Annotated in this window: 36 protein-coding genes (2 of these 36 cut by a window edge); 22 read left to right on the forward strand and 14 right to left on the reverse strand. The window is 61.3% G+C overall.

Going from position 1 to position 57,671, the window contains the following annotated elements:
* The 4 genes from CFE428DRAFT_RS37130 to CFE428DRAFT_RS08355 all read left to right on the forward strand — a co-directional run.
* A protein-coding gene (locus CFE428DRAFT_RS37130) for a hypothetical protein (protein WP_006979070.1) crosses the window boundary here: on the forward strand, positions 1 to 26 show its end. Its footprint begins 151 nt before the window's first position; the window shows 26 of its 177 coding nt (coding positions 152-177); its start codon lies beyond the left edge, outside the window; the stop codon is at positions 24 to 26.
* Between the two features lie 212 nt (positions 27 to 238).
* A complete protein-coding gene (locus CFE428DRAFT_RS08345; RefSeq protein WP_006979071.1) occupies positions 239 to 526 on the forward strand; it encodes a hypothetical protein in 288 nt (95 codons plus the stop codon).
* A gap of 13 nt (positions 527 to 539) precedes the next feature.
* Positions 540 to 1,055, forward strand: a complete 516-nt coding sequence (locus tag CFE428DRAFT_RS08350; RefSeq protein ID WP_042724654.1) for a DUF6886 family protein — start codon at positions 540 to 542, stop codon at positions 1,053 to 1,055.
* A gap of 111 nt (positions 1,056 to 1,166) precedes the next feature.
* On the forward strand, positions 1,167 to 1,589 hold the full coding sequence (locus CFE428DRAFT_RS08355; RefSeq protein ID WP_006979073.1) for a hypothetical protein: 423 nt from the start codon (positions 1,167 to 1,169) through the stop codon (positions 1,587 to 1,589).
* Between the two features lie 10 nt (positions 1,590 to 1,599).
* Here the strand turns inward: CFE428DRAFT_RS08355 and CFE428DRAFT_RS08360 are convergent, their stop codons facing one another.
* Positions 1,600 to 2,739 carry a DNA adenine methylase gene (locus CFE428DRAFT_RS08360; protein WP_042724655.1) on the reverse strand — a complete coding sequence of 380 codons (1,140 nt, stop codon included), beginning with the start codon at positions 2,737 to 2,739 and terminating at the stop codon, positions 1,600 to 1,602.
* A gap of 51 nt (positions 2,740 to 2,790) precedes the next feature.
* Here CFE428DRAFT_RS08360 and CFE428DRAFT_RS08365 point away from each other — a divergent pair, with 51 nt between their 5' ends.
* From CFE428DRAFT_RS08365 to CFE428DRAFT_RS08380, 4 genes are all read left to right on the forward strand, one after another.
* Positions 2,791 to 3,159 (forward strand): HesB/IscA family protein, encoded by a 369-nt coding sequence (locus CFE428DRAFT_RS08365; protein WP_006979075.1) that lies wholly within the window; start codon positions 2,791 to 2,793, stop codon positions 3,157 to 3,159.
* 164 nt (positions 3,160 to 3,323) lie between these two features.
* Complete coding sequence (locus tag CFE428DRAFT_RS08370) at positions 3,324 to 3,887, forward strand: GNAT family N-acetyltransferase (protein ID WP_006979076.1); 564 nt, start codon at positions 3,324 to 3,326, stop codon at positions 3,885 to 3,887.
* Positions 3,888 to 4,081: 194 nt separating this feature from the next.
* On the forward strand, positions 4,082 to 5,221 hold the full coding sequence (locus tag CFE428DRAFT_RS08375; RefSeq protein ID WP_006979077.1) for a sugar ABC transporter permease: 1,140 nt from the start codon (positions 4,082 to 4,084) through the stop codon (positions 5,219 to 5,221).
* A 156-nt stretch (positions 5,222 to 5,377) separates the two neighbouring features.
* Positions 5,378 to 6,271, forward strand: coding sequence for a hypothetical protein (locus CFE428DRAFT_RS08380; RefSeq protein ID WP_006979078.1), 894 nt, complete (start codon positions 5,378 to 5,380; stop codon positions 6,269 to 6,271).
* Between the two features lie 9 nt (positions 6,272 to 6,280).
* Here CFE428DRAFT_RS08380 and mgtE read toward each other — a convergent pair whose 3' ends face one another.
* The gene (gene mgtE / locus CFE428DRAFT_RS08385; RefSeq protein WP_042724657.1) at positions 6,281 to 7,663 is read right to left on the reverse strand and encodes a magnesium transporter; all 1,383 of its coding nucleotides are present in this window, start codon (positions 7,661 to 7,663) and stop codon (positions 6,281 to 6,283) included.
* A gap of 160 nt (positions 7,664 to 7,823) precedes the next feature.
* On the opposite strand from mgtE, the gene dnaX reads away from it, so the two are divergent.
* The 6 genes from dnaX to CFE428DRAFT_RS08415 all read left to right on the forward strand — a co-directional run bounded on the left by dnaX (position 7,824) and on the right by CFE428DRAFT_RS08415 (position 17,918).
* Positions 7,824 to 9,620: a DNA polymerase III subunit gamma/tau gene (gene dnaX, locus CFE428DRAFT_RS08390; RefSeq protein ID WP_006979080.1), complete on the forward strand. Its 1,797-nt coding sequence runs from the start codon at positions 7,824 to 7,826 to the stop codon at positions 9,618 to 9,620.
* A 15-nt stretch (positions 9,621 to 9,635) separates the two neighbouring features.
* On the forward strand, positions 9,636 to 9,950 hold the full coding sequence (locus tag CFE428DRAFT_RS08395) for a YbaB/EbfC family nucleoid-associated protein (RefSeq protein WP_006979081.1): 315 nt from the start codon (positions 9,636 to 9,638) through the stop codon (positions 9,948 to 9,950).
* Between the two features lie 133 nt (positions 9,951 to 10,083).
* Entirely contained in the window at positions 10,084 to 11,067 is a 984-nt protein-coding gene (locus tag CFE428DRAFT_RS08400; RefSeq protein WP_006979082.1) for a helix-turn-helix domain-containing protein, read from the forward strand.
* Between the two features lie 176 nt (positions 11,068 to 11,243).
* Positions 11,244 to 13,529: an outer membrane protein assembly factor BamB family protein gene (locus CFE428DRAFT_RS33280; RefSeq protein WP_006979083.1), complete on the forward strand. Its 2,286-nt coding sequence runs from the start codon at positions 11,244 to 11,246 to the stop codon at positions 13,527 to 13,529.
* A 402-nt stretch (positions 13,530 to 13,931) separates the two neighbouring features.
* Positions 13,932 to 16,160, forward strand: a complete 2,229-nt coding sequence (locus CFE428DRAFT_RS08410) for an NADP-dependent isocitrate dehydrogenase (RefSeq protein ID WP_006979084.1) — start codon at positions 13,932 to 13,934, stop codon at positions 16,158 to 16,160.
* Between the two features lie 99 nt (positions 16,161 to 16,259).
* Positions 16,260 to 17,918: a hypothetical protein gene (locus CFE428DRAFT_RS08415; RefSeq protein WP_006979085.1), complete on the forward strand. Its 1,659-nt coding sequence runs from the start codon at positions 16,260 to 16,262 to the stop codon at positions 17,916 to 17,918.
* A 227-nt stretch (positions 17,919 to 18,145) separates the two neighbouring features.
* Here the strand turns inward: CFE428DRAFT_RS08415 and CFE428DRAFT_RS41000 are convergent, their stop codons facing one another.
* The 6 genes from CFE428DRAFT_RS41000 to CFE428DRAFT_RS08440 all read right to left on the reverse strand — a co-directional run bounded on the left by CFE428DRAFT_RS41000 (position 18,146) and on the right by CFE428DRAFT_RS08440 (position 26,119).
* On the reverse strand, positions 18,146 to 18,217 hold the full coding sequence (locus CFE428DRAFT_RS41000; RefSeq protein ID WP_420196876.1) for a hypothetical protein: 72 nt from the start codon (positions 18,215 to 18,217) through the stop codon (positions 18,146 to 18,148).
* A gap of 85 nt (positions 18,218 to 18,302) precedes the next feature.
* The gene (locus CFE428DRAFT_RS08420) at positions 18,303 to 19,385 is read right to left on the reverse strand and encodes an NHL domain-containing protein (protein ID WP_006979086.1); all 1,083 of its coding nucleotides are present in this window, start codon (positions 19,383 to 19,385) and stop codon (positions 18,303 to 18,305) included.
* Positions 19,386 to 19,502: 117 nt separating this feature from the next.
* Positions 19,503 to 20,933 (reverse strand): DUF1501 domain-containing protein, encoded by a 1,431-nt coding sequence (locus CFE428DRAFT_RS08425; protein WP_006979087.1) that lies wholly within the window; start codon positions 20,931 to 20,933, stop codon positions 19,503 to 19,505.
* A 4-nt stretch (positions 20,934 to 20,937) separates the two neighbouring features.
* The gene (locus CFE428DRAFT_RS08430; protein WP_006979088.1) at positions 20,938 to 24,069 is read right to left on the reverse strand and encodes a PSD1 and planctomycete cytochrome C domain-containing protein; all 3,132 of its coding nucleotides are present in this window, start codon (positions 24,067 to 24,069) and stop codon (positions 20,938 to 20,940) included.
* Positions 24,070 to 24,188: 119 nt separating this feature from the next.
* Entirely contained in the window at positions 24,189 to 25,577 is a 1,389-nt protein-coding gene (locus tag CFE428DRAFT_RS08435) for a FecR domain-containing protein (protein ID WP_006979089.1), read from the reverse strand.
* Positions 25,574 to 26,119 (reverse strand): sigma-70 family RNA polymerase sigma factor, encoded by a 546-nt coding sequence (locus tag CFE428DRAFT_RS08440; RefSeq protein ID WP_006979090.1) that lies wholly within the window; start codon positions 26,117 to 26,119, stop codon positions 25,574 to 25,576. Before CFE428DRAFT_RS08440 ends, CFE428DRAFT_RS08435 begins: the two co-directional genes overlap by 4 nt.
* Positions 26,120 to 26,211: 92 nt before the next feature.
* Between CFE428DRAFT_RS08440 and CFE428DRAFT_RS37135 the strand changes: the two genes are divergently transcribed.
* The 5 genes from CFE428DRAFT_RS37135 to CFE428DRAFT_RS08460 all read left to right on the forward strand — a co-directional run bounded on the left by CFE428DRAFT_RS37135 (position 26,212) and on the right by CFE428DRAFT_RS08460 (position 30,038).
* Entirely contained in the window at positions 26,212 to 26,373 is a 162-nt protein-coding gene (locus CFE428DRAFT_RS37135; protein ID WP_157447457.1) for a hypothetical protein, read from the forward strand.
* Between the two features lie 101 nt (positions 26,374 to 26,474).
* Positions 26,475 to 27,905, forward strand: coding sequence for an AI-2E family transporter (locus tag CFE428DRAFT_RS08445; RefSeq protein WP_162145250.1), 1,431 nt, complete (start codon positions 26,475 to 26,477; stop codon positions 27,903 to 27,905).
* A 10-nt stretch (positions 27,906 to 27,915) separates the two neighbouring features.
* Complete coding sequence (locus tag CFE428DRAFT_RS08450) at positions 27,916 to 28,287, forward strand: hypothetical protein (protein ID WP_006979092.1); 372 nt, start codon at positions 27,916 to 27,918, stop codon at positions 28,285 to 28,287.
* Positions 28,288 to 28,324: 37 nt separating this feature from the next.
* Positions 28,325 to 28,756 (forward strand): polysaccharide deacetylase family protein, encoded by a 432-nt coding sequence (locus tag CFE428DRAFT_RS38235; protein WP_162145251.1) that lies wholly within the window; start codon positions 28,325 to 28,327, stop codon positions 28,754 to 28,756.
* 70 nt (positions 28,757 to 28,826) lie between these two features.
* A complete protein-coding gene (locus CFE428DRAFT_RS08460) occupies positions 28,827 to 30,038 on the forward strand; it encodes a sensor histidine kinase (RefSeq protein ID WP_006979094.1) in 1,212 nt (403 codons plus the stop codon).
* Positions 30,039 to 30,044: 6 nt separating this feature from the next.
* Here CFE428DRAFT_RS08460 and CFE428DRAFT_RS08465 read toward each other — a convergent pair whose 3' ends face one another.
* The gene (locus CFE428DRAFT_RS08465; protein WP_006979095.1) at positions 30,045 to 31,661 is read right to left on the reverse strand and encodes a hypothetical protein; all 1,617 of its coding nucleotides are present in this window, start codon (positions 31,659 to 31,661) and stop codon (positions 30,045 to 30,047) included.
* Positions 31,662 to 31,693: 32 nt separating this feature from the next.
* Positions 31,694 to 32,887 carry a sialate O-acetylesterase gene (locus CFE428DRAFT_RS08470; protein ID WP_006979096.1) on the reverse strand — a complete coding sequence of 398 codons (1,194 nt, stop codon included), beginning with the start codon at positions 32,885 to 32,887 and terminating at the stop codon, positions 31,694 to 31,696.
* A gap of 14 nt (positions 32,888 to 32,901) precedes the next feature.
* Here CFE428DRAFT_RS08470 and CFE428DRAFT_RS08475 point away from each other — a divergent pair, with 14 nt between their 5' ends.
* Complete coding sequence (locus tag CFE428DRAFT_RS08475; protein ID WP_006979097.1) at positions 32,902 to 33,267, forward strand: substrate-binding domain-containing protein; 366 nt, start codon at positions 32,902 to 32,904, stop codon at positions 33,265 to 33,267.
* Between the two features lie 12 nt (positions 33,268 to 33,279).
* Here CFE428DRAFT_RS08475 and CFE428DRAFT_RS08480 read toward each other — a convergent pair whose 3' ends face one another.
* Positions 33,280 to 35,031 (reverse strand): cellulase family glycosylhydrolase, encoded by a 1,752-nt coding sequence (locus CFE428DRAFT_RS08480; RefSeq protein WP_006979098.1) that lies wholly within the window; start codon positions 35,029 to 35,031, stop codon positions 33,280 to 33,282.
* 233 nt (positions 35,032 to 35,264) lie between these two features.
* The gene (locus CFE428DRAFT_RS38845; protein WP_006979099.1) at positions 35,265 to 38,021 is read right to left on the reverse strand and encodes a response regulator; all 2,757 of its coding nucleotides are present in this window, start codon (positions 38,019 to 38,021) and stop codon (positions 35,265 to 35,267) included.
* A gap of 138 nt (positions 38,022 to 38,159) precedes the next feature.
* Here CFE428DRAFT_RS38845 and CFE428DRAFT_RS08490 point away from each other — a divergent pair, with 138 nt between their 5' ends.
* Entirely contained in the window at positions 38,160 to 38,615 is a 456-nt protein-coding gene (locus CFE428DRAFT_RS08490; RefSeq protein WP_006979100.1) for an ion channel, read from the forward strand.
* A 50-nt stretch (positions 38,616 to 38,665) separates the two neighbouring features.
* On the opposite strand, the gene CFE428DRAFT_RS08495 is transcribed toward CFE428DRAFT_RS08490, so the two are convergent.
* Together CFE428DRAFT_RS08495 and CFE428DRAFT_RS08500 are read right to left on the reverse strand one after the other, a co-directional pair.
* On the reverse strand, positions 38,666 to 40,195 hold the full coding sequence (locus CFE428DRAFT_RS08495; RefSeq protein WP_006979101.1) for a sugar ABC transporter ATP-binding protein: 1,530 nt from the start codon (positions 40,193 to 40,195) through the stop codon (positions 38,666 to 38,668).
* An 83-nt stretch (positions 40,196 to 40,278) separates the two neighbouring features.
* Positions 40,279 to 41,343, reverse strand: coding sequence for a sugar ABC transporter substrate-binding protein (locus tag CFE428DRAFT_RS08500; RefSeq protein WP_006979102.1), 1,065 nt, complete (start codon positions 41,341 to 41,343; stop codon positions 40,279 to 40,281).
* Positions 41,344 to 41,655: 312 nt separating this feature from the next.
* Here CFE428DRAFT_RS08500 and CFE428DRAFT_RS08505 point away from each other — a divergent pair, with 312 nt between their 5' ends.
* Positions 41,656 to 57,671 carry the 5' portion of an autotransporter-associated beta strand repeat-containing protein gene (locus CFE428DRAFT_RS08505; protein WP_006979103.1) on the forward strand. 5,404 nt of this gene lie beyond the right edge of the window, so only the first 16,016 of its 21,420 coding nucleotides appear in the window; the start codon lies at positions 41,656 to 41,658; its stop codon lies off the right edge, out of view.

Below are 57,671 nucleotides of genomic sequence, written 5' to 3' on the forward strand. Positions count from 1 at the left end.
AGACTGGACTGCTGGCCACCTTCTGAATCGCGACTACCGTCTCGAAAATGGTCCTATAGTTGGGACCTTTCTCGAAACGATTCAGGATCTGATCGGAAGTGCCGATGGGCTTCCGGCGGATTTTGTGGCGGAACACGACCACTACATTCACGGCACGCCCAAGCGCTCCGCAAAGTGAAGCGCCCGATTGGCGCCGACCAATCATTCGCCAGGCGCAGGCCGTCCCGGAATTACCCAAATGAAAAGCCCACCCATCGAATGCCCGGCCTGCCGCTCAACGGATGTCCATGCTTGTGGCAAACGGTATGGCCTTTATCCCGCGGGGCCGCTGGCGATTTTTGGCGTCGCGTTTGCGATGCTCCATCAGACATCGAGACCTTTTGACTATCGGTGCAAGACCTGCGGCCAGGAGTTCGCCCGCCGAACGCCGATTGCCCGCGTGGTGCGGTGGCTGTTCATTCCGCTGGTCTGGTTTTTCGTGATCGCTTTCGGCCTGGGGATTCTGAGCCTGCTTTTCCGACGGTGAGAGAACGCTGGGCATGAGACTTTTTCATGTCAGCGACCAGGGAGACATTGCGCATTTCGCGCCGAGGATTCCACCGAGCATGGATGCGAGGATCGCGCACCCGGTGGTTTGGGCGGTCGATGGCGAGCATCTCGCAAACTACCTCGTGCCGCGCAACTGCCCCCGGGTGTGCTTTCGTGCGAACGAAGATACGACCAACGAAGATCGGCAACGCTTTCTGCGCGCTGACGCCGCGCCGGTGGTGGCGATTGAAGAGTCGTGGTTCAGGATGGCAGAGGCGACGCCCTTGTGGATTTACGAGTTTGCTCCGCAACCTTTCGCCTCCGCGGATCGGAACGCGGGATACTTTGTCGCGTCCGTATCGGTCACACCCCTTGCGTGCCGCCGGATCGAGTGTCCGCTGGCGGAATTGGCGGCACGAGGCGCGGAACTGCGAGGAGTGCGGGATTTGCGAACGCTGGCGGCGGACGTCACGCGATCCACACTCGCGTTCTCCTGTATCCGCATGCGCAATGCAACCCCGGTGTAGGTCCATCGCGGCAATCCGACACGCTCTTTTATTTAAAATGGAAGAATCTTCTATAACCCACCCTGGAAGCGGGTTTCAAAAGCAAGTCGACTACTGTCATCCATCCCCCTTGTGAGCATCTTTTCTTCCGAAAACCAGATTGCGCGCTGGAAACTCATTGGCGTCGTCGCGGTATTTCTCTGTCTCGGGTGGTGGTTGAACGTGGCGGTCATCCAGCCGCATTTCATTCTCAAAAGCCGGCTGCGTCAGGCGCTGAGCGTCGCGGTCGCGTGTAGAATGTATGCCGAGGATCACGGAGGAAGTTACCCAGGAGAATTGCCGGATCTTTTCCCGAACTATGTGAGCGATGAGCGGGTGTTGACGTTTCGCTCCGGTGACGGTCAGCGCATCTTGAAATGTGACTATCGCGGCGGAGGGAAGAGGTTGACGCCAGATGCGTTGCTCCTGCGCATCGAAGCGGAGAAATCGGGTGGGTCGGAGGTGATCGTGCAAGCGAGCCTCAACGGGTTGATCCAAAAGGCTCCCGAGGAGTAATAGCGCAGTCCTACCCCTTCTCGATCAGGAAGAGAAATTCCGTATTCGGCGCCTCGGCGTCGCGGATCCACTCGTTCGTCCAGCGCATCCCGGCCATGACATTGCGGCGATGGTCGATTTCGGTGACTTCGATCACGCGCCCGACCGACGTGGTCACCTCGTGCAGTTCCTCCGCCGTCGCGCGTCCGCCGGAACTATACGAAAGGAGAATGTGCCGCGCGCGCGTCGCTTGGAGCAGATGCGCAATGGCGTCGACTACGACAAGGCGGCCCGCGTCATTTCGCCGATAGTCTTCAAAAACCGAACCGGCTAGCTTGTCGGAGGAATCGTTTCTGCGCCCGGCTTTGCCGAAGATGGCCGGGCGATCGTTGAGACAGATCGTCGTCCAGAGATGATAGTAAGCCGCGTAGCGGACGCGCGAGGGCGGCATCTTCTCGTTGTTCGAGCCATAGGGTGGATCAAAATACGCAAGGTCGGCTTCGATTCTGGGCAGGACCTCGAAGATATCGCCACGATGCACCGTGTGCGGTTGCTCGATCGGGAATAACCGCGGCACTTGCAGACGCAATGGGCGGAAAGAGCGCGGCGACCAATCGCTGAGATACGAAGCAAAGTGGCCGAGTGTGCTGTCCACTTCATCCAAGGCAAGGATGAGGCTCGTGAGCAGGACGGCGCGCTCGACCTCCGTGAGACCGAGGCGATCGATCTCCGCGCGAATGGCGTCGAGTCGGCGAGTGTTGTGCCGTTGCCACGGCTTCTTCCTTCCATTGGCCGTAGTGGTGATGCCCGCAGCCGGTTCGCCGCCATAATGCTCAGTAAACCAGCCGTCGACGCCAGGCAGTGCATTCAAGTGAGCGATCAACGGTTCGTAATGGGAAGTTGGATACGAGTTGCACAAGTAGCATTGACCAAAGATCTGCGACCAAACGGAGAGATCATTCGCGATCACCCGATGGCCAGTTTGCGCAAACATCTGCGCCACGCGGGTCGTGCCGGAAAAGCCGTCGAGCACCGTGCGCGGCTGGACCTTCCGGGCAAGTTGCAGGATGTGCGGGAGCAGCTTCCGTTTCGACCCGGCGTATTTGATTCCCTCGGTCGCAGGCACGGCGGCGAGCGGTTTTTCGGGCAGTTTCGGGGGCGATGCGCTCATGATGAGGCTACAGGTGGACAATGCGCCGGCATTCTCTAGAGTGAGATACACATGACCGCAGCAGGCGAAATTAAAATCAAGATCGGCAACGAAAAGCTGGTGAAAGTGACCGAGAAGGCGAGTGCCAAGCTCACCTCGCTCCTCACGCGCCAGGGGCGTCCGCAGGGAGCGTTGCGCGTGGCCGTCATCGGCGGCGGTTGTTCCGGCCTGCAATACAAGATGGATCTCGTGGATGGCCCGGCCAATCGCGACATTATGGTGGAGAGCGCCGGAGTGAAAGTAGTCATCGATCCCAAGAGCGCTCTTTTCGTCAGCGGCTCGCTGCTGGATTTCAGTGACGATTTGCAGAAAGGCGGTTTCAAGGTGACGAACCCGAACGCCGTGGCGCACTGCTCCTGCGGCGAAAGTTTTTCCGCGTAAGAGTCTGAACGGGTGAAAAGATCGTTGCAGCCCGCGAATCAAGCGGATGACACGAATTGGGATTCATTTATTCGCGTCATTGGCGTGATTTGCGGGTATTTTTTTGTGGTCTCTAAGGTGTTCTCCTGAGGCAGTCGCGCACGGCGCTTGCTGACGGGAAGAGGATGCCTCGTCTTAAGAAGAAGAAACAACGCTCGCTTCCTGTCGCCGTGTCCCGCGGGGGCACAGACACGATGGAGTTGATTGCCGCGGATGATTGGAGGTCCTCGCAGACGCCGGAGTCGATCCTGCCCGTGCCGCCGGAGACGTTGAGCCACGAGGAGGTGACATTGCGCTTTGGCCGCATCGTTTTCGGCGACCCGGCGCGCGGCTTGGTCCCGTATTTCCATTATCGCATCCTCATCCCGGTGGGCATGGATGCCGGGCATATCAATTTCCGTATCGGCGATACCGCGCACGTGCGGAATTGCGTCGGCCACATTGGATTTGAGATCGCGGAATGGTTTCGCGGAAATCACTTCGCGTTGAAAGCGTGCCAGGCGCTGGCCCCGTTCGTTCGCTCGGTGTATAACGCCGTGATCATCACCTGCGATCCGGACAACTATGCGTCGCGACGCACGATCGAAGATCTCGGCGCGTTGTTCACGGATGAAATCGACGTGCCGCCGAACGATCCGCAGTATGCCAACGGCTCCCGCCGGAAGCGGCGGTACACGTGGATTCCGTAGAGAAGGCGGAAGGATGAAGGATGAAGTAAAGTGCGCTGCGCGGTTTTCCAGGAAGCAAAGAGCCTTCCTCTAAAAAGCCGCGTAGCGCACTTCTCTTCATCCTTCCGCCTTCATCCTTCATCCTTCTCTCCGTCCCCTCCGAACTCGACACCACCGCGGAAATTTCCGATGACGTTGCGCCGACTCCCCGGCACATGACCTCCCGTCTTTCCCTCCGCGACTTTTCCCTCGCTCTCGCCCTGCTGGCCATCTGCGCTTTCTTCGCGGTGCGCGTGCCTGGATGGAGCTTTCTCAGCGCGCGCAATCTGTCGCTGCTCATGATCGACTTTTCGATCACGGCCACCCTGGCCATTGGGATGTTGCTGGTCATCCTGCCCGGGCACATCGACCTCAGTGCGGGGAGTGGGCTCGGGCTCATCGGCGGCATCGCAGCGGTGCTCATCACCAATCAGCATTGGTCCGCACCGCTGGCCATGCTGATGGGATTGGGGGTCGCGCTGGTGCTGTGGTGGGCGATGGGCAATCTCATCGTCCGACAACGCATCCCGGCTTTCATCATCACCCTCGGTGGCCTGCTGGTGTTCAAAGGGCTGTTCTGGCTGGTCATTCACAACCACACCATCCCGATCGTCCCGGGCGGGCAGCAGAACCTCTACTCGCTGCTTACCACGTATTATCTCCCGCCGGCCGTGGGGTACGTGATCGCGGCTCTGGTGATCGCCGGACTCATCTTGGCCCGGCTGAAATCGCGCGCGGCGCGCAAGAGTTACGGCTTCGAGATCGACGATGGCGAGACGACCTTCCTCAAGCTCTTCCTCGCCGCGCAGGTCATCGTGCTCTTCGTGCTCGTCACCAATCAATTCCGCGGCGTACCGCTGCCAGCGCTGATCCTCGGCGCCGTGGCCCTGGCCGTGTGGGTGCTCACGCAACACACGCCGTGGGGTCGCTATCTTTACGCCATCGGCGGCAACGAAGAAGCCGCGATTATCTCCGGCATTCCCGTCGAGCGCGTCACCATCGGCGCCTTCACCCTCATGGGCGCAATCGTGGCCCTTACCGGCTACATGCAAACGGCCTACGGCGGCAGCTCGACGACCACGGTCGGCGACTTGATGGAACTCGATGCCGTCGCTGCGTGTGTGATCGGGGGCGTCAGCTTGAAAGGTGGCCGCGGCAGCGTTCTCGGCGTACTCTGCGGCGCGCTGATCATGGCCTGCCTGCTCAACGGCATGTCCTTACTCGCCGTCGAACCGGAAAAGAAATACATCGCCCGCGGCGCGGTGCTCATCCTCGCAGTGTGGATGGATGTCCGCCTCAGCCGTCGCGGGGTGTAAGCGCCCTCGGCGTCGGTTACCAGTGATCCGTCGGACGAATGGCGCGGGGGCTGCTAGTCTGCGTTGGGGATGGCTCCCCAATCCTTTTCGTCCGACCCGGCTACACCGCCGATGCCTCATGTGTGCGCCGAGTGCCATCAGGTTTTTCCAGAGCACATGATGAAGCACACCGGCACGAGCTGGCTTTGCCTGCCCTGCAACGCCGGGGCTGCGGAAGCGAAAGCCAGCGGACGCCCGGGCGGTAGCCGGGGTAGTGGGGTGAGCAGCATCAGTCTGGATCGCATTCCGCTATGGGGTTACGCGATCATCGGCCTGCTGCTCGGTCTCGCTTATGTCTACACCCCTGGAGGCTCGAAGAATGGGGGCGGTGGAATGCCTCAATTGTCCGCGGACGTTGCCGAAACTTGGAGCAAAGCCCCGGTGGCGCAATGGCCGCAATTCACTCTCGCCAATGAACTGGAACTGAAGGGCGTCCCGAAAGCATCGGACGGCTATGGCTTCCTTCTCCAGGCGGACAGTGGGCGGATTCTCGGAGTGACCTACGCGCGGATCGAGCCCGGCCTGACCAATGCGGATTTGAATCAGCGCTTTGTCTCGGGACGCATGGTGGCCACGGGGGCGCCCGATCATGCCCTTGCCTTCCGCGGTTTTTATGGACCACCGGCGGCGAAGAGCGACAGCAACATCTGGCTTTTGCGCCCCGCGGACGACAAAGCGCCCGTCCCCGTCACGCCGCTCAAGATTCGCCACATGGCCTCGCTCGGCGGCATGCGTTTGTTCATCATCGCGCGGGTCAGCGGGGATGCTTCTGGGAAAGAGAGTCGGATTCCGTGCAGCGCCCAGGAAATAGGCGGCATGGGAGAGTTGATGGGAATCACCTGCGATACTCCCACGGTCGCGCGCGGACTGCCCGGCGCACCCGTCGTGGACAAGAGCGGCCATCTGGCGGGGATCGTCACCGGAGTAGGCGACGACGAGATGACCGAAAACGGCGCAGTGACTTCGCTCAAGACCCTCGGCGCAGCCGGCCTGCAGCGGCTGATCAATTAGCGGGACGCCTTACAGCAGCGTTCCGTGCAGGATGACGCGGGCGACGTTGAAGTAAATCAACAAGCCGGTGACGTCGACGAGCGTCGCGACAAATGGCGCGCTGGAGACGGCGGGGTCGAGCCCGCAGCGGCGGAGGACAAACGGCAACATGGCTCCCGCCACCGACCCCCACATGACCACGCCAACGAGAGCGGCGCCGACTGTCGCCGCAATGTACCAATGGTACTGGCCGTAGTCGAAAATGTGCAGGAACTGCCACAGCGAAATACGGAAGAAACCGATGATGCCGAGAATCACCCCGAGGGAAAGCCCCGCGAAGATCTCCTTCTTCATGATGCGGAACCAATCCCGCAAACGCACCTCGCCCACGCCCATGGCGCGGATGATGAGGGTCGTCGCCTGGGAGCCGGAATTGCCGCCGCTCGACATGATGAGCGGCAGGAACATGGCCAACACGACCGCTTTTGAAATCTCATCGTTGTAGCTTTGCATCGCCGTCGCGGTGAGCATTTCGCTGAGGAAGAGAATGATCAGCCACGTGGCCCGCTTCTTCACCATCCGATGCATGGCGATGGTGGTGTAGGGCTCATCGAGGGCCTCCATACCGCCCATCTTCTGCATCTCTTCGGTGGTGACTTCTTCCTGGATGTCGAGGACGTCGTCAACGGTGACGATGCCGAGCAGTTTGTCCTCGGAATCGGTCACCGGCAGGATGGTGCGATCGTATTTTTTGAAAAGGTCGTAGGCGTTGCTTGCTTCGTCGGTCGCCTTGAGCGCGACAAACTGGTGATCGCGAAACTCGGAAACGCGGGTGGTCACGGGCCGGATGAGGAATTCGCGGATGCGCACGTCGTCGATCAGCCGCCCCCGCTCGTCCGTGACGTAGATCACATTCAGCGTCTCGGAATCGCGGCCAAATTCGCGAACGTGGTCGAGCACCTGGGCGATCGTCCAATCCTCGCGCACGGTCACGAACTCCGGGGTCATATGACGGCCCACGGTGCCGTCGGGATAGTTGAGCAGGGATTGCGCGACCGCTTTTTCCTCGGGAGACAGGAGCTGGAGCATCTGCGCCACCGCCGAACCGGGGAGCTCCTCGAGGAGCGCCGTGCGGTCATCGGCTGACATGTCGTTGAGGATGCGGGCCGCATCGCTATGCCCCATGGCCTTGAGGATCGTCTTTTGGGCCTCGGGCTGGAGGTATTCGAAAACGTCCGTGGATTTGACGTGGGGCAGCAGACGGAAAACGACGGCTTGTTCGTCTTCGGGGAGCTCGGTCAGGCATTCGGCGATGTCCGGCGGGGTCCATTCGGCAAACGCTTCCCGCAGCGCGGTAAAATTGCGCTCCTCGATGAGTTCTTTGATTTCGGGGCCGATCAGGTTGCCGAGCATAAGAGGGTGTTCAGGCAGGGAAACACCGGGAAACACCGTTTGCCAACCGCCGAGTGTGAAAATTTTGCGGCTGCCGCTTTTCAATCCGCGCCGACCCATTTAGCCTCCCCCATGTGAGCTACACGGTTTTCGCCCGCAAATATCGCCCCGCAGACGTTCGATGAGATCGTCGGCCCAGGCGCATATCGTGACGACGTTGAAGAACGCCATCGCGCAGAATCGCCTCGCGCAGGCCTATCTTTTCGTGGGCCCGCGCGGCACGGGCAAGACCAGCACCGCGCGCATTTTTGCCAAGGCGTTGAACTGCGTTCACGCCCCGACCACCAACCCCTGCGGCGTGTGTGACATGTGCAAGGAGATCGCCGCCGGAAATTCGCTGAACGTCCTCGAGTTCGACGCCGCGTCGAACACCCAGGTCGACAAGATCCGTGAGATCATCATCGACAACGTGAAATACGCGCCCACGCGCGGAAACTACAAGCTCTACATCGTGGACGAGGTCCACATGCTTTCGAATTCCTCGTTCAATGCGCTGCTCAAGACGCTCGAAGAGCCGCCGCCGCACGTGAAGTTCGTCTTCGCCACCACGGACGTGCAGAAGGTGCCGACGACGATCATTTCCCGCTGCCAGCGGTTCGACCTGCGCCGTATTCCGACGCCGGAAATTGCCCAGCACCTGCTCTTCATCGCGGGGAAGGAAGCCATCGAGCTCACCCCGACGGCGGCGGAGAGCATAGCCCGCGGCGCCGAGGGAGGCCTGCGCGACGCGGAGTCGATGCTCGATCAGCTCGTCGCTTTCTGCGGCGACAAGATCGACGAGCAGAACGTCCTGAACATTTTCGGTTTCACCGCGCGACAGACGGTGGCGGAACTCTGCGAGCACCTCATCAATGGCCACACCGGCGCCGCGCTCGGGGCGATCCAGAAACAGTCCGATGCGGGCAAGGATCTGAGCCGGCTCATGGCGGACCTCATTGAGCATTTGCGCAATCTACTCGTTGCCCAAAGCGCGCCGGAGACCTTGCACGAAGATCTCAGTGCCGAAGCCATCGCGGAACTCACCGCCCAGGCCGGCCGCATCGCCGCGGACAAGCTGTTGAATTTGATCGAGCAATTTGCAGATGCGGAGAGCCGGATGAAGTGGGCGGCGAACAAGAAGATGCATTTCGAAATCGCCGCCATCCGGGCCGTCCAGACGCTCGGCCAGGCGTCGCTGACGGAGGTGCTCGATACGCTCACTGCCATTCGTGGCGGCGGCGCGATGCCCGAGCGCCCGGTGAAGAAAGTCGAAGCGCCCAAAACCCCGGTGGCTGCGGTCGCGGAAAAAAAAACTGAACGGCCCAAGCCGGCACCGGTATCCTCGCCTGCGCCTGTCGCAGAGCCTGCGGCTCCCGTTTCCGTTCCTGCTCCCGCGGAGGCTCCGGCCAGTCGTCCTTCGCTCAGCGCTTTTGTTGCCGCTTCCATCGGCGGAAGTGAAAAGAAAACGCCTGCCGCAGCGCCGAAGCCGGATCCGAAAGTGAGCGCAGAGCCTGCACACAAAGTGGAAGCGAAACCGGCGGCCACCGTGGCTCCTTCCGCCAATGCGCAGGAACTCTGGCCGCAACTGGTGACGCGTGTTCGCAAGGACCGTCCGTTGATTTCCGACTGGGTCGAGTCAGGCCAGTTGACCGACGTCAGCAGTGGCGTGGCGCTCCTGTCCTTCCCGCCGTCGGCGGACCTGGCGCGCGATACTTGTGAGCGGCCGAATAACCGCGGCTTCCTGGAAAAATTGCTCACGGAATTGACGGGCGCTCCCGTCACACTGAAAACCGAAACGCGCGCGGGGCTCGTGGTAGAGAAGCTCGCCCGCGAAGAGGCCAAGCCGGAGCCCAAAGTCGACCCGATGGAAGCCTTCAAGAACGATCCTCTCATCCAGAAAGCGCTCGCGGAATTCAAAGCCGAAATTCTTCCCGCCTAAACCGAACACCATATTATGAACCTCAAGAAAATGATGCAGCAGGCCGCCAAGATGCAGGAGCAATTGGCACAGACCCAATCCGAACTCGCTGACAAGACTGTGACCGCCACCGCCGGCGGCGGCAAGGTGACCGTGACGGCCAACGGTGCGGGCGAAGTGCTTTCGATCAAGATCGACAAGACGGTGGTTGATCCCGAGGACGTGGAATCGCTCGAGGATCTGATCCTCAGTGGCGTGCAAAAGGCGATCGAAGAAGGCAAGGCGCTTCAGCAGTCCGAGATGAGCAAACTCACTGCCGGCATGGGATTGCCGCCGGGGATGGGTTTCTAAAAAGCCCGGATTCACTCCGATATTGATCCGCAAGCTGCTGGTTTTGAGCAGCTTGTGGATTTATTCCAGCTTTGAAAACGACCTGTTGGGAAAGCGGTTGACGCTGGCTTGCTATTGAGACTTAATCTCATCAATGCTCTGGCCCGACAACCTTTCGCCTTCGTCTGCGGATTCCACGCCAGTGGAACAGGCTGCGTGGAAAGGGGTGAATGGTGTTTGGCGGCCTCTGGACGGCAGCTTTTTCGACGGCGGCGTGAGCATCGAATGGCATGACTTCCGGGTGGATTCCGACATGGATTGGTCGCGCAGTTTTCATCCGGGTTGCCTGGAGATTTGCCTCAATTTTTCCGGCGCCGGCACTTTGCAGGACGGTCCCGTCGAACGGCAACTCGAGTCCAGCCAGGTGGCCATCTACACCACGCATTCCGGCCGCCCCAAGGCGAAACGTCCTGCCGGTTCGTGGCACCGTTTTCTTACCTTGGAAATGGGCCGCGAATTCCTGCGCACCCATTTCGAAGCCAGTCGCGACCGGTTGAAGGAGCCGGTTGTCCGCTTCATGGACAGCATCGGTGCGCCGCCTCCCTGGCTGGAGATCATCCCGTTGCCGCCTTCCTTGCTCGGCGCGCGGATGGAACTGCTCCAACCGCCCGTGCCTGAGGCCGCGCGCTCCATGTGGTATCGCGCCAAGGTTCTCGAAATCCTCGCCCAGACGCTCTTCGTGACCGACAGCGCAAACGAGCTCTTTTGCCATCGGCACCAGCGGCAAAATCGTGAGCGCGTCGACCGCGTGTGTTATCTCATCGAGCGCGATCTGGAGAATCCACCGTCGCTCGAAATGCTCGCCCAGGAAGTGGGGTGCAGCCCTTTTCATCTCAGCCGCGTCTTCGCCGAACAGGCCGGCGTGAGCATCCCGAAATACCTGCGCATGAAACGTATCGAGCGCGCGGCGGAGTTGCTCAAATCGGGCAAAGCCAATGTCACCGAGGCGGCGATGAGTGTCGGCTACAATAGCCTCAGCGCTTTCAACAAAGCCTTCGTCGAGCAGATGGGCTGCTGTCCCGGTTTGTATCCGGCAGTGCGGATTCCCGGCCGCCGGGCGAAGAGTTCGAAGGCGTAGGCAGGGATTCGAGAGGGCGCTTCTCAGCGGAGTCAGGGTGACACCGAGGAGAGAGCGCCAACCCGACTGTCGCCACAACTTTCCCCAACACAGAAAGTATTCCGCAGAACAACCTTTCCGGCCATACTCCCGGTGTCTGCGAAGCATTCGTGACCGCATTCCCGCGACCCCTTCCCATGAATCCGATCCCTCGTCTCCTCGTTGCGCTCTGCGCGCTTTTTTTCCTCACCCTTCCGGCCGCTGCGGAGAGTGGCGGACTGCCCCCGATGCCCGAGCCGGTCACGAGCTTCGGCGCAACGATCGATGGAGGCTGGCTGTATGTTTACGGCGGCAACACCGGCAAAGCCCACGAGTTCAACAAGGAATGCGTGAAAGGCGATTTCTTCCGCCTGCAAATGCCCTCGGGCAAAACGTGGGAATCGCTTCCGGGAGGCTTGTCGTTGCTGAGTTGCTCGCTGGTGACCTACGAAGGGAAAGTCATCCGCATCGGAGGGATGACGGCGCGCAACGAAAAAGGCGCGAAGGATGACCTGCTATCGACGGACGAGGTCATGCGTTTCGATCCCGCGACGGGCAAATGGGAACTCCTGACACCACTCCCGCAACCGCGCTCCAGCGGCGACGCAGCCATCCTCGATCACACCATTTACGTTGGCGGCGGTTGGAATCTTTCCGGCAAGGGTGGGGGCGGTGCGAACACCCATTGGTATGACACGCTGCTGACCTTCGACTTGAAGGCTCCGGAGAAAGGCTGGCAATCCCAGTCGCAACCGTTTCAGCGTCGCGCTCTCGCCGCGGTGGCTCACGCGGGCCGCATTTGGTTCATCGGAGGCATCGACAATCACGATGAACTGGCGCGCAACGTCGACTGGTTCGACCCCGCGACCGGCGAGTGGGGAAAAGGCCCCGATCTGCCGGATGACACCATGGCGGGCTTCGGCGTGGCCGCGTGCGAGCAAGGCGGCAAGTTGTACGCGACTCCCTTCTCCGGCAAGGTCCTGGCCTTGAGTGCCGATGGCCAGCAGTGGCAGGAAGTCACCAAGCTGAATCCGCCCCGCTTTTTCCATCGCTTGTTGCCGTTGCCCGATGGACGCCTCGCGGCGGTGGGCGGATCGAATCACCAAGGACATGTAGGCGAGCTCGAACTCATCTCGCTCGAGGCCAAGACTTCGGCCGCCGCGCCAGCTGCATCGTCTGCGCCCGCCGACCCGCCGGTGGCGAAAGGCGCGAGCACTGGCGCCAGCGTCCAGCAACCCAGCGAGCCCGGCGGCGCAGCGTGGCCGCAATGGCGCGGACCGAACCGCGACGGCATCGCTCCGGAAACCGGCTGGCGCAAGGACTGGCCGGCGGACGGTCCGCCAAAATTGTGGAGCGTGCAGGTTGGCATGGGGCTCAGCGCGCCGGTGGTGGCCGATGGCCGGTTGATCGCCCAAGGCAATGATGGGAATGGGACGGACACGATTTTCGCCTTCGATGCGGCGACCGGAAACGAGCTCTGGCACTTCTCTCTCCCGTGCAAATCCAACGCCTACGGAATGGAAATCGTTCCGAATGGCCCCGCGGCCACGCCCACGATTTCCGGTGGGCGTGTCTTTGCGCTCACGCGGGAGGGCGACTTCGTCTGCCTCGATGTTTCGAATGGCAAACTCGCCTGGCAAAAGCACCTGAAGGATATCGGCGGAAGACGGCCCGTCTACGGCTATGCGCAATCTCCACTCGTCGCCGATGGCCGGGTCTTTCTCGATATCGGAGCCAAGCCGGGCAGGGTCGGTTCCACGGCGGCCCTCGATGCCACGACCGGGGAGCTGAAGTGGAAGGCCGGCAGCGGTGAGGCCGGCTACAGTTCGGCGCGCATGTTCGAGCGCGACGGCCACCAGTTCGTCGTCATGCTCAAGGGGGAAGCGCTCGATGTCTTCGACCCCGCGGATGGCCATGTCCTCTGGTCCTATCACATCACGGGCCGCGACTATACGAACTCGCTCACGCCCGTGTTTGTGGGGCATCGCATTCTCGTCAGCAACAGCAGCGAACCCTTCGCCCGATTGCTGGACTGGGATCTTGCCGCCGAACCCAACGTTCGGGTGGCCTGGAAAAACCAGCAATTCGCCCTGCTGTTCAACAACCCGATCCTCTATCGCGATTGTCTTTTCGCGTTTAATGAAAAGCGCCGCTCCGTCACCGAGTTCACCTGTCTCAATGCCGAAACCGGCGAAGCGCACTGGGTTACCGACACCGTGCCGATCGGCACATTCATTCTCTCGGATGACCACTGGATCTTTCTCACGCGGGAGGGCGAAGTCGTCCTCGCGCCGGCCTCGGTCACCGAGCTCAAGCCGGCCGCGCGTTTCAAAGCCCTCGATGGCAAATGCTACGCCACGCCCACGCTGGCCAACGGCCGGCTCTTCGTGCGCGACAACGCCGGCACGCTGAACGCCTACGACCTCCGCGTGCCCGGGCGGTAAGCGTGATAGAGAAAACGCAAACGTGCCACCTCTCTCGCGTAATTCGAATCCCTCAATCCTGCTGCGTCACCCCCGTTTCCGTCGCGGCGTAGCGCCGGTGGCTCCGTCGCTGGATTTCTTCGGCGCCGGCTTGGAGCTGATCTCTTTTGCGGCGATGGCCGGCGGACGATGGGTCATAAGACGACTCGCGAAATTGTGATAGTTCATGCGCCCATTTATCGCGCCTTTGACGGAAGGCGGCTTTCCCGGCGTTGCGATAATGTAGCTCGGCGTTGCTGAGAAGAGGGTGGTAGGGGAAAACCCCCGCGGAATTTTTCGAAAGACAAGACACACTCTCGACCACGGCTGGCGGGCCTGTTTAAATTTCCCCCCTTTTCCACCCCACCATCACATTCCCCATCTATGGCCGAGGCACCTACCATCATCTACACGAAGACCGACGAAGCACCTGCGCTCGCCACCTACTCGTTCCTGCCCATCGTGCAGGCTTTCACCAAGCACTCGGGCATCGCGGTGGAAACCCGCGATATCTCGCTCGCCGGCCGCATCATCGCCCACTTTCCCGAAGTCCTCACGCCGGAGCAGCGCATCGGTGACGCCCTGGCCGAGCTCGGCGCGCTGACGCTCGAGCCCGAAGCGAATATCATCAAGCTCCCGAACATCAGCGCCTCGGTGCCACAGCTGAAGGCCGCGATCGCTGAGCTGCAAAAGAAGGGCTACACGCTGCCCGATTATCCGGATGCGCCCTCGACCGACGCCGAGAAAAAAGCCCGTGCCGCCTATGACAAAGTGAAGGGCAGCGCGGTGAATCCGGTGCTGCGCGAAGGCAATTCGGATCGCCGCGCGCCGAAGGCGGTGAAGGATTACGCGCGCAAGCATCCGCATTCGATGGGCGCCTGGTCGGCCGATTCGCAGACCCGCGTCGGCACCATGGGCCGCGACGATTTCTTCTCCAACGAAAAATCCCTCACTGTCAGCGCGGCGACGGAGGTGAAGATCGAGTTCGTCGGCGCCGATGGCCAGGCCACCGTGCTCAAGGAAAAGACGCCGCTCAAAGCCGGCGAAATCCTCGACGCCACGGTCCTGCGCAAGAAAGCGCTCGTTGCGTTCCTCGAAACGCAAATCGCCGAAGCCAAAAAAACCGGCGTGCTCTTCTCCGTGCACCTCAAGGCCACGATGATGAAGGTTTCTGACCCGATCATCTTCGGCCACGTGGTGAAGACCTTCTTCAAGGACCTCATCACCAAACACAGTGCCGTGCTCAAGGAACTCGGCGTCGATTTCAACAACGGCTTCGGCGATCTCGTGGCCAAGATCCAGAATCTCCCTGCGGACAAAAAAGCCGCTATCGAGGCAGACATCCAGGCCGTCTACGCGAACGGCCCGGCCATCGCCATGGTCAACTCCGACAAAGGCATCACCAACCTGCACGTCCCGAGCGATGTGATCGTCGACGCGTCGATGCCGGCGATGATCCGCGATTCCGGCAAGATGTGGAATGCGAAGGGTGAGCGGCAGGACGCGCTCGCCGTCATTCCCGACAGCTCGTATGCGGGCGTCTACGAGGCGGTGATCGAGTTTTGCAAAAAGCACGGCGCCTTCGATCCGCGCACCATGGGTACCGTGCCGAACGTCGGCCTCATGGCCCAGGCTGCGGAAGAGTACGGCTCGCACAACAAGACCTTCGAAATCCCCGCGGCCGGCACGGTGCGGGTGACTGACGCCAGCGGTGCTGTGCTCCTCGAGCACGCCGTCGAGCCGGGCGACATCTGGCGCGCCTGCCAGACCAAGGACGCACCCGTCCGCGACTGGGTGAAGCTCGCCGTGCATCGCGCCCGCGCCGCGCACACGCCCGCCGTCTTCTGGCTCGATGAGAAGCGCGCGCACGATGCGCAGATCATCGCCAAGGTGAATACCTATCTCAAACATCATGACACCGGCGGCCTCGACATCCGCATTCTCGCGCCCGCCGCGGCCTGCGAGTTCACTCTCGAGCGCCTCAAGGACGGCCAGGACACCATCTCCGTCACCGGCAACGTGCTCCGCGATTATCTCACCGATCTCTTCCCGATCCTCGAAGTCGGGACCAGCGCGAAGATGCTCTCCATCGTTCCGCTCATGAATGGCGGCGGCCTTTTCGAAACCGGCGCCGGCGGTTCCGCGCCGAAGCACGTGCAACAATTCACCGAGGAAAATTTCCTGCGCTGGGATTCGCTCGGCGAATTCTTTGCCCTGGCCGCGTCCTTCGAACACCTGAGCGAGACCTTCCAAATCGCGAAAGCGAAAGTCCTGGCCGACACCCTCGACGAGGCCAACGGCAAGTTCCTCGAGAACGACAAGTCGCCCGCGCGCAAAGTCGGCGCCGGCATCGACAACCGCGGTAGCCATTTCTATCTCGCACTCTACTGGGCGCAGGCCCTCGCCGCGCAGACCAAGGATGCCGACCTGCAGCGCCTCTTCGCGCCGGTCGCGGAAAAGCTCGCTGCCAACGAATCGAAAATCGTCAGCGAATTGATCGCCGTCCAAGGCAAGCCGGCGGACATCGGCGGCTATTACAAGCCCGACGAGGCCAAGACCTCCGCCGCGATGCGCCCCAGCGCCACGCTGAACGCGATCCTCGCGGGGATTTAGCGCGCCCTATTACTCCTATTCTTCCTATGCCTCCTATCTGCCAAACCGCGGATCGGAGGAATGGGAGGGATAGGAGGTATAGGAATCATAGGAAAACCGATGACCAGCCCCGATATCGCGCCCACCGAGAAACCGCCGGAGCCCTCGCGTGTCATGGCCAGCGTGCTGATGGCGATCGAATTGCTGGTGTTGTGTGTGGTCCTCGCGCTTGCCTGGAAAGCCTGGCGGGTATGGCCGCGAGTGCCGCTGGCCGACCCCGATACCTGGGGCTACCTGAACCCGGCCCTGACCTGGCTCAGCGGCCAGGGCTTCCAGCAGACCGACGGCCGCGACTGGCTTTACCCGACGATGCTGGCGATGTTTTTAAAGACGACCGGCACCTTCACCGGGATCGCCGCCTGGCAAAAATTCCTGGGTCTCTGCTCGGGCATCTTCATGGCCATCACCTGGCGCTGCTGGGTTTCGCTGCTGCCGTTCAATCGCTGGGTCCGCTTCGTTCTGTTGCTTCTCGGTGTGTGGCCGATCTATGTGGCGTTGGTCAATCAGCAGACCATCTTCTTTGCGATGTCGTTGCGGCCAGAGTCGGTGCTGCCGCTGTTTGTTTATGCGCAGCTGGCCTGTGTCATGGGCTATTGCAAATACCGCTGGCAGACACCGCGCAGTAATCCGGCGATGCTGCTCGGCATCGCGGCAATCGCGCTGGCCTATGGCTGCCTCGTGCTGAAGCCGAGTTGGTATTTCGCCACGATCACGACCTCGCTGCCGGTGGCGATTGGCTTCTTCGGTCGCGCACTTCCCCTGCGGGTGCGGCTGTGGACGCCCATTCTCGGAGTCGTTGCGGCATTGGCGATTTTCTCGCTGCCCGCGCGTTTCTTTGTCATTCGCGATGGGGCATCGGTCACGCTCCTGCCCGACGCGTTGCTTTGTGTCCATGCGGAATTCGTCGAGCACGATCTGAATGCCAAACTGGCGGCGATGCCGGATTCCGACCCCGGGAAAACGCGGCTGCGCGATTTCGTCGGCGTGCTGGATAGCGAAATCCATAACGCGAAGAATCAGCACAAGGTTTACGAGAAACTCGGCTTCAATGCGGATTACCTCATGCACAGCGACACGCTGTCGAAAGCGATCACCGTTTATGCCGGCGATGCGCGGGGAAAATTTCGGAAGTTTTGTTTGAACGAGTATTTCAGCGCGGTCCTCCACGCTCCACTGGCTTACACGCAGAAGATCCTACGCCAGTTCATGCACTTCGTGCAGCCGGAGTCGAAGACCTTTTTCGATGACCAGGTGAATCTGTCGAAGGCCTATCACGACACCGCCACGGTCTGGAATGGGAAAGGTCTGGCGCGGCTGACGAGCGATGTGGAAGAGATGTACGTCGAGTACGGCCGGCAGATCGATTTGCAGGCCGCGCAGACCGGATTGATGGCGAAATATCCGCTCATGCGGAAGTTCCGCGATAAGGTGGCGGCGGTGGCGTTGCCGCTGGAATTGCTCTTCCTCGGCAGCCTGATTTTGACGGTGCTGTGGTCGCGGCTGCACAAGTTGCGCATCGCCGGTTGGGCGGTGCTGTTTCTCTTCCTCGCGCCGGCCGGAAATGCCTTCGGCGTGTGCATCGTCCACACGCTGGATATCTATCGCTACCGCGCGACCTATGGCGGCTACCTGCTCTTCTCGCTGGCCGCCATGGCCGTATTCATTGGGATCGTCGTCGTGCAGGCCATCGCCAGCCAGCGAGTCAGCACTGCGAAATAGAGACCGCACATGCATTGCGTGTTGCGAGGTGCAGCGCTTGCGTTTTGGAGTGCGGCGCTGCTGCGCCGCTTTGGAATATCGCGGAGCGATGCGGCTCCTTCGCGATGTTATCCTGAGAGGTGCGCTCGTTGGCCAGCGAAGAGCGCGATTATTTAAAAGCTACGCAGCAGCGCCGCACTCCAAAACGCAAGCGTTTCAGGCACGCTCTTTCAGATTCGCCTGCACCTCTATCTCCTCCTCGATACTCGCACGCGATTCGACTCGCTATCCTCGATATACACCGTCCCATCCGCATCCACGAAAATCTAGCCCCGACGCTCCGGCCCCTCGCTGGTGACCCGATAGTCGAAAACCGACTATCAACTATCAACTCTCAACCATTAACTATTTCCTTCGCAGCACCCGCACCCGATTCGATTCGCTGTCGCCGATGTAAACCGAACCATCCGCGTCGATGAAAATGCCGTGCGGGCGGTCCATCTCACAATGCAGCGGCTTGCCATCCGGGCCGTCGCCTCGCTGGCCATCGCCGGCGACCAGTTCGATCGCGCCGGTCTTGGCGTTGATCTCGCGAATGCTGTGGCTCTCGGTATCGGCCAGCCACACATTCCCTTGGGCATCGACGGCGATGCCCTTTGGTCCGGAAAGAGTCGCCTCGAGCGCTGGACCGCCATTGCCGGTGAAGCCCTTTTTGCCCGTGCCGGCGGCGATCGAAATGATGCCGGTCTTCGCGTCGAACTTCAGCACCTGGTTGCCCTCCCGCGTGACGAGCCACAGGTTGCCCTCCTTGTCGAAATCCATCGAGCGCGGGCCTTTGAGCGGCGTGCCTTCGATGGGCGAGCCATCCGGCGTATCTCCCGCTTTGCCGGTGCCGGCAAAGGTCGAGATGGTGCCGGTGGTCATGTCCACCTTGCGGATGCAGTTGTTGCCGACGTCGCAGATATAGAGCGAGCCATCCGGGCCGAATTGAATGCTGTGCGGTTGCTTGAGTTGCGCTTGCGCGGCTGGACCGCCGTCGCCGCTGTAGCCGGGCTTTCCAGTACCGGCGAAGGTAGTGATGATCTTCGTCTTCGCGTCGACGCGACGGATGGCGTGATTCGCCATGTCGGCGATGTAGTAGTTGCCCGCTCTGTCGAAGCGAATCTCGTGCGGCAGATTGAAGGTCGCCTCCAAGGCGGGACCGCCATCGCCGCTGTAACCCTTTTGCCCGATGCCCGCGGCGGTGTGAATCTTCCCGTCCGGCGTGACCCGGCGGAGGCGCTGGCCGCCGTATTCGCAAAACCAAATCGCGCCATCCGGTCCGCGGACGAGGCCGAAAGGGTTGTTGAGCGTCGCTTGAGTTGCCAATCCGCCGTCACCGCTGAAGCCTTGAACGCCAGAGCCGGCAAAGGTCGAAATGGTCCAATCTGCGGCCGAAGCCGCGAGAGTCAACGCGAGTGCGAGAGGGAGGAGCAGGAGGGATTTCATGGGGGTGAAGTAGTGGGCAGAGGCAGCAATCAGTAATCAGTAATTAGTAATCAGTGATCAGTATCTGCGGCTGCTTACACTGATTACTGATTACTGATTACTACACAGCTCCCACCCTCAGCTCACGATCTTCTTATACGCGTGCCCCTCGTTCTGGTCGATGCGCTCGGGCCGGCCTTTGTGCGAGTAGATGAGCTTGGTGTGATCGATGCCGAGGAGATTGAGGATCGTGGCGTGGATGTCGTGGACGTGCAGGCGATCCTCCACGGCGTAGAGGCCGAGATCGTCGGTGGCGCCGAAGATCTGGCCACCTTTCACGCCGCCGCCGGCCATCCACATGGTGAAACCGGTGGGATTGTGATCGCGACCGTCGCCCTGCTCGCTCATCGGTGTGCGGCCAAATTCGCCGCCCCAAATGACCAGCGTCTCGTCGAGCAACCCGCGCATCTTGAGATCGGAAAGCAGGCCGGCGATCGGCTGATCGACCGAGCGGCAGAGTTTCGAATGCAGCGGCTCGATGTTTTTGTGGCTGTCCCATTTGCTGCCCGCGCCGCTGTAGAGTTGCACGAAGCGCACGCCGTTTTCCACCAGGCGGCGGGCGAGGAGACAGTTGCGACCGAAGACGGCGGTCTCCTCGTGATCCATGCCGTAAAGTTGTTTGGTGGCTTCGGTTTCCTTGCTGAGATCGACGACCGCGGGCGCTTCGGCCTGCATGCGATAGGCGAGTTCGTAGCCGCGGATGCGCGCCTCGAGCTCCGTGTTGTCCGTGCGGGTCGCGCCATATTCGCGGTTGAATTCCGCCAGCAGGTCGAGCTTCTCGCGCTGCCGCGCGTTGGTCACGCCCTTGGGATTTTCCAGGTGTTTGATCGGCGCGCCTTCGACGTTGAACTCCACGCCCTGATACACCGCCGGCATGAAGCCGCTGCCCCAGTTGCGCACGCCGTTGACCACCGTGCCTTCGCTATCCTTGATGACTACGAAGCCGGGCAGATTCTGGTTCTCCGAGCCGAGGCCGTAGGACACCCACGCGCCGAGCGAGGGGCGTCCGCCGAAGACCGAACCCGTGTTCATCGAACACACGCCACCAGCGTGGTTGATGCCATCCGAGGCGCACGAATGGACGATCGCGAGATCATCGGCGTGCTCGGCGACCCGGTTGAACCAATCGGAAATCCACAGCCCGCTCTGGCCGTGCTGCTTCCAGGTGCGCTTGCACGCCAGCAGGGGCGACTTGCTTTCGCCCATGGCGGTGATCGGCGCCTTGAAGCTCGCGGGCAATCCCTGGCCGGCGAGTTCGTTGAGCAGCGGTTTGCGATCAAAGGTATCGAGATGGCTCGGGCCACCTTCCATGAAAAGGAAGATGACGTTTTTGGCGCGCGCCACGTGGTCGGGAAATTTGGAGGGCGCTGTGGGCTTGGGCGCTCCTTCTTCCGTGGCGAGGACGTTGTCGCGCATGAGCGCGGCGAGGGCCACGGCGCCGAAGCCGCAACCGGCACGGCGCAGAAATTCGCGCCGGGAATGGGGGTGATCGTAGTGGTGGCAGGACATGGCGTTAGTGGAGGTAGAAAAATTCGTTGGTATTGAGCAGGACCTGGCAGAGATCATTCAGCGCCTGACGATAGGGATCGCTGGCTTCCGTCGCCTTGGCGTCGCTGCCGGACCAGGCGAACTGGGTGCTCGGTCCCAGCGCAGCAGTCCAATTCACGAGTGCGGATTTCCATTTCGACGGATCGGCGGAAGTCAGCTCCTGCTCGGGCAGTTTCCCCGTGGCGATGCGCACCGCTTCGATGCGGCCATCCCACTGGTGTTGCGGTGCGCGTTTGTTCAAGCCGCCGAAGACGAGCGACGAAGCGCCGCCGCTGAGCTTGGCGCGGACGGAGCAGGGGACAGTGACTGTCTGCGGCTGTGCATCCGGCTGGGTGAGATCCTGCACGCGGAAAATCACGTTGTGATCGATGCACGAAACCGTGGCCGAAGCATGGTACCGATGACCGAGTTCGATGCGGACATTCGAAGGAATGACCTCATACGCGATGTTCGTGTTGTCGTCCTCGCCGACAAGCTGGATAATGAGATTACGCGGCTTGAAGCGGGATTTCTCGCCGGTGACACCGAGGCTCCAGCCGAAGGATTCGAGGCTGTCCTTACCGCCCGTCCAACGCGAGGCGATGGTGCGTACGGCGGCCGCGGTATCGATGCTGTTGAGGGTGAAGATTGATTCGACGGTGAACTCGTCGCCTTCCTTCTCCGGCGTTTGCACGAGCAGACGCTCCTGCGGCGTGTTTTCCTTGAATTCACCGGCATTTTCCGCTGCGTCGGCGCCCGACGTCGAATGCGCGCTGGCGCCGCCGGTGCGTTGTTTGATGAACGCTTCGGCCTGCTCGCGCTCCTGCGCGGTGGGCAGCCGGCCCAGCGTGTAAGTCCAGGCGTCGTCGAGCTTCTCCACCCGGCCGGCCAGCTTGCGGGCGCGCTGGATGGGCCAGTCGCCGTTGATCAACAGCAGCGCCTGCGTGGGCGTGGTTGTGCTCTGCCGCTCCGCGGTGCTGGAGAAACCGGCGGGCGCGTCGAGGCTGCGCAACAACTCGTTCTGGTTGTTGCGCTTTTTCATCGTGTAGATCGAGCGGCGCATGGAGTTGCCGTCTTCCGCCGGGCCACCCGCCTTGAAGTCGAGCTCGCCACTCGCTTCGAGCATCGAGTCGCGCACTTCCTCGGCGTCGAGCCGCTGCGGATTGAAACGCCAGAGCAGATGATTCGTCGGGTCGAGCTTCGCCGCGACTTCCGTCGCCTGGCGTCGCGCCGTTTGCCGATACGTTGCCGAGAGCAGGATCTCGCGATGCAGTTTCTTCAGGCTCCAGCCTTCCGCGACGAAGCGCTCGGCCAGCCAGTCGAGCAACTCGGGGAATACCGGCTTCTCGCCCAGCTTCCCGAAATCGCTCGCCGTGGCCACGATCCCGCGGCCGAAGTGATATTGCCACACGCGATTCACGATCACCCGCGTGGAGAGCTGGTTGTCGGGACGCGTGATCCAATTCGCCAGCGCCGTGCGGCGGCCGGTGGAATTGCCGATCGGCTGGATGTCCGGATCGCCCGGCGCGAGCAGGGTGAGGAAGCCGGGCGCGACTTCCTGTTCGCCCTTGCGCGATTTCATGAACGTTGGCGGCGCCTTCGCGCTCGCATCCGTGGCGACAAAGGCATCCATCAACGGCGTGGGCTTGAGGGAATCGAACTTCTTTAGCTCCGTTTCGAGCTCCTTGTATTTGGCCTTCGACTCTTCGCTCTTGATGCTCTTCATCGGGTCGAAGGTCTTTTCCTCCTTCGTCATTTGCCGCTGGCAGAGGCCGGCGAGCTGCGTCTCCAGGGCGTCACGTTCACCGCTTGGTTTGCGGATGATCGTTTGCAGGTCGTCGGTGAATTTATCCACCGCGTGCTCCACTTTTTTGTCTACGAGCGGTTTGGTCAGCGCATCCATCTGCGCGCGGATCTCCGCCGTTGCCGCTTCCCACTTCGCCTCCTGCTCGTCGTACTTCGCCTTCTGTTCCGGCGTGGCCAGTTTCAGGTCATCGCGCCAATGCACCGGGGCGAAGAAGGCCTTCAGCCGATAGTAATCCTTCTGCAGAATGGGATCGAACTTGTGATTGTGGCAGCGCGCGCAGCCGAAGCTGAGGCCGAGGAAAAGCTCGCCGCTGGTGTCGGTGATGTCGTTGAGAATGATCTCCCACTGCCCACGCACGTCGCGCTGATTCCACTCGTAAATCGGGTTGCGCAAATACTCCGTGGCGATGAGGACGTTCGGATCGTTCGGCGCGATTTCGTCCCCGGCGATCTGGTCGCGGACGAACTCGTTGTACGGCATGTCGTTGTTCAGGCTCTTGATGACCCAGTCGCGATATGGCCACACCGCGGGACGATATTCATCCGCATTGTAACCATCGCTCTCCGCATAGCGCACAAGATCAAGCCAATGCTGCGCCCAGCGCTCGCCGTACTGCGGGCTGGCCAGCAATTCGTCGACCAGCTTTTCGTAAGCATCGGGCGACTTGTCGTTTACGAAGGCCTCGACTTGCGCAGGCGTGGGCGGCAGGCCGTGCAGGTCGAAATACACCCGGCGCACCAGCTCGCGACGGTCGGCTTCCGGCGCGGGATCGAGATGCATCTCCGCCTGCTTTTTGGCGACGAAACGGTCGATGTCATTGCGCACCCAGGCGCTCGCGATCTCCGGCGGTGAAACCTTGGCCAGTGGCCGGAAACTCCACCAATTCCGCTGCTCCTCGGTGAACCCGCCCTCGACGATCTTGCCCTTGTCCGCCTCGGTCTGCGGCCACGGCGCGCCCATCTTGATCCACTTCTCCAGGGTAGCGATTTCCGCATCCGGCAGCTTCTGCTTCGGCGGCATTTGGAAATCTTTGTCCGCATAACGGACGCCCTGGATCATCGGCGATTTTTCCGGATCGCCGGGCACGAGCGCGGGACCGTTGTCGCCCCCGGTTTTGAGCGCGCCGATGCTATCCGCGCGTAGCCCCCCCTTCTGCTTTTTCTCGCCGTGGCACTCGAAGCAACGCTTCACCAGCAACGGCCGCACTTCGGATTCGAAGAATTTGTTCGCTTCGCGTTGGGCGTCGTCGTCCGCAGCGAAGGCGGCGGTGGCGGAGAGAAGAAGAAAGGCAGAACATCCAACACCCAACATCCAACGCCCAACATTCAATGACGCAAGCGCACACGCGGTAGCGTCTCTTCCATTGGATGTTGGATGTTGGGTGTTGGATGTTGGGTATTTCATCCGGGACATTGGGTGTTCTGCCTTTTTCATTGCGGGGAAAGCTTGATACGCAGCGTTGGGGGCCGCGCGGTAGGGTGTTCCTTCGAGGCAAACCCATGCACCAGACCGCTCGGGTCGCTCTCGCCGGTTTCGCGGACGATGACGAAACTCACCAGCCCGTTGGTATCGTGACGGATGAAATCCGCGATGGCATCTCCGCGGATGGTGATGGCACCACCGGTGCCACCGCGGGGAATCCAGAATTCCGCGAGCCGCTGCGTCTGATTCGGATTCGGACCATCATCCGTGCAGCCCGGCATGGACGCCCAACGCATTTCCTTTTCGTTCCAGGCGTCGAGCGATTCGTCGGTGATACCGTAGATGGCGAACCGCGAATCCGGCACGAGCGCCGAGAAGCCGAAGCCACTTGGCACCGGATCGAGCACGAGCTGCGCTTCGCCGGCGCGGGCGGTTGGGATTTGCGAAACATCAAATGTCACCACGGCCCGGCGCTCGTTCCGGTGGCTGGCTTCGAGCTCCGTGTGCTTCACCATCAGCACAGGTTGCATGCCGAAAGGCCCGCCATTGTCGCCGCGGCGCGCAAAGCCATCGCGACCGTGTCCGAAGGAAGTCGGAATGCTCGTCCAGCCATCCGCCTCCTGCACCTGCTGGCCGCGCGCCGGCTCCTGCCCGACTGCGGTATTGCCGGCGACGCTCATGCCCTTGCCTTCCGTGAGGAGTTGCACCTTGCCGTCGTGCGCGTGGCCTACTTCCACTTCGCCCTGAAAAACACGCACTTGGGAATTGCCCATCGTCCCCGTGGTGAGGCCAAACCGTGTGCCGAGATCCTTCACCTTCAAATCCGCGGTATCGATGGTGAACCCATGCGCCGGCTTCGGCACTTCGGCCGTCACCGTGCCTTCGATCAATCGGCAATGCATCGCGTCGCGAATCTGCAGCTTGGTCGGCGCCTCGATCATCACCGTCGCGCCGCTGTTGAACTTCAGCGTGGCGATGCCCTCGAGCAGCGCGAGCGTGCCCGTGCCGAGCCTGGAATTCACCGCCGTGGGCAATTCCGAGCCGGCCCATTTGCAATTCTCCGCCTGGATCAGCGTGGCCACCGGGCGGTGATGAATCGTCCCTTTGCCAAACGTCCACACGCTCGCCGCCAGCGTCACGCATGCCGCCGCCGCTGCCGCCCACACCGCCACCGGCCAGCGTCGCACGATCTTCTCTTCCGCCGGCGCCTCCTGCAGCACTTCCATCAACGTCTCCCGCTCCGCTCGCAGCGACGAATGCAGCCACAAGCGATCGACATAAGCCGCGCGCAAGTCCGCGTCGCGGATCACGTCCGCCTTGAATTGGTCCAGCTCCTCGGGAGACAGCAGCCCCTCGATGGCCCGGTCGATGCGATCGTCTGGCGGTGGTGTCTTCATGTCGATGAGACCTGAGCGAGCTGGCGGCTCACGCAATCGTTGAGCACGCTGCGGATGCGGCTGAGCAGGCGGTAAACGGCTTCCACTGAGCGCGAACTCTTCGTCGCGATCTCCTCCACGCCGCAATCTTCGTAATAACGCCAGACCACGATCTTGCGGTGCGCCTCGGGCAGCTTGCGCAGGCAAATCCGCAGGGCGTCCGCCTTGCGGTCGAGCACATCGGCACGCCGGTCGATCTCCGCCGCCACGGCCTCGATGAATTGCTCCTCGAGCTCCGCCTTCGGATGACGCTGCGCTGCCCGCCGATAATTCAAAATCTGGTTCGTGGCGATCTTGCGCGCCCAGGCGCGGAAATTCGACCCCGCTTCAAAACTGGCGAAATGCTTCCACATCGTCACCTTCACCTCCTGCAGGATGTCCTGCGCATCGGTCGTGCTGGCCACCAGGCTATAGACATAGGTCGCCAGCCAGCGGTCATGCTGGGTCAACAACCGGAGGTAAGCCTCGGTGTCAGCGGTGGAGTCGGGGAGCTGGGCGTCCATTGTTTGGAGCCAGAAGGTTTGGCGTCGGACAATTTGGACACAAAATTTTAAAGAATCGACACCGCGCCGAGGAAATTGCATTAAACCGCCCTGTGTTGAAGGCCGCTGCTGCTTTGGTGTTGTCGGTGAGCAAAAACCGCCTCGGTTTTCCAATCATTCCCAGCCTCGGCATCGCATTTGGGTTTGCGCCGGTCGTGGCCGCTGTCGCCCAGGATACGATCTTGCACCGTTTTTCTGGTTTGTGGCCGATTTAACACTCCGTTCTTGAATCCGGCGGACTCCCTCTCGAAGCTGTCGCCGGATGAATTCTTCGGAATACCCCACGCCTTGGCAGAAAAAATCGATTTGGGCCGCCTTGACGACTCTGTCGGTCGTGGCCATTGGGGCCGTGGCTATCGGGCTCATCTGGGTGTTTTCCACTGTCATGGGTTTTCTGCAACCAATCCTGGTGCCCTTCGCCGTCGCCGCGGTGCTGGCTTATTTGCTCGAGCCGGTCGTGGCGAAGATCGTCTCCTGGGGCACCTCGCGGAAACGCGCCGTGCTTGCCGTGTTCGCCATCGCCATCATTGCGCTCACCGGCACTCTCATCTGGCTCATCCCGGCGGTGTGGTCGCAAACCGCCGCCCTCGTCGAGCGGGCGCCTGCCTCCCGTGAGCGCCTCAGCCACATCATCGAGGATTACAACGACTGGGCGCACTCCCTCGAGGTGAAGTGGAACATTCATATTCCGCAGATCCCGAAGAAGATCGATAATCCCCTCGGCGCAGTCGCCACGCCGCCGGCCCCCGCCGAGACGCCCGAAAAGGCGGAGAAACCCGATAAGACCGAGAAAACGGGGAAATCCGAGAAGACGGAGAAGACCGCGCCTCCTGGCGAGAAAGCCACCGAGCCCGCCCCGCCGGCAGCGCCATCGGACAATCCGTCCGCGACGACGCCCGCGACTCCTTTCAGTTCCACTATCGATGTGCAGAGCTTTCTCCAAGGCGATTGGGGCCGGTCCCTGCTGCCCAGTCTCTTCCAGAATTCCTGGAAGTTCTTTACCAAGAGCCTCGGTGGCTTCCTCGGCGTGCTCAGCGTCCTGCTCTGGATCGTGATCGTGCCGATCTACCTCTACTATTTCCTCATCGAATCGAACAACATCGCCGAGTCGTGGGGCGATTACCTGCCGCTGCGCGCCTCAGTCTTCAAGGACGAGGTCGTGTCCACACTGGAGGAGATCAACGGCTATCTCATCGCCTTCTTCCGCGGGCAACTGCTCGTGAGCATGATCAACGGCACCGTTACCGGCATCCTGCTCGTCATCTTCGGCCATTCCTTCGGCATCTTGATCGGCCTGATGCTCTGCTTCCTGGGTATCATCCCGTACATCGGCATCTCGCTCTGCTGGGTGCTGGCCGTCTTGCTCGCCCTGGCCCAGGGCGGCACCGGCACATGGATCCCGGGTGAACCGTGGTGGCTCTTCCCGCTCGTGATCAGCGCCATCTTTCTTCCTCGTGCAACAGGTCGACGGTCTCTTCGTGACCCCGCGGATCGTCGGCGAAAGCGTCGGTCTGCATCCCATGACGGTCATCGTCTCCGTCTTCGTCTGGGGCCTGCTCCTCGGCGGTTTGCTCGGTGCCATTCTCGCCGTGCCGCTGACCGCGACGGTCAAGGTGGTCCTGCGCCGCTATGTGTGGGAACGCCGCATGCGCGTCGAGGAAAACATCCCGATGACCGAGGAGACTTTCGAGGTGCAAAGAGCCCAGGGCGCGATGAAGCTGGAAGCTCCCGCGGTGAAGTGAACTGATTCTTTACGCATGCCGTCGAAACCTGACCCATTCGTCGTTCCCAGCACCGGCCGTCGCGATGCGTTGATCGCGATCGTCGTGGGGTTGGTCGTGCTGGCGTTTATCATTTACGGCGTCAGGGACATGGCGAAACCGGTCACGGGCAACAAGCTCACCGGGACGGTGCTCGAGAAACATTTCACGCCGCAGAAAGAGCGGCAGATCAGTTTCAACGGCGGCCATATCGAAGGGACGAAGGAGACGGATGGAGAGTATCTCCTCAAGGTGCGTGTGGAGTCGCAGAACCGCACCTACGAGGTGCCGGTCGAGAAGCCGCTCTACGAGTCGAAGCAAGTGGGAGATTCGTTGACCTTCCTACGGCCGCCGAGCGAGCAAAAATAGAATGTCGAATGAGCTCAGCTACTTTCCACTTCAACGCATGAAAACGTTCTCCCTTCTTGCCGTGCTTCTTGGAATGCTCACCGCCGGTGCGCTGGCGGCGGCGCCGGTGCCGATGACCGATTTCAACAAGACCCTGGTGGCGGCATCGAACCAGCAGAAGCTCGCCTTCATCCTGCTCGGACGCTCGACGTGTGGCATCTGCAATGCCACTCGCGCGATGATCAAGGAAGGCAGGATCAACGTCACGGCGGCGGATTATGTGATGGCCGATTTGAACATCGATAATCCGCGTACCGAGGCCGTGTTCATGCAGCGCTATGGTAAGCAGAAATTCGGAGACACGCTGCCCTTCGTGGTGGTCACGGATTCGCACGGCAAGCTGCTGGCCAGCAGCGGCGGTCCGAAGAGCGCCGCGCAGTGGAACGCCTTGCTTGCCTCCGCGAAGCGGAAGACCGGGGCGAAGGGGTAGTTGGGAGCGGTTGTCTCAAATTCCACCCACTCGGCGGCCAGCGTCGGATCGAATCCGACTAAGTACAGACATGCTGCCTTCTGCGATCATCGATCACTTGAGCCACCGGCGTCAGGCAATTACCAAGACCTGGCTGCGTGAGTTGTGGAGTTCACCCGAACAAGCGACAGCCGAGAATACTCCTGCGTCCGAGCTCCTGGATCATCTGCCCGATATGTTCGAGGACCTCCTCGACTACTTGCGTCATGAGGAAACGCCGCAAGCCGAAGTGCATGCTCGCATTCATGGGCGGAGCCGATGGGAGCAACGCTTTCGCCTGCAAGAAGTCCTCCGCGAACTCCTTCTCATTCGCAGCATTCTCATCAACGAAACCGATCATTTTGTCGGGGAGAATTTTCCGCAGGGAGCGGATCACATCGCGCGCGAAGCCCGTCGGAAGATCGCGCGGTTCTTCGATGACGCTCTGCTCTTTTCCGCCAGTCAATTTTCCGAGCAGCAACAGGCGCAGATTGAAGAAGACAAAAAGATCCTCGCGTCCCAGAACCAAACGGTCCGGGCCGAGCTCGAAGCGGTCGACGCGGCACGTCTGCGCATGCTCCGGGTCATCTCGCACGAAATGCGAAATCTTCTGAACGCTGCGAATCTCCACTGCGATTGCCTGGTCGGGGAGGAAGATCCCGCGTGGCAGGCGACTCTGCATGACCGGCTCAAGCGCAGTCTGACGCAAATGACTGGACTGGTGAATCAACTCCTGGATGTCGCTCCGTTCCTTTCGGGCCGTGATCCGCTCGCGCCTTCCCAGGTGGATCTCGGCACGTTTGCGGAAGAACAGAAACAACTGTTTTCCAAGCTGGCCGAAGCCAAACGCATCTCGTTCCACTGTCCGGCTCCGCAGGGAATCGAATCGATCTTTACCGACGAGACGAAACTCCAGCGCATCATCACGAACCTCGTCCAGAACGCCATCAAATACACGCCTCCGGGAGGCGTCGTCACACTGCGCTTTTTGCCGGGAGAGGCCGACCGTTGGCTGCTCCGCGTGTCGGATACCGGGGTGGGAATTCCGGCGGAACATCGCTCGAAAATATTTGAAGAGTTCCATCGCGTCCCGGGCAGCGAACAGCAGGAAGGCACCGGATTGGGACTCTCGATCGTCCGCCAGTTGGTCACCATTTTGGGCGGCACGATCAAAGTGGAGAGCGAGGTGGGTCGTGGTTCGACGTTCGAAGCGACGCTCTTGCGCACGCTCAACCCCTCGGAAGCAAAAGGGGCATCTCTTTAGAGCCTGTTAGCGAGCGGATTCCAACTCCTGCCTCGTGGCGATGGGAACATAACCCACCTCCATGCCTTGGGGCGGGGTCAGGATGAGCGCGGGATCAATCTCTGCGAGCTTGCCGATGGTGGGCAGCGCGAAATAGGTGCGATCCCTGGTCCACGCGCGATGCAATTTTTCCACACGCTGCTGGACGATTTCGCGCTCCTCCTTCGTGAGGTCCGCCTCGAGCATCGCGGGTTGGTCGGCGAAGCGATACCAGTAATACGTCACCACCGTGCCATCGCCGAGGTGAGCTTGGAACGGACCTGCGGCCGGCCCCGGCTTCTTCCAGACACTTCCGGCTTCATCGGGCGTGACCCGCGGCTCTCGTGGCTTTTCCGCCGGCGTTTCAAACCGGTGCTGCGTCAGGCCGAGATTGGCCGGCACCTCCTCCGCTGAAATCACTTTCCACTGCGGCTTCTTACCTTCGCTGTCGAGTTGGTAGTATTCTGGCAGCGTGACGAGCGATCCCTGGATGTGGGTAAGTGGACCATTCCACCGGTAGGCAAAGGTGGTCGGATCCGGAGTGAACGAGGTGGCGAAGCTGCCCCACGCCAGCGCCACTTTCTGTTCCCGCTTGGTCCCGGGAAGAGCGATGCTCCAATTTGAGCCACCGCCCGGTTTGAACGTCTGCACGACCGAGGCCTCGTCCTTGATGCGCCCATCGGCGGGGGCGCCGCCATCGAACCAGCGCTGGACATCATCCCACAGCGCCGCCTTTTTGTAGGCCGTAATGCGATGCAGCACCATCGAGTGACCCTCGGCGTCGACGGGAAAGGACGTTGGCGCAATGCGCGCATACGATTTGCCGTCTGCGGTCGTGCTCAGAATGGCGGGCACATACTGCGTTTCCATCTGAATGGCCTTGTTTGGTCCAGCAGGACGGGAGTCCAGCATCAGGCCGGCCCACTCCGGATGCTCGACCGTAGCGTGCGACCAAAAGTGCGGCGTGAAGAACGCGACGGGACCTTTGAATTTCGCGGTACTCAAAAACAAGGTCCAGCACTGGTTGCCCGTGGGCACGTTGTGGCCTTCGGTGGTCGGTTTGGGATTCGTCAGCGGCAGCGGGAGGTAGCCGTAGCCAAAAAGTTCGCCGCTTACGCCCTGTCTCAAATTCAGACCGTCGAGGGGAAAAAGCAGCCACGGGCTGAGCTGCGCGATGCCGTATTGCCCGCGCGGTTTGTCCCAGGTGCCCGCACCGTAGCCAGGGCCGTTCGCGATCCACGAGAAGTTCGGCGCGACCCCGCCCATGATGAACTTGGGCGTGGTGGTGGGAAAATGCGTCTCACGCCACCAGCCGAGGCCACCCTCGATGTCCGTGTAGCATTGCTCCTTTGGCTTCTGTCCCGATTCCCACTGAGGGTGCATCCATGTGCCGCACAGACCGGTTTGGAATTTGTGTCCCGGATACACGCCCACCAAGGGCCATGCGGCGGCGTAGAGAGAAAAACCACCATTGAACTCCTCTGGCACCTTCTCTGCCGGCCCAAAAAGGTAACCGGCCAGCTCGGCTTCCTTGATTTCCGCAGCGTAAAGAAGCACCGGCGACGCCAGCAACGCCAAGGTGAGAAATGGGAAATGAATTTTCATGGAAAGGGGGAGACTCCTCGCGGGTCGGGTTTTCAACGTGCGCTGGTGGGCTGCATCTGGAGTGTCGCTTCCGCAAATGCCTTCCCCATCCGTGCAAAGGTCTTCGCGCAGCCGAGGTAATGATAGCCCGCATTCGACGCGCCGCGCTTGAGCAGTTCCGCCTCCGCCGGGCTGATGAGGTCCGCCTCGTATTTCACCAGATACTCGCGCTGCTGTGCTTCGCTCATCGCGCCATCCTTGTTCGGCGCGTTCTTGTCCTTCACTCGCAGCAGATACGCCATCTGCCGCACCTTTTCGCGTTTCGCCTGGATGGCGCCGAGTTTTTCGTCCCAGAAATCTGCCGTCCTCACCGCCGCCACATTGCCGGTGAACTCCGGCATCTGCGCCGGGGCCGCCATCGCCTCCCGAAACTGCCGGATGTCCTCCTTTGCCTGGTTGCCGTCCACGCCCATCACCCCGATCACGAAAGGCATACGCGGTGCATTCAAATCCTTGCGCACGTCGCGGATGAAACTCGCCATCAGAGCGCTGTATTTTGCAAAGCGGTTCTCTTTGCTGCCGTTGGGCAGCCCGGGATAGACGTCGCGGTCCACCATGTCGTTCCAGCCTTGCAGCCAGACAAAGCCGGCAATCTCCCATCCTTGTTTGGTATCGTACGCCGGGCACACCTGTTTCGGATCCGCCAGCACCTTCTTCACATGCTCGATCATGGACCGGTAGTAGCGCCCGGAATCCGCCTCGTGATAGCGGTCCTTTTCGATGTCCTTCGGCGTGCGCGGATAAACTCCCGCGCTCGGGGGGCGGAAATCATGGTAAAGTGACTTTCCGCCCCAGGCCGTTTTGATGATCAGCACCGGTTCCGGCAAAGTCTCGTCCATCGTGAGCCCGAAGGTGAATTCCGGTCCGATTTTGCCATCGTCCTTGCTCGCGTTTCCCCTCGCGCCAAAGCCCGCCGTAAGTTTCCCGTCCACTTCTCCGTTCCCGTCGCCCTGTTGCGTGAGATAGCTGATCCACACATGATCGCACACCCTCGGCTGGCCATTCGGGCCGCGCATCCTCTGCAGCAACGGCGCTGTCGCCGGATCATCGCCGATGTAATCGAACGTCTCGATCTTTGCATGGCCCTGCATGTTCGACTGGCCCGCAAGAATGAAAACTTTGAGCGGCTTCGCGTAAAGGGGCACGGCGAGAAAGAGCAACGCAAAAAGCAGGGAGACGGTTTTCATGGGGAGTATCCAGGATGCTCCCCGGACGCGCCGGTGTGAGGCAAATCTTTCCGGAATTGCTCAACGCCCTCTTTCGGGTGACACCGCCCACCGCCCTCATCGTGGACGAGGCACCCTGGTTCATCGCCGTCCTGCAGTTTCTCGCTCATCGCGGCATTCGCGTCCCCGCGGATGTCTCGCTGATCTGCACCGACGACGATCTCGCTTTCTCGCGTTGCGACCCACCCATCACCTGCATCGCCTGGGACAGCCAGCCCGTGGTGCGGCGTGTCGTCAGGTGGGCGGGAAATGTGGCCCGCGGAAAGCCTGACTTTCGTCTCACCAAGACGCCGGCGAAACTCATTCTGGGTGGAACGATCGGGTCCCCGAAGCGAACCTGAGCGAGAACCCTCTCAATCATCCATCACCACCACGTTATCCACCGTGATCGTCCCCGTCCACGGCTCGGCGCGCAGGGCAAAGGTCCCGCTCTGATACGTAAACGCCGTATCGAGATAATTGATGTATTGCGTGCCATCGATGAACCCGAGCACGCGCACCCCGCCCGATTCATTGCGCACACTGATCTGCAACTCGTGCGAGTTCAGGAAATTGTAAGCGCCATTCAGCGTCGCGGTCGCGACCACGTTCGTGCCGATGAGCAGCCGTAGATAACGCGACGCGGTGTTCGCATCCAGATCGATGCGCAGATAGTATCCCGCCGTGCCGTTATAGCGCGCGATCATTCCCGCCGTCTTCCACGGATCGGTGAATTTGAAATCCGCATACGCCGTGTAATCGAGCCACGTCGAACTGCCCGTGTAGCTGATCCCCGTCGCCGCATTGTGCGGGCTCACATAAGCGCCGCCCGAAGGATGCCAGGTATTCGCCGTCGCCGTCCACGCGGTGGCCGTGCCGTCGTCGAAGTTATCGGCAAACGAAATCGCGCCTTTGAACGCGTTGTGATAAGCCGAGTAAGCCAGTTTGGGCGTGAACACCGCGCTGGAGAGCGGAATGAAACCGCTGTAGGTGATCGGGTTGGTCGCATTCAAAGCCGTGATTCCATAGAACTGCTCGCTGCCGCTTTGGCCGCCGTCGTCGAAGTGTTGATACCAATAAAGGCGATGGAGATTGGTCACCAGGCCGGAGGTCAGCACGTTCATGGCATCGGCCATGTGCGTCTGCTGTTCGGCGAAGGAAAGCAGCGCGCTGGAATGGTTGGGCGTGCTCGACGAGCAGGCGCCGCCGATCTCGCTGCACCAGTTCGGTTTCACGCTGTCTCCGTGCGCGACCATCTTCGCCCATAACTCGGTCGACGCGCTATTCAGCAGCTTGCCCAGCACCGCCTGGCGCTGATTCGACGGATACCAGCACGGCGGCAATTCCGGCGGCAGCCAGCCGGTGGTGCCGGCATTCGTCCAGTAGCTGTGCCAGGCGAAGATGTCATAAGCCTTGGTCACGTTCGGCACGGCGTAAAAAGCATCCATCCACGTCGTCGTCCCGGCGGGCGCCCAGCATGGCCCATGCGTGTCGGAAATGACCGGCGCGCCGATCATGACATCCTTGGCGCCGATGGCGGCGCGCACCGTTTGCAACCGCGTCCCGGCGGCGACGACCATATTGCCGTAAGCCGTGGCCCCGGCGGCCGCGTCGCGCGCATAACCTTTGAAAAAGAGATCGCAAAGATCGGGTTCATTCCACAGCTCGATTTCCTCCAGCGTGGGCCGGCCAATGGAATCCAGATAAGGCGCGTAACGGCGCAGGAACCATTCGCAGAAGTCCGCGAAGTCCGTCGGGTTCGTGGGCGGCCGGCCGCCATCGGTGTGGCCGCCGTTCGCCCAACTGGGCGCATAGGCGATGCTGACGATCACACGAATGCCATTAGCCGCGCATTGCTGGAAGAAGTGATCCATCCGCGCGAGGTAGGTGGCGTTGTAGCTTCCCTTCGAGGGCGTCTCGATGACGAACCACGGGATGTCCACGCGCACGAATTTGGTCCCGCTGGCGTTGTATTGCTGGAAGGCCACATCCTGGTCCGTAGTGCCGCGCCAGATGAAGTGATCATTGACGCCGATGGCGTAGCGCTGTGCACGGGCAAACCCGGTGAAGAGCAGCGTGAGGGCGAGGGTGGCCAGGAAGACGCGAAGCGCGGGGGAGGATTTCATAGCGGGATGACGCTACGATCTGCGGTTCGCGGGAGGCCGTCACCGGCGCACTTGTGGGCACGGGAATACCCCCGTTTGGGGGTGTTGACGGAAAGTTGAGAGTTGAGGGTTGAGAGACATCCATGTTGCCGCCTTTTTGTGACGCTCCGCGTCGGGATGAATTTTGACATCCAGCCGCAGAGCGGCCTCTCCTGTGGAAAGATGGCGGACTCTCAACTCTCAACTTTCAACCCTCAACTCAATCGAGATGCACAAATCCGCGCTGCAATCCGCGGATGGCGGCTTGTGTGCGGTCGACGACGCCGAGCTTGGCGAAGAGGCCTTTCATATACGCTTTGATCGTTTCCTCGGCGAGATTCAGGTGGGCGGCGATTTCCTTGTTGCTCCGCCCGTGGACCAATTGCTGGAGCAAATCGGTTTCGCGCGGGGTGAGCTCGCCGCGGGTCATGTGATCGGCCAGACGCACGGCGACGAGCGGGGGAATATGGCGCTGACCCGCGCTGACGGCGCGAATGGCGCCGAGCAATTCCTCGGTGGGCGCATCCTTGAGCAAATAGGCCTGCGCACCGGGCGCGCAGGACGCGCGAGATATCGTGCTCGCCGTCGAAGGTCGTGAGCACCACGACGCGGCAATCGGGCGAGTCCTGCTTCATCGCTTCGAGCACCTCCGCGCCCTCCATGCCGGGCAGACGCAGGTCGAGCAGCACGATGTCGGGATGGTGTTCGCGGAAGAGAGCGAGGGCGTTGAGACCGTCGCCGGCTTCGGCGATCACTTGCATGTCGGGTTGGCGGTTGATGATCGTCACCAGGCCGGCGCGCAGGGCGGGATGATCGTCGACGACGAGCAGGCGCAGTTTGCCTTTCTTTTTCATTGAGGGGGAAGGGGCTCCGGCAATGGTTCGTCCGCGGAAATCTGCGCGGCCCGCTGGGAATCGACCGGCGCAACGACCACGATCTCCGCGCCGCCACCGGGCGTGCTGTCGATGGAGAGTTCGCCGCCGATCTGACGCGCGCGTTCCTGCATGCCGATGAGGCCGAAGCCGCCGCCTTCGACGACGTGCGGAAAACTGCGCAGGATCGAAACCGGCGCCATCGTCCTTCACGCGCAGGAGGACGAAGTGACTGCCATACTTGAGCTCCACGCGCACCAGCCGGGCATTGGCGTGCTTGATCGCGTTGGTAATGGCTTCCTGGCCGATGCGCAGCAATTGCGAACTGACTGTCGCGGGGACGAACGGGGCATCGCCGCTGGCGTCGACTTGCAAGCGCACGGCGCCGCCTTTGGTCAGCTCCTCGCCGATGGCCGCGAGCGCGCGAGCGAGATCCTGATCCAGGAAGGTGCAGTCATTGAGATCGCGGATGGAGCGGCGCGCGTCGCCGAGGCTCTTGCGCACGAGGCGCTGCGCCATTTCGAGATGCGGCAGCGCGTTGCCGGGCGAGTCGAAGAGCTTTTCCTTGATGACGGAAAGCTGGACCCAAATGGCGGTGAAGCCCTGCGCGAGGGTGTCGTGGATTTCCATGGCCACGCGGTGCCGTTCCTCCAGCACGGCTTCGCGCCGCACTTGCCGCGACAGCACCTCGCCCTGCGCGCGCACCCGTCGCTTGAGCTGCCACACCCAGAGCAGGGCGGCAGCCGCGAAGGCGACGAGCAGCGCGACGATGCGCAGCAGGCGCTCGCTGCTCCACCATGGCGGTCCGCGCAGCACGACGATGTCCTCCGGCGATCGGAGACGGAGCGAAAATGTTTCTGGCAGGACCATCGCATTGGTCACGCGATCAAGGCGCTGGCCCTGGAACTGGCAGATGCCGGTGAGGCGGAGCAGGCTGCCGGAGGCGAGCTCGGGAAGCGCGGCGAGCGAACGATCCGTTGGCTGCAGTGCGGCGACGAACGTGGCGTCGCCGGAACGCAGGGTGAGGACGGCTTCCTTTGCCTGGCGCGTGATCCACAGCATCTCGGCATCGAGACGGATGAGGTCGCTGTCCTTCCCGTTTTTCAACAGTTCCGGCACGGAAATGGCGATCGGTGCGAGCGCGGCGGTCCTGCCGGTCGCGCGGATGGTGGCGTCCTCGAGGAAGGGGCCATACTGGCCCATCGCCGGAAAGCCGAGGGCCTCGATCTGATCGCCCGGGACGAGCGCAAGGGAGTCGTGCGTTTCGATGCGAATCGGGCCGGAGAGATCGCGCAGGAAAACAGATTCGCCGGACTCGCTGTGCAGGACGGTGCCGGTGAGTTTCACGCGATGCTGAAAGGTGTGATGCGGATCGAACTGCAGCAGTTGCGAGACGGTGCGCGGACGGACGGCGAAGGGATCGGTGGGCGCTGCCTGCCCGATGGTGATCTGCTTCTCGGTCTGGATCTGCATCTCCGGCGCGACGAGCTGGCGGAACTTGCTAAAACGTCCACCGATCACACCACGGCAACGCACCTCGGCGTCCACGAGGGCGTCGAGATTTCCTTTCACCGGTTTTTCCGCGCGCACTTCCATGCGGCCGCCATCCATCACCAGCAGGAAGCGCGGCTGATGCCATTGGGTGTAGACGACGGTGTGAATGACGCCGCGGACCTCGACCCATTGGGCGTCGTCGTGGCCGGAAGCGATTTCGGCGAAGGTGACAAGCCGCGGCGCTGGCAACTCGCCTTTGCCGAGCAATTGCAGCGTGGCGTTTTCAATGCACGGCGCGTAAAGGCCGGCGGCAGTGGTGCCGACCACTTCCACGCGATCGCCTTGGGTGATCGTGCCGGTGAGTTCGGCGAGGCGGACGTAAATGCCTTCCGAATCGTCGAGGAGAAAGACGCCCGTTTTGTCGTGCACCTCGGCGATGATGCCCTGCAGGCGGACGGGTCTGCCGCGCGCCGCTTCAGCATCGGAAAGCGAGCGGATGGATACAGCGGTGGTGAGTTCTCCGAGGGGCGAGGACTCCGCGGGCAGACACGTGTGCGCAAAAAAGAGCAGCAGGAGTGCAGGCAGGAATCGGGGGGGATTCGCCATGGGGAGAAAATGTTTCTGGGGAGCGCTGCGGGTGAACGCGGCGGGCGCAGTCTGGGCATGGATTCAAAAAATGGCACACGAAAAAAGTCACTCGATCACTTGACGGATGAAGAGGCAGAGTGATTCCTACCGGTGCCGATGCTGTTACCACTGCTGCTTGCCACGGGGATGTTGGTCTTCGGGCTCAATATCCAGGCGCTCATCATGGCGTGGCTGGTGGAGCGGTTGCCGCGGTTGGCAGAGTGGGCCGTGCGAGGAAAGCGCGTTCGGCGCTTCGTCGGCGTGCTGGACTTGGTTTTATTGCACGTGTTGGGGGCGGCGATGGTGCAAATCGCCGCCTGGGCCCTGATCTTCAGGGTGGTCGGGGAATTCCATGATTACCCTGCGGCTTTCTATCACTCAGCGGTCAATTTCACCACGCTGGGGTATGGCGATTTGGTGATGTCGCCTCGTTGGCGCTTGCTGGGGCCACTCGAAGCATTGAATGGCGGGCTGGTGCTCGGTCTATCCAGCGCCATCCTGGTCTCCACCTTCGGCCACTTGCGCGACGCCCGGCATGGCGCGTCCCACGGTTTGCACCGGCAATCGTCTTGACGGCGGTCCCCTCGGTGCTGGAGCGATGCCCTCCAGATCTCAGCCTCCGTCTACGCCGCACGCTGACCCATCGCGGCCGCGAGAAGGCGTTCCTGCGTGGCTTCAGCGCGGGTGAATTCTCCACCGATGCGGCCTTCGTGGAGCATGAGGATGCGGTCGCTGAGGCCGAGCAATTCGGGCAGTTCGCTGGAGACGAGGACGACGGCCTGGCCTGCGGCGGTGAGCTGGCGGATGAGCTCGTAGATCTCGTGCTTGGCGCCGACGTCGATCCCGCGCGTCGGTTCATCGAGGAAGATGACCCTGGGCTCGGTCATGAGCGCTTTGCCGAGGACGACTTTTTGCTGGTTGCCGCCGGAGAGTTTGCCGACGACGGATTCAAGGCCGGGCGCTTTCACGCGCAGCGAACGGAAGGCGTGATCGTTTTTCTGAAATTCGCGACCGGCATTGAGCAGCCCGCCGCTGGAGAGATTGCGGAGCGAGGAGAGCGAGAGGTTGAAGCCGATGGTTTCGGAGAGCACGAGGCCGTAGCGGCGGCGGTCCTCGGAAACGAGGGCCAGGCCGCGGCGCAAGATTGCATGGGGCTTGAGTGGGGGCAGGGGAGCGCCGTTGAGCTCGACTTCACCGTTGCGCCGTTCCCCCCACGCGCCGAAGAGATGCATGAGCAGCTCGGTGCGGCCCGCGCCCATGAGGCCACCGAGGCCGAGGACTTCGCCGGGCGCGACGGCGAGGGAAATGTCGTGGAGGCGGAGCTGGTGCGTGTGCGGATCGGCGACGGAGAGATGGCGAACCCGGAAGATTGCCGATTGGCAATCGAGGAACGACGGGTTTTTTTGTGGGAAGAGGTCGGTGATTTCTCGCCCGACCATGTGGCGAATTATTTCGGCTTTGTGGCTGTGCGCAGTATCGAGGGTGGCGATTGTCGCGCCATCGCGTAGAACCGTAATCCGGTCGGCGAGCGCGAATACTTCGTCAAGCCGGTGCGAGATGTAAATACAACTCAGGCCGCGCGTGCGGAGGTCGCGCAGGATGGTGAGAAGCGTTTGCACCTCGTGCTCGGCGAGGGCGGCGGTCGGCTCATCGAGGATGAGGATGCGCGAGTTCTTGGCGAGAGCCTTGACGATTTCGACGAGCTGCTTTTCGCCGACGCCGAGGCGGCCCAGAGGCGAGGCGGGATCGATGGCCACGCCGAACCGCTGGAGCAGCGTGCGGGCGTCGTGATGCAGCTTCGACCAATCGATGAACGGCCCGCGGCACGGGGCGGCGCCGAGAAAGATGTTTTCCGCGACGGTCATTTCGTCGATGAGCGCGAGCTCCTGGTAGATGACGGCGAGGCCGGCGCGCTCGGCATCGGCGATGCCGTGGAAGCGGGCGGGCTGGCCGTCGACGGTGAGCTCGCCTTCGTACGAGCCGTACGGGTGCAGGCCGCTGAGGAGTTTGATCAGCGTCGACTTGCCGGCGCCGTTCTCGCCGCACAGCGCATGGATCTCGCCGGGGCGGAGATCGAAGGAGACGTCCTTGAGCGCGGTGACGCCGGGAAATTTTTTTGTAATGCCGTGGGCGGCCAGGATGGGGGCGGACATGGGCGAACTCCTTTACTATCGTGCGCGGTCGGGTGGAAGAGCGAGCACGCAAAAGGCGCCGACAGCCTATGCTATGCGCGTGACTATTGTCCCTTCGCGTTCCCAAAAACCTCCTCCGCAGTGTGGAAGCCGTCCTTGATTACGGTCTCGCGGAGATTGTCCTTGGTCACGGGAATGACATCGAGCAGTACCGTCGGCACCTCGATCTGGCCGTTGTCGTAGCTCCCTTTGGCAATGACCGGGCGGTGTTTGGCGAGCTTCACCGCATACTCGGCGGCCTGGTCGGCGAGATTTTTCAGCGGCTTGTAAATGGTCATGCTTTGGGTGCCGGCCACGATCCGCTGGCAGGCCGCCAGGTCGGCATCCTGTCCGGTCACGAGCACCTTGCCGGCCAGACCTTCCTCGATCAGCGCCTGAATCGCTCCGCCGGCCGTGCCATCGTTGGAGGCCAGGATGGCGTCGAAATTGTGCCCCGCCTTGTTGATGCCGGCGTTGGCCACTTTCTTCGCATTCTCCGGTTTCCAGTCATCGACCCAGTCCTCATGGACGACTTCGATCGCCCCGCTTTCGATGAGCGGTTGGAGGACTTTGTCCTGCCCGGCTTTGAAGACCACGGCATTATTGTCGGTCTTGGCACCGTAAAGACGAATGATCCGCTTTTTACCGGGGCCCGCCTTGGTCAATGCATTTACCAAGTATTGCGCTTGGAGTTCGCCCACGCGGAAGTTATCGAAGGTCATGTACAGGTCGAGATCGCAGTTCCGGATGAGCCGGTCGTACGACAAAACCGGGATGCCGGCGTCGTGCGCGAGGTTCACGGCCTTGGCCATGGCGTCGCCGTTGTGCGGGGCGATCACGATCACGTCCACACCTTCGGTGATGAGCGACTGCACATCGTTGACCTGCCGGACGTCGTCGCCATTGGCGCTTTGGACTTTGACATCCGCGCCAAGTTCCCCGGTCTTTTTAACGAAATTGTCACGGTCCCGCTGCCAGCGTTCTTCCTTCAGAGTATCCAGAGAAAGACCGACCAGTGGGCGGGCGCGTTTTTTGCTCGAAACGGGGGTTGCACCGGAACGAGTCAACACCAAACCAGTGACGACGCTGATAAGACACGAAAGGACAACGAGGGCGAGACGTAATTTCATCCAAAAAAGGGGGGGGGAATACGCGATGATAAAGACTGCGGGTCAGAAAAGCCAAGTCGAGAGCCATCGTGTCGTGAAAAACATGACAAATGAAGTTGTTTGGTTATGACCGAAAATTCCAGAGTAATTGGCCTTCTGTGGAACCTCCCAGAACCCTTAGGATGTTTTTCCGTCAAAACCCGGTAAAATTATTTTGACCAGAGCCTCCGATAGGCTGAATCTGTCCAACTGAAACCGTACTAATTTCCCCCAGTCCGCATCCCGTTTTCCCCCCGTTTCCCCGCCCCAACTGTCCCCAAACGTATCCCCATCATGGTTAAAAATACCCCGAAGAAGCGTAAAGGTCCGCGCATCTCTACCCAGTTCATCAAGCGACTTTCGTCGTGGTTGGTGCTCTCTACCGCGCTGACGCTGGCTGTCCGTTCCGCATCCTCTCTGTTCTGGGATGCCGATCAAAACGCCACTGGCAACGTCACTGATGGAACCAATCTCGGTGGTACGGGTACCTGGGATTTAAATTCCACCGCCAACTGGTGGGATGGAAGCTCGGCCAGCGATACGCAGTGGCAAAATGGGGACGCTGCCACGTTTGTCGGACCGAGCGGAACGGTGACTTTGGGGACGCCGATTATTGCTTCGGGACTGACGTTTAATTCCGCTGGATTCACGCTTGCGGGGACGGGATCCAATGTCATTACGTTGAATGCGCAGCCGGCCACGGTGGATGGACGGGTGAACCCGACGATCATGGCGAACGCTTCGGCGACGATCAGTGCGGGGCTGGCGTTGAATGGTTCGCAGAACTGGACGGTTGGACCGCTCTTCCAGCGGCTCATCGCCACAGGGAAAATCACGGACGCTCTCAACGTCGGCAGTATTTACAAGACCGGCAATGGCACTCTCGTCCTGGGCAACGCCAATGCGTCGACCACGCCGGACTCCTTCTCGGGGATGGTCACGGTCGTCAAGGGCCTGCTCATCGTTCGCGATCCGTCGGATCTCGGCACGGGAACGTCCACCGTCCAGATCGGTGGCGATCGCACGCTGGGCGGCGGCACGCTACTGCTGGCGCCCACGAATCCCTTTGCTCCGACGACCTTCAACCGGAATTTCTACGTCCAGGGCGGCGGTGTGCCCACCGGTAATGTGCTCAACAACGGGGGGGGGCTGAATGCTCTCTCGCTGGGCGCTCTCTCCACGGTTGGGCCGATCACCATCAATGGCTCGATCACCACCTCGAGCTTCTTCGAAAATCGCATAACCGCGACCTTCGGTCCGCTCACGTTGAACGGCCCCCTGGTCCTCGGCGGGACGCAGGATCTGGTGCTCTACGGTGCGGGTAATATCATCATCAACGGCCAGGTGCAGGGCGCGGGCCGTCTGGTCAAGACCCAGGCGGGTTCACTGGGCATTACCTTGTGGCTCACGAACACGGCCAACGCCAGTACTGGCGGTCTCACGGGCGACATTCGTATCGACAACGGCACCGTGCGCGTTTCGGATGGACGTCAGCTTGGTGCTTCCACCACGGCCACGGCCATTCGCTTCAACGGTGGCACGCTCGAAGTGCGGGCGGACGCGGCCGCGGTGCCGACCTTCCTTGGTCATAACGTCAGTACCGTGGACAACAACGGCACGATCTACCTCGATCGCGCGATTGGCGGTTCGAGCATCAACCAGACGGTCACCTTCGGCGCCTTCCAGTTCGGCAATAGCGGCCGGACGCTCACGCTGAATGGTCGCGACGGTTACAGCTTCTCGATTGGTTCCCTCGGCGCGCTGTTCGGTAACTCCACCGGCAACAACTTCGCGTTGACGACCGGTTCTATCAATGGCCTGACAACCTTCAACGGCAACACCACCATTGGTGATTCCGGCGGCGTTCGGAACCTCACCTTCACCACAACCGGCGATGCCGTGTGGAACGGCAGCCTGCAGCAAAATGCCGGTTCGGCGGTCCCGGCCTTTATCAAGTCGGGCGCTGGTACGCTATTCTTGTACACCAGCAATTCGAATGTGAATAGCGTGGGCACCACCGCGTCCACCACGCTAACGGTGGCCAGCAATGTCGGCATTGCGGTCGGGCAAAGCGTGAGCGGCACCGGCGTCCCGGTGGGGACCACGGTCCTGGCGATCAATGGTAACACGGTCACGCTGAGCCAGGCGGCCGGTGTGGCGAGCGGCGGCGCGGTGGTTTTTGCCGGCAGTATCAACACCACCGCCTCGGCGACGACTTTGTCCAACACCATGACGCTGGCCAACACGGCCGGGCTCACGGCCGGTGAATTGGTCAGTGGCGCCGGGGTGGCGTCCGGGACCATCATTACGGCGATCAATGGCAACACGGTGACGCTCAGTCAGGCGGCCGGGGTGGTCGATGCGACCAGCCTGAGCTTCGGGGGCGGCACTGCGACCACCAGTTCCGCGGCGACGACGAATGTATCAACGATCACTGTGGCCAGCGCCGCGGGTATTTCGGTCGGTGAAGAGATCACGGGTGCAGGTATTCCGGCCGGCAGCACGGTGACCGCGATCGCCGGCAACGTCCTCACGCTCGATCACCTCGCCACTGTGAGCAGCGGTGCGGCTTTGAGTTTCGGCGGCATGACGATCACTGGCGGGACCACGATCAACGGCGGCACCCTGGTGGTGAACCAGATCGGCGGCGCCTCGGGTGGTTCGCTGAACGGCGTGGCCGGTGGTGTCCTGAACATCAGTTCAGCCGCGCTCAACTACGTCGGCGCCCAAGGCACCGGCGATGGTGAAACGACGGCCAAGGTCATCAACCTGAACAACACCGGCAGCGGCCTGATCTTCGCCAATCAGACGGGCAGCGGCTTGGTGTTGACGAGCAACATCGCCTCGGCCGGATCGTCCGGTGCGGCCAAGACTTTGTTCATCGGTGGCGTTAGCACCGCGACCAATACGATCAACGGTGTATACTCGAATACCTCGGTGTCGGGAGTCAGCACGCTCTTCAAGGTGGGTACGGGTACGTGGTTGTACTCGCCGTTGGCTTCGAACTACGTCGACCCGAATCCGTCGCTGGTCGGTGCAACTACGACGACCTCGGCCGGCACGGCGGTTGGCAATGCCACCTTAACGGTAACCAGCAGCGCTAGTTTCGTCGTTGGCCAGGCGATCACGGGCACGAACCTGCCTCCGGGGGCGTTTATTGCCTCTATTCCGGATGGCACTCACATCGTCCTGAATACGACCATTCCCACGACGGCGGTGGCTTCCGGTATTACGATCGGTTCTTCCAGCCTTGCTGCTCAAGTGGCGACGACCGCTTCGGCCGGCGCAAACACGAATGTCATTACCGTCGCCAGCACGGCGGGATTGGTGCCCGGCCAGGTGGTGACTGGCAGCGGCATTCCTTCGGCCACGGTCATCACCTCGATCGTGGACGCAACCCATTTCACGATTAGCACCGCTCTCGGTGGTACGGTGAACAGCGGCACGACCATCTCGTTTGGCGCGGTGCAAAACTTCACCGGTGATGTGCAGATTGCGGGTGGCACGCTGCAGATTCAGCCGACGGCGGCGACCGGCCACGGGTCGGATGTCATCAACGACACCAGCCGGATCGTTTTCCTCGCGGACACACTCGAGGGGAATACCGGCGCTTATGCCAATGGCACCTTTGAATATCTCGGCCTGAGCGGCGCCAATACTTCCGAGACGGTGGGCCAGCTTATTCTCTCCGGTGGTAGCAACGTTGTCAAAGTCACCCCCGTGGGAGCGGGTGGTGGCGCTACCCTTACTTTCAATGGTTCGACCCTGCGCTTGCCGGGTACGTCCGTGAATTTCGTGACCTCGACCGGGAACATCGTTCTCAACTCCGCGCCCATCGGTTTGGTGGGCGGCTTCGCGTACTATAATGGGGCGGACTTTGCTTATGTTCCCTCGGTGGGAGGGGCGTTGCGCGCTCCCGTGTACGGGACCGATGCGGGCTTCAGTCCAGTGGATACCATCGCGGCGAACACCAACGTCATGCTGGCCACCAGCCAGACCCTTGCCTCGTCGACGACGCTGAGCAGCCTCAAGATGACCGGCGCCGGCACGACGCTGACGTTGGCTTCCGGTCAGACTTTAACCCTCGATACCGGGGCCGGCGTGGCCAGTGGCATCCTGGTTTCGGGCGGAAATTCCGTGACCATCACCGGTGGAACGGGCTTGACCGCCGGATCGGCGACGGCGGCCGGGGGAGGCACGACCAGTGGCAATCCCACCATTGCAGTGACCAGCACCAGCGGTCTCCTGCCGGGGATGGCAATCAGCGGCAGCAACATTCCGGCCAACACCGTGGTGCTCGCGGTGATCGACGGCACGCACCTGTTGCTGAACCAGAATGCCTCGGCAACGGGCACTGGGATTACCTTTACGTTGGGTAGCGATCTCGTCTTCCGGACAGATTCGGCCAGCGATGTGCTGACCCTTTCCACGCCGATCACCAATACGACCAACTTCGGCATCACGAAGGATGGCGCTGGCACCTTGATCCTCAATGGGGCGCAGGCCTACAACGGAACGACCACCATCAACGAAGGCACGATCCAGCTCGGTGTGGGTAGCCGTCTCGGTGGCGGTGCGGTCAGCAACAACAACAATCTCGTTATCCGCGGGGGCGCCACGCTCGACGTCAATGGGCAGAGCATCGGAGTCGCCGGCTTCAATGGAGCCGGTGTGGTCACCAACAGCGGTGGCAGCGCTACCTTGACGATCGGCAACAACAATCAGGGCGGTACTTTCGACGGCGTCATCCAAAACGGCGCGGGGACGCTGGGATTGACCAAGGCGAGTGGCAACACGATCGCGCTCACCGGCGTGAACACCTTTACCGGCCCGCTGACCATGGCCGGGGGCACGCTGCAAGTGACCCAACTGACGGATATCGGTGTGGCCGGCCCGCTGGGCCGTGGTAATACGTCAAACAACGCCGGCAGCCTCATTTTCAACGGTGGCATCCTCCAGTACACCGGTGCGCAGGCCAACATCTACCAGACGACCCAGAGCCCGTCGGTCAGTTTCAATCGTCTGTTCTCCTTGCAGGGGAACGGCACCTTTGCTTCCGACGGCACCTTCGGCAACGTCGGCAACGGCACCGGCGGGACAGGCAACAATGCCGCGGTGATCTTCAACAACACCGCCCCGGTGGCGTTTATCGGTACGGGCACGCGCACGTTGACCCTGCAAGGTGGCTCGCAGGGCGACAACGAATTCGATCCGCAGTTGATCAATAACCCGAATGGTGGCGGCGCGCTGTCCCTGACCAAGGCCGGCAGCGGCTTGTGGATTCTGAATCCGGCAACCTCAAACACTTACTCGGGAGCGACGACAATTACCGGGGGCGCCCTCCAGGTGGCGCCGTTGTCGGCGGCGGTGCAAGGCTTGTCGGCCAATAGCAACCTCGTCCTCAACGGCGGTGTTCTCCAAACCACCGGCCTTTTCAATCAAGCCCTTGGGACAGGCGCCGGGCAGGTCAATTTGTCATCGGCCTTCGGGGCGTCAGGCTTCTCGTCCTCCGGTGTTGGTGCGAGTTCCAGATTGGTTGTCTCCCTGGGTGGGGGTGCTACTATCACGTGGGGCACTCCGACCTTTAATCTGTCGACTTTGCTTTTGAGCAATGCCACTGCGCTCGGGGAAGTGGAGTTCGCAAATAACATGGTCCTCAATGGCCAGGGTGTTGCCGCGACTCCCACTGTCACGACTAACAATGGCAGCGCGACAATCACAATCACCGCCGGCACCACGACTGGCCTGCAGATTGGACAGGTGGTTACCGGGACAAACATTCCGGCTGGCTCTATCGTCACCAGCATTGTCAATGGGACCCAGTTCACGATCAGCGCCAACGCCACTGCGTCGGGAACCGGGATTTCGGCGAACATCGCGGCGGGCGGTTTCCGTAATATTCAGGTCGATGACAATGGCAATGCCAACACGGATTATGCCATCGCCTCCGGCGTCATTTCGGGAACGGGGTCTCTCGGCAAAAGCGGTACCGGCATTCTCTGGCTGACCGGAAACAATACCTTCACCGGCAGCGGCACGGCGACTGCCGGCACCGGCGGTGTTATCGTTGCCAACGGGACCATCGTCATCAGTGGCTTCGGCAATAACAGCGCCCTCGGCGCCCTCACCCCGGGGGGAACAGATATCCAGGACCGCTTGGTCATCGGTGCGGCAGGCAACACCGGCAGCGTCATTTACGTGGGTAATGGCGAAACCGTCGACCGTATCATCGAGCTGGCCGGCACCGGCGGGACCTCGCGGATCGAGAACGACGGCTCTGGCCCGTTGATCATCCAGCACGTGACCAACACCACCACGGGCGCCAAGAGCCTGGATCTGCGCGGCACCAATGTGGAGCTGAACATCCTCTCGGCCAATCTTTCCAACAACGGATCGAATGTGCTGAATCTGCAGAAGAACGACTCCGGCCTGTGGGAACTCTCTGGTAACAACAGTGGCATGACCGGCGTGGTGACGATCAACGGCGGTGTTTTGATTGCTACCAACAGTTCCGCGTTCGGCACCGGCACCCTCCAGCCGGGCAACGCGGCCATCGAAGGCACGGGTAGCGATCTGAATTTCACCCAGGCGTACACCCAGATCAATAACACGACCACCGTCTTCGCCGGTCCGTCGAATATCACGCTGTCGGGACAGATCCAGCAAACCAGCGGGAATAACTACTTCATCACGAACAGCCTCAATCCCGGCAAGACCCTCACTCTCGCCGGCGCCGTCACCAACGGTGACACCGGAACGGCTCGCACCCTGCAAATCCAGGGCGTCGGCACCACCGTCATCACCGGCCAGATCAAGGACCCGAACACGACGGCCAAGCTGACCATCACCTACGCGGGTGGCGCGACGGTCAACGTGGGCCCCGGCACCCTGCAACTCCACGGTTCCGTGGCGAATACCTTCGCCGGCGGTTTGAACCTGAGTTCGGGCATCCTCGACATCAACATGCCGGGCAACCTGACTCCGCTCGGCACGGGAATCTTCGCCTCCACCGGCACCGCTTTCCTTCAGTCGGAATTCGACATGACTTCGACCGGGGGTGGCACGGCGCTGACCATGCCGGTGGCCTTCGGCAACCCGAGCAATACCTCGACTGGTCAGGGCAACCTGATCGTCCAGGGCGCGCACAACTTCGAGTTCACCGGCAACGTGACGAGCGATGACAATAGCAATACGCTGACGGCCAATGGCGTGAACGTGAAGTTCTCGGGCGCGAGTTTCGGGCTGCTGGGCAACCAGACTTCGCGCACGTTCACCGTTACGGGTATCGGCAACGTGGAGATCGTAGGATCGATCGTCGACGGTGGCGTGCCCACGAACGTCAACACGACGACCACCGCCGGCAACCCCACGGTCGTGGTGGCCTCGGCGACCGGTCTCGTCGTTGGCCAGTTGGTGACGGGCACCGGCATTCTGCCAAATACCTTCATCACGGCGATCAGCGGCACGAACATCACGCTGAACCAGGCGCCGACCAGCGCCCAGACGAACACCTCGATGAATTTTGCTGCCGTGGGCAGCTTGACCAAGAGCGGGACCGGCACACTCACGCTCGACGGCAACAGCACCTATCGCGGCACGACCACGATTAACGACGGCATCCTGCAGGCCAACGTGACCGGCAGCAACACGCCGCTTTCTCCGTCGGGTCTCATGACCCTCGCTGGCGGCACCTTGAATCTCAGCCGCACGGACGCCCTCACGTCCACGCAAACGACGGGCAACATCTCGTTCGCCACGAACACGTCCTCGCATGTTGCGATCAATAGCGGGTCGGGCACGCTGAACCTGACCACCGGCAACCTCGTCCGGAATGCGGGGCAGAATGCCACGGTGGAATTCACCCTCCCCACGTCGGGCACCGTCACGATCGGCAACGCTTCCGCCATGGGTGGATGGGCAACGGTGCAGAGCGCCAGTGGCAATTTCTTTGCCACCCGGAACGCCTCGAACAATCTTGTCGCTCTCACTTCCACCGTGAAGAACGACGTCTCCACTTGGGTGGCGGGCGATAATGTCACGGACGATCACACGAGCCCGACCACAGGCTATCACGGTACCTTCACGCTGGGGATTGGCGTCAATACCATCCGTTTCGACGGCGGTTCGACGAATTCCACGGTGACCATCGGCGACGGTTACACTCTGAATGTCAGCAACAACGGCATTCTGGTGACTTCCAATGTCGGTGCGGGCAATGCCCTGATCACCGGCGGCACCCTTGGCGGCAACGCCAGCGTGCTGGCGAGCCAGCTCGTTTCGGGCAGTTCGACCATCACGGTAGGCAGCACGGCTGGCCTGGCGGTGGGTATGTCGGTCAGCGGTTTGAACAACGCCGGCTCGGCAAACATGTTCCCGACCGGCACGGTCATCACGGCCATTCTCGATGCCAACACCGTGGTCGTCTCGGGAGCTTCGGCGGTCAACTCCAACGGGCTGCCGCAGAGTGTGATCTTCGGCACGAGCGAACTCGACGTGACGCAGAACAACCTCGGATCCGATTTCACGATCGCTTCCGCTATTCGTCAGCCTGATCGCTCGACCACCGCGGGTGTTCCCGTGGCGGTCGTCAAGGCGGGACCGGGCACTCTCGTGCTTTCGGGCAATAACAGCTACAATGGAACCACCCAGATCAACGAAGGCACGATCAAGGTCGGCAGCGCCACGGCGATTGGCTCCTTCAACGTCGGCAACAACATCCAGGTCTCGACGGTCAACCTGGCCAACAAACCGGGAACGAAATTCGATCTCAACGGCGTCGACACCACCATTGGAAACCTCTCCGGTGGCGGCACCGACGGTGGTCTGGTGGCTTTGGGCACGCATAACCTGACTTTGGACATCACCGGCAGCACGACCTACGCCGGCGCAATCACCGGCTCGGGCAATCTTATCCTCAACGGCGGCGTGAACACGGCGACGTTGACCTTGAACACCACGGCGAACAGCTCGTTCACCGGTCAGGTGATCATTGGCAATGCCATCCTCGCGTTGAACAACGGGACCGTCTTCAGCGGCCAGACCCTCTCGAACCTGATGGGGGCGACCAGCTTTACCATCCAGAATGGCGGCGGTTTGCTGATCGACAACAACGGCAGCCTGCCGGTGAGCCGCATCAGTTCCACCGCGCCGATCACGCTGTCGAACACAGCCCCGAGTGGTACTGCGCCCAATGTCGGTCTCTCCACGCAGACGGACCAGTCTTTCACCACCGCGCCACGCATTGCGCAAGTCGGATCGGTCACTCTGGTCTACGGTGAGAATACCGTGCGTGCGGCTGCGGTTAATACGGCCACGGGCGCCAATCCGATCCTGGACATGGCCAGCCTCAGCCGGGGAGTCAACAATGCCACGTTGGCCGTCCTGGCCAACAATCTGGACACTCCCCTGGCCACGCTGCGGGGCGACGTGCTCGTGGACAACTCGGCCCCGATCATCGGGCAGTTGATCGGTGGCGGCAGCCAGATCAGTGGCACGCCGAACATCAGCATCCTTCCGTGGGCAATGGGTCAGGCGATCACCACCAACACGGCCAACGCCGCCTTCGTGGGCAACGCCTTTGTCACCTACAGCACCACGGCTGGCTTCGGGAATGGATTCCGCGCGCTGACCAATTCCGAGTACGAGCAGTGGACGCCGACTGGCGGCACGACGTTGACCAACAACGTCCGTTATGCCGGGACGACCGATCTGAATCTCACGGGATTGCCTACGACCGTCCCCTCCATTGCTGCCAATGTGAGCACGATTACGGTCGCCAGTGCCGCGGGCATGTTTGTCGGGCAGAACGTGACTGATTTTAGCGGTACTATTCCGTTTGGGACAAAGATTACCGCCATTAACGGCAACGTACTCACCCTTTCGAATAATACGAACTTCGCGGGAACCAATGTCTCCCTGACGATGAACGGCCACCAGATGAATGCGCTGTTGCTGGATAGCACCGGAGCTACCGGGAACGTCAATGTCACCGGCAATGGGTCTAATGATTTCTTGAACGTCCAGAGTGGCGCGTTTCTGTTCCTTGGCACCCAACCGATTACCGTCAGCGGTTTCGGTGACGGCTTCTCCTCGGGCATTACCACCGGGACCAACAACGAATACATCTTCCACGTCCAGAATACTGCGGCCGCGGGAGTGACGATTTCCTCCGCGTTGACCACTCCCAATGCCTCCTTGACGAAGGACGGAGTGGGGACACTCATCTTCGGTATCGGTGCTTTTAACTCTGGTCTGACGGGAAATATCTACCTGAACCAAGGCTTGCTTGGGCTCGTCGGGAGTACCAATGGCATTGGCGGCGATTCGTCGCCCGGACAGATTATCCTGCAGGGTGGTGGTCTCATGACCCCTGCTGGCGGCAGCTTCTCCACGTCCCGTAACCTCGTTCTCAATCCAGGTGGTCCCTCGTCGTTGGCCGGCGCTTACAACCTCTCGACCCCGCTCTCTGGCAACACCATCGATGCGGAGGGAACCGCCACGATTACTTTGGATGGCCAACTCGTGGACGGAACTGGCGGCCCCGGTGGTTTGACCAAGACCGGCACGGGATTCCTGACCCTGGAGGGTGGCTCTCCAAATACCAATACCGGCCTGGTTGGCGTCTTCGAAGGCACGCTGAACCTGTCCAAACCGGGTGGGCCGGGCTTTTACGCGATTGGCTCGGGCGGCCTTTCCATCAACACTTCCAGTACCAGCGGTTTCGGAACCGCGACGGCAGTGCTGTTGGCAGATCAGCAGATCGATCCGACCGCCACCGTCACCATCTACTCCAATGGCACCGGCAATATCGCCTCGCTGAACCTGAACAATCATGTCCAGACCATTGGCTCGGCGACGAGCGAGTTGATTCTGGGTGCCAACACGGGTTCCGGCGTCCTTCTCAACACTGGCGCGACCGGAACGTTGATCCTGGGTGGCGATCTGGTCATGACGAACAATCGCGATGCTGCCGACGGGACTACCAACGCCCGCGGTGTGCTCATCACCGGTTCAGGTAACACGGGGACTGTGTCCTTCGACGGTACTTTGGATCTCGGCGGTGCGGTTCGAAATATCACCGTCACTTCTACTGCCTCGCTGGCGGGCCAGGGCCCGATCAATGGCGCCGGCAACAGCGGCGGCGGTAACGACGATGGCAACCGCGCGGATGCCACGATTGAAACGGTGGTCACGGATGGCGGTATCAACAAGCTGGGCAACCGCGTCCTGCGCCTGACCAACAACAATACCTACAGTGATGTCACCACGATTCGCGAAGGTGCGATCCGTATTTCCAGTAATCAGGGTCTTGGTATTGGCGACGGCAGTGCGGGCACCGGGACGACCGTGTACGATGGGGCCTCGCTGCAGTTGGAAAACAACATCATCGTCGGCAACACCGCGTCGAATAACGAATTGCTGACCTTGTTCGGCAACGGTGCCCTCGGGACCGGCGCCATCGACAGCGTCGGCGGTGCGAACGTCTGGAAAAGCCAGATCACCCTGGGCTCCAATACGAGCTTCGGCGCGGATGGCACCGGCGAGTTGGTCACGACTGGCATCATCAACGGTGGCAGCTTCGACATCACCAAAGTGGGCACGGGTGCGTGGTTGTACGATGTGGATGCAAGCAGCACTTTGGGGAACCTCATCGTCGCGAATGGGTACCTGGCGGTGGCCAATGACGCCTCCGGTCTGCATGGCAAAACACCGACGATCCTCAGCGGCGGCGGCATCGGCCTCTTCTGGGATGGTAATGGCACCGGCGAATCGGAGAACTACACGTTCCCGGCGTTCCCGGCGAACTTCCAGGGCAACTTCGGCATCGAAGTGAGCCGGACCGGCTTGCCCACGGCGAATGGCCTCTACACCACTCCGTCCAACAAGAGGATTCAGTACGACCTCGCGAACCTGCCGACGATCGCGAATCAGGTCATTACGGTGAACAACGCGAACGGTTACAGCCTGGTGTTGACCAAGACGGGTGCGCTGGATCTGACCAACGACAGCCCGAATTTCAACGTGGTCAACGCCACGGCGTCGAACCTGATGCAGGGCCTGATTCTCACCCCGCAGATCACCGGTTCGAATGTCAACCTCATCAAGAGCGGCAACGGCACCCTCGTGCTGGCGAACAGCACGAGCAGTTTCACCGGGAAGATCACCATCAACTCCGGTGTGCTCGCCGCGGGTAATGGGAACAATGATGACGACAGCCAGTTGGGCGCGGCCAGCAACGAGATCATCCTGAGCCCGACGTCGGGAACCTCGACCTTCCGGGCCACCGACAACATGACCTTCAACACGCGCGTGATCCAGCTGGCCAATACGGCCAACGCCCGCGCGATCGAAGTCGTCGTCGGCAAGACGTTGACGCTGAATACCGCGTTTGATCTCAATAGCGGAGCAGGCACTTCGGCGAGCCTCGTCAAGAACGACAACGGCACCCTCGTGATCAACGCCAGCAACCCGACCTGGGCGGGCACCACGACGATCAACGCGGGCATCATTCAGATCACGAACCCCACCGCCTTGGGCATCGGCGCCATCAACATCGCGCCGAATTCGTCGGCTTCCGGAGCGTCGCTGCAATTGTCGAGCGCCACCGGTTTCACCCTGCCCAACGCGATCCTCCTGCAGGGCAACAACAACCAAGCCTTCGGCGGTATCAATTTCGGTGGCCAGCTCGAGAACGTTTCCGGCAACAACACGACGACCGGTTTGTTGACCACGAACTTCGACGCCGCCATCGGTGCCGATGCCGGCTCGACGATCAACATCAACGGGGGAATCAACGACCCGACGACCTCGGCCCACGCCTTTATCTTCACCGGGGCGGGGACGATCAACCTGAACAGCGCCATTACGTCGGCCACGGCGACGGCGAACCAGTACTTCAGCTACAACAAGTATGGCACGGGCACGCTGAACATCACGTTTGCCGAGCCGACGATCATCACCAGCAACCTGACCTTCTTCCAGGGCACGACGAACTTCACCGGCGCGGGTTCCCTGAACCACGACGCGGTCACCGCCCAGGTTTTCAACGGCGCAACCCTCGTTCTCGATAACTCCGGGACGATTGTGAACAATCGTCTGGGCAGCCGTGCGATCTTGTTGACGGAAGGCAGCTTCAATTTCATCGGCAATGCGACGACGGCAACGGGTGACTCCATGACCACCCTGCAGATGAATGGGGAGGCGCACTTCACGATCACCAATAACGGCGCTCCGGTGACGGAGACCTTCACTGGGTTCACGCAAAACACCGGCAGTTCCATGGAGTGGGAGATGAATGGCGGCACTCTCGGTGGCACGGATAAGATCCTCTTCACCGGCGCTCCCGGCCTGACGAACGGCCTGCTGTCGCGCACCGTCGTCATCAACGGGTCGAACTTCGACTTCGGCACCTACAACAGCGACGGAAAGACGGCCAATACTAACGGTGTCCAGGCATTCGCGACCTACAACACGTCGAACAACCTGAACCTGGCGCTGGCGACGGACACGATGAAGATCACCAGCAATGCGCAGATCTTCGCTTCGCGGACGTTGAACGCGTTGGCGTTCAACGGCGATGGCCTGACCGTCACCGGTGCGCCGGCCAGCATCCTCACGCTCACCAGCGGCGGCTTGCTCGTCACGGGAGCGACCTCCACGGGAGATACGTTGAACATTCCGGTGATCAGCTTCCCCGGCACGACGGAAGGCCAGATCCACATCAATACCGGATCGACGCTGACCTTGGGCAGCGCGATCATCGGCACGGCCGGCTTAAACAAATCGAACGGCGGCAACCTGCTCCTGACGAGCCCGCAGTACTACTCTGGCAACACCTGGTTGAATGACGGTGAATTGCAGTTGGTCGCCCACGGGACGAACACGTTGCTCGCCAACCAGTCGTTTATCGGCAACGGCGGTACCCTCGATCTCAATGGCGGCAGCCAGTATATCGGCCAGCTTTCGAGCGCCATCGTGGGCGCCGGTTCCGGCACTTTTGCCGGTGCGGGCAGCACGATCACCTCGACTCTGTCAGGGGCCACGCTCGTTACCACCAGCAACACGAACAGCTCTTTCGGTGGCCTGATCACCGGCAGTCTGTCCTTCAACAAGGCAGGCACCTACTCGCTGGCGGCGTACAGCAACGAGAACTTTACCGGCGCGACCGTCATCAACGGCGGTGTTCTCAACTTGCTCGACTCCGGTTCGCTTTCGGCCACGACCTCGATCGAAATCGACAACGCCACGTTGCAGATCAACAACCAGGGCATCCTCGGCCTCGCCGATCGGATCAACGACAGTGCCCCGGTCACCCTGAATTCGGGTAACATCACCTTCTTGGGCCGCCAGCAGACGGCCTCCACGGAAACGTTGGGAAATGTCACTCTGGCTTCGGGCATTAACACCATCCAGGTGTCGCCGGGCGGCACGGGCGTCAACTCTGCCACCTTGACGTTGACCAGCCTGCAAAAGGGCGCGACCCAGGCAGGCATGGACGCGATGCTCAACATCTCCGCGTCGACCGCGCTGGGCACCATGGGCAGCACGCCGCAGCTTCTCATCCCGGGATTCAATGGCGGAGCCAAGGAGGCCTTCCTCGGCGGCTGGGCGATCGTCACGACCAGTTCGACGACGGCGGAATTCGCCGGATACGACCCGGTCCTCGGCATCGGTGCGCTGAACGCGCCGGGTTTCGCCGGTTACGACGCGGTGTTCCTGCCGGCGACAAGCCAGCCCACGCAGAACATTCGCACGACGACCAATATCGTGATCCCTGGGGGCACTGGCGTTCTGCAGGTGAACTCGTTGAACATGGTTGGTAACATCAACGTGACCTTCAACAGTTCGACCGACACTATCGACCTGACCAGCGGCGGCCTGCTGAAGAGCGGTAACTTTGGCAACACTTTCGGCACCAACCCGGGTGAAGGTAACCTGACCGCGGGTAATGGCTCTGGTCTTGCCGATCTGTACATCTACAGCCAGCAGAACAATTTCTTCCTCAACTCGAATATCATCGACAACGGCCCCGTTGGTGGCCCCGCCCTTAATCCGGTGCGCTTGGTGTTGGCGGGCAGTGGCCTGGTTACCCTGAAAGGCTTTAACTCCTATACCGGTGGCACCGTCATCGATGGCGTCAGTGCAGTGGTGAGTTCGTATCTGCCACCAGGCGGAGTCACGGTGAACAACGGCACTTTGACAGTCGCCCCGACAGTTGGCGGGAACACCGGCATCGACCCTGCCAATACGGTGACGCTCAACAACGGCCAGTTCACCTTCAGTGGCACCAGCAGTCTGGCAGGCCTGAACTTGAATACCACCGGCGCGGGGACCACGTTGGTGACGATCAATTTGAACGGGACGAATCCGTCGAATCTGATATTGACCGGCGACATCACCGCGACACCGACCAGCGTCGGCACTCTCGCTGCCGCCGCGACCATTGGCGGTGCCGGTAACTTGGATTTGGGAAGCGCCACCCGCACGGTGAACGTCGCTCCGACCCTGATCAATGGCGTGAATGTGGCCCCCTTGCAACCGGGGCTGATCATTGGCGCCCAGATCACCGACCACTTTGACAATACCACCAACCCGGCCACATTCCTGTCGGCCAATGGGATCGTCAAGACGGGCGCAGGCGTCCTCCAACTCGGTGTGGCGAACACGGTCTCGACCAGCACCTTCTCGGGTGGGGTGGACTTGCAAGTGGGTTCGCTGCTCATCGCTGCTTCCAGCACTCCGGCCAGCGGTGCCACGGTGACGAGCGGTCCCTTGGGCACGGGCACCCTCACCATTCACGACGGGACGACCTTGCTCGCGGCGCAGCTCACCGGTGGGCAAATCGTGGGCGTTGGTAACGCCTACACGATCCAGGGCCTCACCTCCGGCAGCACGTCGGCCGCTTTCACCTTCGATGGCCCCTTCAGCCTGCAGTTGAACGGCGCCTTGAGCATCAGCTCGGCTACACCTTTGGTGAAAGAGCTCGATATCTCCGTCATCAACCCGAACATGACGGCGGCCTTGGGCGGCGCCATTGATTCGAAGGTCACCAACATCGTCAAGTCCGGCTTGGGAACGCTGGTCGTCAACCCGAACTATCAGGGCACGATCACCGTGGATTCCGGTGCGATTTCGCTCTTCGCCGATGGCGATGGCACCAGCACGCCGCAATTCATCAATTTCAACACCCTGACCCTGCAACAGCCGTCCACCATCAGCGTGGGCCGCCTGGGTACGTCCTTCCTGCCTTACTTCACGCTGGCTTCCAACAAGACCATCGAACTCGTCTCATTGGTGACGAATGGCAATCC

The organism is Chthoniobacter flavus Ellin428, from assembly GCF_000173075.1.
Classification (GTDB): Bacteria; Verrucomicrobiota; Verrucomicrobiia; order Chthoniobacterales; family Chthoniobacteraceae; genus Chthoniobacter; species Chthoniobacter flavus.

Coding starts and splice junctions, on each gene's coding strand:
- CFE428DRAFT_RS08450 (WP_006979092.1), top strand. CDS start 27,916: ATGCCGTCGAAACCTGACCCATTCGTCGTTCCCAGCACCGGCCGTCGC.
- CFE428DRAFT_RS08500 (WP_006979102.1), bottom strand. CDS start 41,343: ATGAAATTACGTCTCGCCCTCGTTGTCCTTTCGTGTCTTATCAGCGTC.
- CFE428DRAFT_RS08365 (WP_006979075.1), top strand. CDS start 2,791: ATGACCGCAGCAGGCGAAATTAAAATCAAGATCGGCAACGAAAAGCTG.
- CFE428DRAFT_RS08360 (WP_042724655.1), bottom strand. CDS start 2,739: ATGAGCGCATCGCCCCCGAAACTGCCCGAAAAACCGCTCGCCGCCGTG.
- CFE428DRAFT_RS08375 (WP_006979077.1), top strand. CDS start 4,082: ATGACCTCCCGTCTTTCCCTCCGCGACTTTTCCCTCGCTCTCGCCCTG.
- CFE428DRAFT_RS08370 (WP_006979076.1), top strand. CDS start 3,324: ATGCCTCGTCTTAAGAAGAAGAAACAACGCTCGCTTCCTGTCGCCGTG.
- mgtE (WP_042724657.1), bottom strand. CDS start 7,663: ATGCTCGGCAACCTGATCGGCCCCGAAATCAAAGAACTCATCGAGGAG.
- CFE428DRAFT_RS08495 (WP_006979101.1), bottom strand. CDS start 40,195: ATGTCCGCCCCCATCCTGGCCGCCCACGGCATTACAAAAAAATTTCCC.
- CFE428DRAFT_RS08475 (WP_006979097.1), top strand. CDS start 32,902: ATGCTCCCCGGACGCGCCGGTGTGAGGCAAATCTTTCCGGAATTGCTC.
- CFE428DRAFT_RS08490 (WP_006979100.1), top strand. CDS start 38,160: ATGCTGTTACCACTGCTGCTTGCCACGGGGATGTTGGTCTTCGGGCTC.
- CFE428DRAFT_RS08425 (WP_006979087.1), bottom strand. CDS start 20,933: ATGTCCTGCCACCACTACGATCACCCCCATTCCCGGCGCGAATTTCTG.
- CFE428DRAFT_RS08420 (WP_006979086.1), bottom strand. CDS start 19,385: ATGAAATCCCTCCTGCTCCTCCCTCTCGCACTCGCGTTGACTCTCGCG.
- CFE428DRAFT_RS08345 (WP_006979071.1), top strand. CDS start 239: ATGAAAAGCCCACCCATCGAATGCCCGGCCTGCCGCTCAACGGATGTC.
- dnaX (WP_006979080.1), top strand. CDS start 7,824: ATGAGATCGTCGGCCCAGGCGCATATCGTGACGACGTTGAAGAACGCC.
- CFE428DRAFT_RS08410 (WP_006979084.1), top strand. CDS start 13,932: ATGGCCGAGGCACCTACCATCATCTACACGAAGACCGACGAAGCACCT.
- CFE428DRAFT_RS08350 (WP_042724654.1), top strand. CDS start 540: ATGAGACTTTTTCATGTCAGCGACCAGGGAGACATTGCGCATTTCGCG.
- CFE428DRAFT_RS08480 (WP_006979098.1), bottom strand. CDS start 35,031: ATGAAATCCTCCCCCGCGCTTCGCGTCTTCCTGGCCACCCTCGCCCTC.
- CFE428DRAFT_RS08465 (WP_006979095.1), bottom strand. CDS start 31,661: ATGAAAATTCATTTCCCATTTCTCACCTTGGCGTTGCTGGCGTCGCCG.
- CFE428DRAFT_RS08440 (WP_006979090.1), bottom strand. CDS start 26,119: ATGGACGCCCAGCTCCCCGACTCCACCGCTGACACCGAGGCTTACCTC.
- CFE428DRAFT_RS08415 (WP_006979085.1), top strand. CDS start 16,260: ATGACCAGCCCCGATATCGCGCCCACCGAGAAACCGCCGGAGCCCTCG.
- CFE428DRAFT_RS38845 (WP_006979099.1), bottom strand. CDS start 38,021: ATGGCGAATCCCCCCCGATTCCTGCCTGCACTCCTGCTGCTCTTTTTT.
- CFE428DRAFT_RS08470 (WP_006979096.1), bottom strand. CDS start 32,887: ATGAAAACCGTCTCCCTGCTTTTTGCGTTGCTCTTTCTCGCCGTGCCC.
- CFE428DRAFT_RS08430 (WP_006979088.1), bottom strand. CDS start 24,069: ATGTTGGGTGTTGGATGTTCTGCCTTTCTTCTTCTCTCCGCCACCGCC.
- CFE428DRAFT_RS08460 (WP_006979094.1), top strand. CDS start 28,827: ATGCTGCCTTCTGCGATCATCGATCACTTGAGCCACCGGCGTCAGGCA.
- CFE428DRAFT_RS08395 (WP_006979081.1), top strand. CDS start 9,636: ATGAACCTCAAGAAAATGATGCAGCAGGCCGCCAAGATGCAGGAGCAA.
- CFE428DRAFT_RS33280 (WP_006979083.1), top strand. CDS start 11,244: ATGAATCCGATCCCTCGTCTCCTCGTTGCGCTCTGCGCGCTTTTTTTC.
- CFE428DRAFT_RS08380 (WP_006979078.1), top strand. CDS start 5,378: ATGATGAAGCACACCGGCACGAGCTGGCTTTGCCTGCCCTGCAACGCC.
- CFE428DRAFT_RS08400 (WP_006979082.1), top strand. CDS start 10,084: ATGCTCTGGCCCGACAACCTTTCGCCTTCGTCTGCGGATTCCACGCCA.
- CFE428DRAFT_RS08435 (WP_006979089.1), bottom strand. CDS start 25,577: ATGAAGACACCACCGCCAGACGATCGCATCGACCGGGCCATCGAGGGG.
- CFE428DRAFT_RS38235 (WP_162145251.1), top strand. CDS start 28,325: ATGAAAACGTTCTCCCTTCTTGCCGTGCTTCTTGGAATGCTCACCGCC.